Here is a 56916-nt window from a genome sequence, read left to right as displayed (position 1 = left end):
CAGCACTATCGCCTACGAACTGCCGGAAAAAGCCAAGCTGTATTTGGTCCCCAGCCTGAGCGAGGACGGTGACCAGCAGGTCGAGCAGGCCACGCAGTGTCTGAACACATCGCTGAACGCCGAAAGCCGGGCCCGGTTCTTCCCTCGCTACAGCAACCCGGCGACGGGTCGAATGCCGCGTATTGGCGATCACTTCATGTCGCAATACCAACCCTATATCCATAACCAATTACTGGAATCGATTGATGCAGAGCGCGATCCGTTGCTGGAGCGACAGGTCCAACGGCGCAAGTTCGAACAACAGCTAAAGGATTACTACGGGAGCATTCACGAGGACGAACTGGCTCGCAATCGCGTGTTCCTCGACTTACAGCGCCTGGTAGACCAAGCCCTGCATATCACCCAGCAAGTAGCAGGTGGCGCCGAGGCGCTGCAGCGCTTTAACGCCATTGCCGACCCAAAAGCTTATTACGAGAAAACCTATGGTTAAGCCTATTCACACGCGAAAGGACGAAATCCGGTTCCTCCGCCTGCTCACGGTTGTGTGCGCGATGTTTTTCAGTCTCAGTGGATGCCGTCAGGACCACAGCCTGGCCCCGCCTGCTAACAGCGAAAAAATAACCGTCACCGTGAAACTGCCCAAGGAGCTGAAAACCGAAACTATGTGGGTGATGTATCGCTCACCCATTTGTAAGCGTGTCGACTACGGCGCCAGCGGCCAGCGCACTGAACGGGATGGTCATCACTCGGTTTACAAGGAACTGGAGCGCCAGGGGCAGAGTGATCTCTACCAAGTGGAACTACCGAAAGATGGCGGTGGCGCGTGCCGCTGGCATTTGGCGAATGTGACCTTTGGCGTGGTTTATGCCGATCCGACGCGTTTTGGCGAGAATGTGACCTCTGGGGGAGGCGGGGGCGTGGTTGTGATATTTGACTACAACGACTCGCCACGGGGTGGGGCTGATATCAAGGTTGAAGGCGATCTGACGATCAAGAAGGATTACTACCCTTGGGTCGATGAAGAGTTTTTGGGGCCTTACAAAAAAACTGTGGGCTTGGCCGGCGAGGGCAGCATTTACCTCAGTTACCAAGCATTACAGGCGCGGCAGGTATATTTCGAACCAGTCATACATTCCGATTTCATAGTTTATTCGGCGGGGCCAAAGGAAAAAAAGGAGGGAAACCACACCGCTTTCACCTATCCCGATGGTAGTGTCGTGGCAGATGGTCAATCGACGCCAGACTTCTGGAAACTACAAAGCCTGCGCACAGGACGTGCTCGCGAATGTTTATCGGTTTGGCAATACGAAAAATGCCCGGACCGTCGCCCACAACTATTACCTGAGTGGCTGCCTTCACCTGACAAACCTGATTTAGGGCACTACCTCATTGTGGATGAATGGGGTAATGCCCTGCCCGTGTATGACTATCGATTGGTCGGTGCTGACGGGCGGATATTTCTAGAAAAAACGACCAGTGATGGGCTCACGCAACCGCTGCCGATCAGCGCCCACCCCTTGCGCGAAGTCGAGTTCCCTGTGTGGAGGTGGTGATGTCGTCTATGCAGCATTCAGTTGTCGACCCCGTTGATGTCGCCAAGAACATGCGCATGTTCCACCGCATGTCTATGGTTGTGTGCGCGATGTTTTTCAGTCTCAGTGGATGCCGTCAGGACCACAGCCTGGCCCCGCCTGCTAACAGCGAAAAAATAACCGTCACCGTGAAACTGCCCAAGGAGCTGAAAAGCGAAACCATGTGGGTGATGTATCGCTCGCCCATTTGTAAGCGTGTCGACTACGGCGCCAGCGGCCAGCGCACTGAACGGGATGGTCATCACTCGGTTTACAAGGAACTGGAGCGCCAGGGGCAGAGTGATCTCTACCAAGTGGAACTACCGAAAGATGGCGGTGGCGCGTGCCGCTGGCATTTGGCGAATGTGACCTTTGGCGTGGTTTATGCCGATCCGACGCGTTTTGGCGAGAATGTGACCTCTGGGGGAGGCGGGGGCGTGGTTGTGATATTTGACTACAACGACTCGCCACGGGGTGGGGCGGATATCAAAGTTGACGGAGATTTGACGATTAAGAAGGAATATTTCCCTTGGATAAAAGAAGCTTTTTTGGGTGGATATAACAAGCGTATTAGTCTTGTAGGTGAGGGTGATACCTATCTCATGTATCAAGCGCCACAAGCTCGCCGGGTCTATTTCGAACCCATCCTGCATTCGGACTTCGCGGTTTACTCCACGCAACCAAAGGAAAAAAAAGAGGGTAACCACACCAAATTCACCTATCCCGACGGGAGTGTCGTGGCAGAACGTCAATCACAGCCAGACTTCTGGAAACTACAAAGCCTGCGGACAGGACGTGCTCGCGAATGTTTATCGGTTTGGCAATACGAAAAATGCCCGGACCGTCGCCCACAACTATTACCTGAGTGGCTGCCTTCACCTGACAAACCTGATTTCGGTCACTACCTCATTGTGGATGAATGGGGTAATGCCTTGCCGGTGTATGACTATCGATTGGTCGGTGCTGACGGGCGGATATTCCGGGAAAGTACGACCAGTGATGGGCTAACGCAACCCTTGCCGATCAGCGCCCACCCCTTGCGTGAAGTCGAGTTTCCAGTATGGCGATGGTGATCTTGCTCATACAAATTCGGTATCGCAAATTCTGAGTTCAAGTGAGTTTTTGCTCATTTAAACGTAGCGAGCCAATGACTGCTAATTGATTGCGTTATCCGATTTAAGCATTGCAGAAAACTCGAGTGCATGGGGCGCCCGAGTACATGACCCATGGAGCGAGAAGTTTATGTCCCAAGGATTTGTTTTATTGGGTGATAAAACCACCCATGGTGGAGAAGTGATATCGGCCTCATCCACGATGATCGTAAATGGCAAGCGAGTAGCACTGGTCGGAGACGAAGTTAGTTGCCCGCTGCCGGGGCATGGCATCAACAAGATTGTTGATGGCTGTCCGGACTGGTCTGAGGGTGATCGGGCGATGGTGGTCAACGGCTGCCGCTGTGAGTGCGATTGCCAGGTGATTTCCAGCGCTCCTGATTGCGGGGTGGGTTAGTCATGGGCTGGGATCGTCAGGCACCTCATGTGGTGGGCGCTCCAAAACCGCCGGTGCTGGGTCGTTGGCTATTGGCGGCACTCATGGCGGTGCTGGTCTGTGTGCTGCTGTTTTTGCTGCATGCCTCCGAACGGATGCCGTTACTGAGTACGCTCAACATTTGGGCATTGTCCGCTTCGCCATTGGTGGTCTGGATCCTGGCGTTCGCTGCGCGTGCCCATGCCTATGGGACTGCGCTGAGCCATTGCCAGTTTCTGGAGGAGGAGGCGCATAGTTCGCAGCGTTCCTGGCAGGGTTGGGCTCTGCGCCACCTGGCAGTGTCTGCCAGTTGTGTGCTGCTGCCTGATCAGGTGTCTGCGAGCGTATTAACTCAGGGTTCCTTTGATTTGCTTCCCCGCACAGGGCAAGCACGGCGTATTGCGGCTTTGCCTGTAGCGCCGGAACGTGATCAAGCCGGATTGCAGATGTTGATTCAGGCATTGGTGCCGGCACTGCATGCGTTACCGACGGGGCAAGAACTGCACGTCACACTGCTGAGTGATGTTGATCCCAGCGAATATGAAGCCTTGCGCGATGCCTGGCAGCAGACCTGGACCATCACGGTGAGCCGACCGCTACCTGCAACGCTCACCTTGGCTAGCGAATTGTCGTACTGGTGGATCGATGAAACGTTGAAGGCCGCCACCGCAGCCATTGAGTTGATTCTGGTGCTCCAGGTGCACGGTGATGACTCGTACTCCGACGGGCTTGCCGCCTTGCTGCTATGCCCGGACAGCCTGGCAATCGTCTTGGAGCTACCGATCACGGCTGGTTTGTTGCGGCCAATGCCATTGGATATCGACGCGCTGGACAGCGAGTTACCGTTGTTTCTGCAAACCCAAGTGAGCGCTTGCCGAGCAACCGGCATGTTGGTCGACGCCACCGACTGGCAGCCACTGACCGGAAAAATACTTGCCGTAGCAGCCGCCCATGGTGCTTCGCTCAAGGCGGAGCAGCAGTGGATTCAGGAAAGTCTGTGCGGGCTATCGGGCCCGCTCGGTCACTGGCTAGTAACTGCGCTGGGTGTGGAAATATCCCGGCGTCAGCGTGAGCCTTTGTTGGTATTGGCACGAGAAGAATCGCAGCACTGGATGAGCACTATTACCACGGGAGAGTTGGCATGAACGTTTGGAGTAACTCATGGCGCCGCGCGGGGGCAGCAGTGTGGATCATTACGCTGCTAGCCGCGCTGGGCTGGGTGATCTGGCGTTATGGCGATCAGGTCGGGCTAGCTGAGAATCACCACAAGCTGTTGGTTTTTCTGCTGATTATCACCATTGCAATGGTGGGCTTTCTGGCACCTCGGTTGTTAGTGCATCTCAAACGTCAAAACCACCGCGAGCAGGGGCGGGCGGATAAGGTCTATCCCCCGGCAGACTCACAGATGGTTATGCCTCGCCAACCGATTGCTCACCTATCAGAGCTGCGCGAGCACCTACACGACACCTACGGCCTCTTCTGGCGCCGCAAAATTCGCCTGTTTCTCATCATCGGCGAACCCACCGAAATCGAAGCCATCGCCCCAGCCCTGGCCGATCAGCAATGGCTCGAAGGCCAAGGCACGGTCCTGTTGTGGGGTGGCAGTGCCCAGGCCGCGCTGGATCAGTCATTCCCTAAGCACTGGCGTGGGCTGAGCCGCTGGCGTGCGCTGGACGGGGTGGTTTGGGCGCTGAACAAAACCCAGGCCGCCGACGATGCCGCGATGGGTAAAGGTGTACGCCAGGTGCAGCGCCTTGCCCGTGACCTACACTGGCAGTTGCCGTTGTACCTGTGGCAGGTCTGCGACAGTACATGGCCGCAGGACACGCACAAGGCGCAGCCGGTGGGCTGCCGGTTGCCCGAGCGCTTCACGGCGGCGGCAGTGGAAACCGCCCTGACGCGTTTGCTGGAGCCTTTGCGGCGCGAGGGCTTGGCGCAGATGAACGGTGTGATGAAGCATGACTTCCTGCTTCGCCTGTCCCGCGATTTAAAGAGCGAAGGCATCGCCCGCTGGCGTCATACGCTGACGCCCCTAGGCAGCGATTTTGCTCGTGGTGTGCCGTTGCGTGGATTGTGGTTCAGCCTGCCGGTACAGCGCTCGCCGCATGACAAACAACAGGAATGGTCGGTCGCCCCGGTGTGGCACGGCGTACTCGGCGATAACGCCAGTGGCCGCCGGCTGGGCTGGAGCGTGCCGCGCGCTGGCTTTGCGCTGGTGTTGGGTTTGGCGACGTTATGGGGCGCCGGATTGTTGCTGTCGTTTGTCAGCAACCGTGCGCAAATCGCCCAGGTGCAAAGTTCGTTGGCGGCATTGCAGCAGTCGGGCAGTAACGACGAGCAACTCAGCGCACTCAACGATCTGATGCGCGAACTGGCGCGCCTGGATTACCGCGCCGAACACGGCGCTCCGTGGTACCAACGCTTCGGCCTGAATCAAACCCCAGCGCTGCTTGAAACGGTGTGGCCACGCTACGTCGACGCCAACAACCGCCTGATCCGCGACCCGGCCGCCGCCGCTTTACGCCAGCAGCTCACGGCCCTGGTCAAGCTGGCCCCGGACAATCCCGAGCGCGCCGAACGCGCCCGCGGGGCCTACGACCAGCTCAAGGCCTACCTGATGATGGCGCGCCCGCAAAAAGCCGATGCCACGTTCCTGACCAAAGCCCTGGGCAACGCCGAACCGGTGCGCGACGGTGTATCGCCGGGACTTTGGCAAAGCCTGGCGCCTAACCTGTGGCAGTTCTATGGCGAGCACTTGGCGGCGCACCCGGCCTGGGCGATCAACGCTGACCCGAGGCCGGTTGCTCAGGCCCGACAGGTTCTGCTTGGGCTGTTGGGCCAGCGCAATGCCGAAACCAGTCTTTACCAGCAGGTCCTCGACACAGCGGCCAATCAATACCCAGCGCTAAGCGTGCAAAACATGGTGGGTGAAACCGATGTTCTGGCGCTGTTCTACACCGAAGCCAGTGTGCCGGGCGTGTTCACGCGCCAGGCCTGGGAGGGCCAGGTGCGCCAAGCCATCGATGCGATCGCCGACGCGCGTCGCGAAGAAATCGACTGGGTGCTCAGCGATAACCAGAGCGATATTGCCGCCGAGCTGACCCCGGATGAACTCAGAGAGCGGCTTACCGAGCGTTACTTCCAGGATTACGCCAGTGCCTGGCTGGGCTTTCTCAACAGCCTGCGCTGGAACCCCGCCAATACCTTGGCCGATGCGATCGACCAACTCACTCTGATGGCTGATGTGCGCCAATCGCCGCTGATTGCCCTGATGAACACGCTGGCCTATCAAGGGCAGGCCGGCACTCGCAACCAGGCCCTGGCCGACTCGTTGATACAGTCCGCGCAAAAGCTGATCGCCAAGGACAATGGGCCGATGATTGATCAACTGGCACAAACGCCGCGCAGTCCGCTGGAGGCGACTTTCGGGCCGTTATTGAGCCTGCTCGGCAAAGACCCCGAGGCCAGGGCCGACAATGACCGCTTGAGCCTGCAGGCGTTCCTGACCCGCGTCACCAGGCTGCGCCTGAAATTGCAGCAAGTCAGCAATGCGCCTGATCCGCAGGAAATGACCCAAGCCCTGGCGCAAACAGTGTTTCAAGGCAAGAGCGTCGACCTGACAGACACGCAGTCCTACGCCAGCCTGATTGCGGCCAGCCTGGGAGCAGAGTGGAATAGGGTCGGCCATACGCTTTTTGTGCAGCCTTTAGATGAAGCGTGGCAACGGGTGTTGCAACCCTCGGCTGCCGGGCTCAATAGTCAGTGGCAACGCTCAATCGTTGGTGATTGGCAGAGTGCTTTCGCTGGGCGCTACCCCTTTGCGCAAACCGTCAGCGATTCCTCGTTGCCGATGCTGGGGCAGATGATTCGCGCCGACTCCGGGCGTATCGAGCAGTTTTTACGCAGCCAACTGAGCGGTGTGCTGCGCAAGGAAGGCAGCCGCTGGGTCGCCGACCCGCGCCATAGCCAGGGGTTGCGGATTAATCCGCAGTTTCTGGCGGCGATTAACCAACTGAGCCATCTGGCCGACGTGATCTATACCGACGGCGGCATGGGTTTGAGCTTCGAGCTTCAAGGCAAACCGGTGCGAGATGTCGTGCAAACCACCTTCATCCTCAATGGCGAACACCATCAGTATTTCAACCAGAAAGAGCGTTGGCAGCGTTTCAATTGGCCAGGGCGCGGTGACCATCCGGGCGCCAGCCTGAGCTGGACCAGTATCCATACGGGCGAGCGCCTGTTCGGTGATTACCAGGGGACTTGGGGCCTGATCCGCTTGCTGGAAAAAGCTCGAATCACCGCCCTGGACGACGGCGATAGCCGCTACCGCATGGTCCTCAAGGCCCCCGATGGTTTGAACCTGACGTGGAACCTGCGTACCGAACTGGGCGCGGGGCCTTTGGCCTTGCTCAAGCTGCGTCACTTCACGTTGCCACCACAGATCTTCCTCACCCAGGGCACCGCGCAAGTGCCGTATGCGCAGAACGGGGTTTTTGAATGAGCCTGTACACCTTGATCACCCATTGCCTGGGCGAGCGCGACCCCGTAGCTCTGGCCAGAAGCCAAGCCGAGCGCTGGCAGACGTGGCTTCAACCGATCAGCGCAGACTCGCCTGTCGGCGAAGACCCAGGCTATGACGATGACTTCCAGCGCATGCGCGAGGAGGTCAACAAGCTCTCCGGTGCGAATGCCGAACGGGTGGTTCAACTGGCAGAACAGCTGCTGATCCACACCTGCAAAGACCTGCGCGTCGCTACGTATTACCTGTGGGCACGCGTGCAGAAGGACGGCGAGGCCGGGTTGGCGGATGGGCTCGGTTTGCTCGCCGCGCTGGTGGAACGTTTCGCCGCCGATGTGCTGCCGTCGCGGCCCAATAGCCGCAAGATGGCGCTGGAATGGCTGGCCGGCGGCAAGGTGCTGGACAGTTTGTCGCTGTACCCCGAAGTGGTGCGCAGCGAAGCCGAGCGCACGGTGGCGGCGCTGGCCTGGCTGGAGCGTGGGCTTGAGGCTTGGCCGCAGGATCAGCGCCCGGCACTCGGTGCGCTGTACGGCGCGTTGTCCACTCGATTGACGCAGTCCGGAGGGGTTGACGCGCTCGTGCCGCAGCATAGCGCCAGTCACGAATCGACTGTGCAGACGGCGGCGCCGAGCGCCACGGGCATCAAGTCCGGGCGCGACCTGCTGGACAGTGGCAGGGCGTTGGCAGGTTATCTACGCGAGCAGCCCCAGGGCTGGCTGGCGGCGCATCGGCTGATGAAAAGTTTGCGTTGGGACACGGTACACCAGGTGCCGCTGGAGGAAACCAGCGGCAATACGCGGCTGGCGTCTCCCCGGGGTGATTATCGGGCGCAGCTCAAGCGCCTTTACCTGCAACAACGCTGGGCTGAATTACTCGATCAGGTCGAACGAATGTACGCCGAGAGCGTGAACCACTTCTGGCTGGATTTGCAGTGGTACTTGTACCAGGCGCTGAGCAAACAACCCGCACCACATGACGGCTGGGCGGACATCATCAAGCGTGACTTGGGCATGTTCCTCGAACGCTTGCCGGGGCTGGAACTGTTGCACTGGAACGACGGCACGCCCTTCGCCGATGAGACAACCCGCGACTGGATCACCCAGCACGTCAGTGGCAACCGCACGCAGCAATGGCTACCGGCACCGAAGGCGGTGCTGACCACGAGCGATGCCGAGATATTGTCGCTGGAGGACGAGGCGGTGGCCCAGGCCGACAGAGAGGGCGTGGACGTGGCGCTCGGTTGGCTGGTGGCCCGGCCGGGCGTGCAGACCGGGCGCCAACGCTGGCTGCTGCGCCTGCTGATGGCGCGTGTCGCCGAGCAATACGGCAAGGGCGACTTGGCCCTGCACGTATTGGCCGAACTGGACGCTACCGCGCAGCACCACGCGCTGGCGGACTGGGAGCCGGAGCTGAATTTCGAGGTCAAGGCCCGGCTGCTCAAGCTCTTGCGTCTAAAAGCGCAGCGCACCGATGCAGACAAACCCACGCTCGCCCGGCGCACCGAAGCGCTGTTGGCGGCGTTGGTCGCCATCGACCCGGTACGCGCCGCCGTGCTCTGCGGCTAACCCTCATTCATCAGGAATCTATCTGTGAACATGGATAATTTAACCCTGCGCTACTACGACGCCGAAATGCGTTACCTGCGCGAAGCCGGCAAGGAATTCGCCGAAGCGTTCCCGGATCGGGCGGCCCAGCTCAACCTGGACAAACCGGGCGCGCAAGACCCCTATGTGGAGCGCCTGTTCGAAGGCTTTGCGTTCTTGATGGGACGCCTGCGCGAGAAGCTCGACGATGATTTACCGGAGTTGACCGAAGGGCTGGTCAGCCTGTTGTGGCCTCACTATTTGCGCACCATTCCGTCGTTGTCGATTGTCGAGCTTGTCCCTGAGCTCGCGCAGATGAAACGTAGCGAGTTGGTCGGCAAGGGGTTCGAGGTGTTATCCCAACCCATTGGTCCGCTACGCACCCGTTGTCGTTACACCACCACTCAGGACCTGACGTTGCAGCCGCTGGCCCTGGAGTCGGTGCGGCTGGCCTACGAGCCGGACGGTCGCTCGCTGTTGCGCCTGCGCTTTGCCTGCGGCGCGTTGACGGACTGGAGCCAGATCGAACTGAGCCGCCTGCCGCTTTACCTGAGTGCCGATGCACCGCTGGCCAGCGCCTTGCACCATGCGCTGACGCTGAACACCCAGGCGTTGTACGTGCGCCTGCCGGAGCAGCACGAGCGCCAGGCATTGGACGGCCATTTTGCGCCCAGGGGGTTTGCTGACGAGGATCGGCTGTGGCCCAAGGGTGACAGTGCGTTCAGCGGTTATCAGTTGCTGCTGGAGTACTTCACCTTTCGCGAGAAATTCATGTTCGTAACCCTCTGTGGCCTGGAACATTTGAGCATCAGCGCTGATGTGCCTTGGTTCGAACTGGACGTGGTGCTGCGTGAAGCATGGCCAAAGGAATTCAGTGTGAGCAGCGAACATATTCGCCTGCATGCCGTGCCGGTGATCAATCTGTTTGCGCTGGAGGCTGACCCGCTGACGCTGGCGCCGTTACAAAGCGACTACCTGCTACGGCCAATGCGGTTGCAGGACGGTCATACTGAAATTTATTCGGTCGATCAGGTCACCTCGTCAAAAAATGCCGTGCGTCATGACTATGTGCCGTTCAGCAGCTTTCGCCACAAGGGCGGCATGCTGCGCGACGAGGCTCCCGAGCGCTACTTTCATACGCGCCTCAAGCGCGCCGCCAATGGCTTGCATGACACCTGGCTGATCCTGGGCGGTGACGGCTTCGATAAGGACCGCCTGCGCAACAGCGAAAGCCTGTCGTTGCGCTTGACCGGCACCCACGGCCAGTTGCCGCGCAAGGCGCTGCAAAGCACCTTGCTCGATACGCTGGTGCAAACCACCCAGACCGGTTTGCGCGTGCGCAACCTGTGCGCGCCGAGCTTGCCATGCTACCCACCGAACCGTGACCGCTTTCACTGGCGGGTCCTGAGCCACCTGGGCTCGAACTTCCTGCCGATGCTCGACAACGCCGAGGTGTTGCGCGGCACATTGGCCTTGTACGACTGGACGGGCAGCGAGCTCAACCGTCGTCGTCTGGCGGCGATCGTCGAGGTCCGTCATCACGTGGTCCAGCGTTTCGAGAAAGGCTTTTTGCTACGCGGGGTGGATATCGAAATCACCCTCGATGCCAATGGCTTTTCAGGGGAAGGCGACATCAGCCTGTTCGGCGAGATGCTCAATCGCTTCTTCGCCTTGTATGCCGACATTCATTTGTACACCCAGCTCACGCTGATCCTGCAACCTACTGGAAAGTGCCTGCGATGGAACGAGAATCACAGTCAGCGTATTCCCGGCTGAAAACCAGCGGTTTGCTGGACGCCTTGCAAGAGCAGGTGGCCGAGGCCAATCTGCAGCGTTTTTGCCAGTTGCTGGAACAGGCCTTGCCCGGTCACCCACCCCTGGGCAGTACCGCGCACCCGGCGGATGACGCCGTGCGCTTTCGGCCCGATCCGGGCATGGGGTTTCCGGCCGGCGAGTTGAAGTCGATTGAAATCGATGAAGCACACCCGGAGCGTGCGGCGACGGTACGCACTCGCTTGCTCGGGTTGTACGGCGTCGATTCGCCGATGCCGACCGTGTATCTGGACGACATCGCGCAGCGTCGGGAAGGGCATGCGGCGTTGGAAGCCTTCCTGGATATTTTCAATCACCGGATCTTCACCCAGTTCTACCGGATCTGGCGCAAATACTCCTACCCGGCGACGTTCGAAGCGGGCGGCACCGATGCCACCTCGCAGTGCCTGCTGGGCTTGATCGGCCTGGGCATTCCCGGCACCGCGCAACAGGTCGGCACGCCGGTCTCGCGCTTTCTGGCCTTGCTCAGTGTGATGCGCCTGCCCACGCGCAATGCTGAAGGCATCGCCGCATTGGTCACATTGCTCGCCCCCAACACCCAGGTGCAGGTGACCCCGCATTGGCCGCAGACCATTGCGCTGCCGGCGCCGGCCAGCCTTTCCCGGCAACGTCCGGTGAGCTTGTCCCGGGGCACGCCGCTGGGCCGTGTCGGCCACGACGCCAACAGCCAACTCGGCCTGACGCTCTATACCGAGCACGCACAGGAAGCCCGTGGCTGGCTCCCCGACGGCCAGTTACTCCGCGATCTGCGGGTGCTGTTGCGTGTGTACCTGGGGTGGCGTTGCACGGCGAAACTGCGCTTGTCACTGCCGCTGCACAGCCTGCCTGCGCCGGTGTTGGGGCAGGCGGTCATTCGGCTCGGCATGACCGGCGTGCTGGGCTTGGGAGGCGCTGCCTGGCGAGCGACCGAGCACGCCACGCTGACGATCAACCTGGGTCGCTACCAAGGCCTTTCGATTAACCCACGCAACAGGGAGACACAGCATGTCGCGTACCGTTTTTAATCTCATGATGCTAGCGGCATTCACGCTACCGCTGGGCGGTTGTGGGTTGGCCCAGACCGTGGCGGATGGCACGGCATCCACCGCCAAGGCGATCTTCTACAAGCAGGTTAAAACCCTGCACCTGGATTTCAGCGCGCGCACGGCGCTGAACACCGATGCCACGGACATGCGTGCCTTGTCGGTGCCGACCCTGGTGCGGGTTTACCAATTGCGTGACAACAAGGCCATGGCGCTGGCGACCTACGAAGGCTTGCTGGACGATGACGAGCGCTTGCTCGCGAGTGCGTTGTTGGACAAACGCTCGCTGGTGGTGAAACCGGAGGAGGGCGCGCAACTGAATGTGCCGATGCACAAGGACGCGCAATTTGTCACGCTGGTGGCGCTGTTTCGCGACCCCGATACCCGGCAGAACACCTGGCGCCTGACCCTGGCGCGTGACGACCTCGAGCCGGACCGCGCGCGGGTGATCGAACTGGGCGATAACCGCCTGACCCTGCGCCCGCTGGCGAAGGACTGAGCCATGACCGAGTACAGCCCTTCGCTCTACGAACGCCTGCTGCACAATTTCGACGGTGAGTTGGACTTGCAGCGGGTCAGCGAGGCGGATCAGCACACGCTCTCCGTGCTGGACAACCTGCAGCGCATCCTCAACAGCCGAGCGGGCTCGCTCAGCCATCTGCCGGATTATGGGTTGCCGGACATGGGCCTGATCCTGCAAGGGCTGCCTGCCACGGCCCATGACTTGATCGGCACCATGACCGACACGCTGCTCAAGTACGAACCGCGTCTGGCGGCGATCACCGTCGAACTGCTGCCCCAGGCGCTGCCGGGTCATCTGGAGTATGCCTTGGACCTGCAATTGAAGGATGGGCAGCGCGTGAACTTCGGCACCCGCTTGACACCCGAGGGCAAGGTGCTGGTGCGGCACTTGAAGCGACAGCATTACCTGTCGAAGCCTTGAACCGATAACGGAAGGGAAGCCCGATGACGGCGTTGTTTGAGATGCGTATTCAAGTCGGCGGTGATCCGCGTGGTTTCAGTGAGTTCAGCGCTTTGCGCGATGAGTTGGCCAAGCTCAGCCATCCCGCCTGCCCGGATGTGGACTGGGCCAAGGTCGAGCAAGGCTGCCTTGCGCTGTTCCAGCAAAACGGCGCGGAGTTGCACAGCGCGTGCTTTTACGCCTTGGCCCGCGGCCAGCGTCACGGGGTGGAGGGCATCACGCAAGGTGTGGCGTTGATCGAGGCGCTGGGCGGCGAGTGGGCGCGCCTGTGGCCACCGATGGCGTCGGCACGCCTGGACTTGCTGGGATGGTTGTTCGACCAACTGCAATTGCTGCTGCGCAGTGTGGTGATGAACGCCTACAGTGTGGCCGCATTGGTTCAATTGGACATCGAACTGGCGCGTTTGCAGGTGCGTTTGCGTACTCATCTGGACAGCCCTCTGCAATCGCTGCAAGCCCTGCGTTATCAGGTCGGCGGTCTGATCCAGCGCCTGGAACAGAGCCCCGCGTCGGGCGAAACGCAGCTCGCGCCGGTCAGGTTGATGGCGCCGGCGTTGGTGACCCCCGTGGTGATTCTGCCGCCACCCGAAGTGGCGCCGCGCAGGTCACGCATCGGCCTGTGGTGGCTGCTCGGGGCGCTGATCGTCGTTGTGCTCTCGGGATTCGGTTGGCGCATGTGGCTGTCAGGTCCAGGCAGTGAACCCCTTATGCCCGCCCCGGTTCGACTGGACAGCCTGTCGCTGTTCGATGCCGGCAGTGCCACGCTCAAGCCGGGCTCGGCCAAGGTGCTGATCAATGCCCTGGTCGACATCAAAGCCCAGCCCGGCTGGCTGATCGTGATCGCCGGGCATACGGATGCGACCGGTCCCGTCGAACAGAACCTGACACTGTCCCATGCCCGCGCCTCTGCCGTGCGCGACTGGATGCAGCGCATGGGCGACATTGCCGACAGTTGCTTTGCCGTCCAAGGCTTCGCGGCCAGTCAGCCGATTGCCAGCAACGACACCGAAGCCGGACGCGCCGCGAACCGTCGCGTGGATATTCACCTGGTGCCACAAACGGGGGCCTGCGGCGAGGCCACCGTGGCAGTGGATTGAGCGCTATTTCAGCGCATGCTCAACCACCTGCGCCGCACGCGGTGCAGCCCGCGTGCACTTGGCCAACGCCTGCTGCACGTCCGCCAGCAGGTCGGCGATGTCCTCCAACCCGACCGACAAACGTACCAACCCTTCGCTGATCCCGTGCGCTGCCCGCTCCTGCGGGGTGTAGGTGGAGTGGGTCATGCTCGCCGGGTGTTGGGCCAGGGATTCGGCATCGCCCAGGCTGACTGCGCGGCTGAACAGCTTGAGCGCGTTCATGAAGCGCCGGCCGGCCGCGATCCCGCCTTTGAGCTCGAAGGCAATCATCCCACCCGACATGCGCATCTGCCGCGCCGCCAGTTCGTACTGAGGGAATGAGCGCAGCCCGGGGTACGTCACGCGTTCCACCGCCGGGTGCGCCTGCAAGGCTTCGGCCACCGCTTGGGCGTTGCTGCAATGGCGGTCCATGCGCAGCGCCAGGGTCTTGAGGCCGCGCATCAGCAGCGACGCGTCTTGCGGTGACATGACCGCGCCGGTCAGGTCTTTGAGCCCTTGCAGGCGAATGCGCTGCGCCAGCGCCTGGTTGCTCACCGCAATGCCGGCGGTGATGTCGCCATGCCCGCTGAGGTACTTGGTGGCCGAGTGCACGACGACATCGGCGCCCAGGTCCAGGGGCCGTTGCAGGTAGGGCGTGCAGTAGGTGTTGTCGACCACCACGATGACGTTGGGCTGCTGGTGCGCAAGCGCCGCCACGGCGGCGATATCGACCAATTGCAGGTTGGGGTTGGCCGGGGTTTCGCAGTAGATCATGCGCGTGGCCGGGGACAGTGCGGCGTGCAGCGCGTCCAGGTCGGTGAGGTCGACATGGCGCACCTTGATGCCGAATTCAGCGATGCCATGGTGCAGCAGGGCGAAGGTGCAGCCGTAGAGCGTCTGGCTGACGATCACCTCATCGCCGGGGCGCAGCAGGGTCCAGAAGGTGGCAGCAATCGCGCCCATGCCGGAGCTGAAGGCGACGGCGGCCTCGCCGTTTTCCAGGCTGGCCATGCGCGCTTCCAGCAGGGCCAGGGTCGGGTTGGAAATACGCGTGTAGAAGTGCCCGCTTTCTTCACCGGCAAAACACGCGGCGCCGTATTCGGCGGTGGGGAAGGCGAACGTGGCGCTGAGATAGATCGGCGGTACGAGGGCGCCGTGGTGGTCCTTGGGGTCATAGCCGTGGTGGATGGCGCGGGTGGAAAAGCCGAATGTATTGTGTTTATTGTTCATGTCGGACACTCCTTATTTCCTACAATGCTATGCTCATAACCACAGCTGAACTTTGCAATATTTGCTGACAAGTCCCGGGCTACGGGATGAAACCTCCCAAAAAATAATGATTAGAGGCACGTTATGCCCGTCAGCCTGGATCGCACCGACAAGGCCCTTTTAAACGCGCTGCAAGGCAACGCCCGCTTGACCGTGGCCGAACTCGCCGAGCGCGTATCCCTGACCACCTCTCCCTGCTGGCGGCGGGTCAGAAACCTGGAAGAGAGCGGGGTGATCAGCGGTTATCAGGCGATCCTGTCGCCCAAGGCATTGGGGTATGGGGTGACGGCGTTTGTCAGCATCATGATGGAGAGCCACACCCAGGAGGTCGCGCGGGCGTTCGAGCAGCGCTTGTTGGACATTCCGCAAATCGTGGCTTGCCATAACGTCTCGGGGCGTTATGACTTTCTGCTGGAGGTGGTGGCCAAGGACCTGGAGTCGTTTGGCGAATTCGCGCGGGAGGTGTTACAGACGTTGCCGTGCGTCAAAGAGATCTACTCGAGCTTTTCCTACAAGTCGGTGCGGCCGTTGCGCGTGATTCCGTTGCCGGGCTGAGCCCATGCGCACATTGGCTACCTGATCTTTGCCGAAATTGGCTATTTCTCCCAAGTGCTGCGCTGACTAACCTGGCCACCAATTTCCAGTGTTCAGGAGCTCTACCATGCAACCCCGTACTGATTTCTACACCGCTTCCCCAGATGCCATGAAAGCCATGCTCGCCCTGGAAACCGCAGTGGGCAGACTGTCCATCGAATTGCCCCTGCTCGAACTGATACGCCTGCGCGTGTCGCAGATCAACGGCTGCGCCTTCTGCCTCGACATGCACACCGCCGATGCGCGCAAGGGCGGTGAGACCGAGCGCCGCCTGTACACATTGTCGGCCTGGCGTGAAACGCCGTTCTTCACCCCGCGTGAACGCGCCGCGCTGGCCTGGGCCGAAAGCCTGACCCTGGTCAGCCAGACCCGCGCCGCAGACGAAGATTACGACTCGCTCGCCGCCGAGTTCAGCGCCCAGGAACAGGTCGATCTGAGCGTGGCCATCGCCACCATCAACAGCTGGAACCGCCTGGCGGTGGGCTTTCGCAAGATGCCCAAGTAAGCCCGAGGCCGTGCGCGGTCAGAAGTTGACCGAGGCACTCAGGCGCGCCGTCAGCGGCGCGCCCTGGAACAGGTAATCATCGCCCATGTACTCACCTGCGTCGCGCCAGTAGCGCTTGTCGAACAGGTTGTCGACGCTCAGGCGAAACACCGTCTCATAGCCATCGATTTTGGTGGTGTAGCGGCTGCCGACGTTGACCACCGCGTAGTCCCCGACCTCGACGTTGCCGCTGCGGTTGGCGTACTTCTTGGCGCTGTATTGCACGCCACCCAGTACCGCCAGGCCGTTCACCCACGGCAGCGCGTAGTCGGCGTAGACACTGGCGCGCAGCTTGGGCACGTTGATCGCCTGGTGGCCTTCGTAGTCCGGCGTGCCGCTGCCGCTGACCCGCGCACGAATCGCCGCGACGCTGGTGGCGATCTGCAGGCGGTCGGTGGCCCAGCCGTTGGCCGACAGTTCCAGCCCGGTGTTTTTCTGTTCGCCTTGTTGCACGTAGGTGAAGTTTCCAGCGCCATCCGGCTTGGCATACTGGTAGGCCTGGCGCGTCTGGAAGACAGCGGCGGCGAAGCTGATGCGGCGCCAGTCGTATTTCACGCCGGCTTCGAGTTGCCGTGACACGGTCGGGGCCAGGGTCTCGTTCGGGTTGCTCGCGAACCACGGCGCCGTGCCGCCCAGGGACAGGCCCTTGCTGTAACTGGTGTACAGCGAGATGTTTTCAATCGGCTTATAGATCAGCGATGCCTGGGGCAGGAACACGTACTGCTGGGTATGGCGCGCCTGGTCGCCATTGCTGTCAAAGGCTTTTTCATCGAGGCGCACTTCGCGACCGCCGAGGATGGTTTGCCACTGTTCGTTGAAGCGGATGCGGTCAGTGACGAATACGCCGTACTGGCGACTGTCGAGGTTGCGATGACTGTCGTGCAGCGGCACGTTGGTCGGCGCAAACGTCGGTGCGTCGTCGTTGATATTGCCGCTGCCGATGTATTCGTTGACCGCCTCGCGCTTGTCGATCACCCGGCGAAACGCGCTGGTGCCGAAGGTCAGTTCATGGCCCAGGCCGACGGTGTCGAACAGCCCGGTCATGGCCGCCTGCACTTCATCGTCGCGGCGGGTGTCGTCGGGGCTGCGGTAGTCGTAGATGTCGTAGTCACCCTCGGGGCTGAACGTGTTGGCGTTGCACGTGTTCACGTAGAAACAGCCCCAGGCGAACGAACTGTAGTCATCGATCACCACCTTGCTGCGCGCCGCGCTGACACTGCCTTTCCACTGGTCACTGAAGCGGTATTCGAACTTGCCGTTGAGGTTCAGCGAATCAATACCGACCTGCTTGGAACCGCTTTGATGGCCCAGCAGCTTTTTCGGCGATGCATCGTGGGGCACTTCACTGCCGCCCAGCAGTTGGTAGCCCGGCACCGAGCGCTGTTGTTTGTTCTGGTACTCCGCATCCAGTTGCAGCACCGCGTCGGGGCTGATGTTCCAGTCGAACGCCAGTGACAGGAAGTCGCGCTGGCCGTTGGCGTGTTCCACGTAGGAATTGAGGTCTTCATGGGCCACGTTGGCGCGTAGGCCGAACTGCTGCTCGCTGCCGAACCAGCCGCCGACGTCAGTGGCGATATAACCGCTGCCGCGGTCGTCGCTGGACACCGTCACCGAACGCACGTCTTGCGGGCGCTTGGTCACGTAGTTGATCACGCCGCTGGGCTCGGAAATCCCGCTTTGCAGGCCGGCCAGACCCTTGAGCACTTCCACCTGTTGTTTGTTTTCCAGGGCGACGTTCTGCTCGCCGGTGATGGTGCGCCCGTTGATCTTGTAGCTGCTCGCGGCGTTCAGCGAGAAGCCGCGCACCACGAAGTTTTCGTAGTAGCCGATCGGTGCGTAGCTGTCGCCCACCGAGGCGTCGTTGCGCAGCACTTCGCTGAGCAGGCGGGCTTGCTGGTCCTTGATCAGGGCGGCGTTGATCACGCTGATCGAGGCGGGAGTGTCCAGCAACGGCGCTTCATTGAAGCCGCCGACCGAGGCGGTGTCACTGCGATAACCGGACTCATCCTGGCCCAGCACCTGCACCGCCGGCAGTTCAATTTCCGCGGCCAGACTGCTGCCGATGCCACCGCTGAGCAGCAGGCCGAGGGCGAAACGTGAAGTGGCGACGGGGCGGAAACGCAAAACCATGGGGCAAGGCCTTAAAGCGCAGGACGGGGGGCGCATAAGCTAGGCATAAGTGCGTGCATTTACAAGGATTCGCGCATTGAGACATCCCGTCTCAGCGTGTACGCCGATCCACTCGCGTCTCGACAGGCCAGGTAGGCATCTGCGATAGACGAGGCTTCTCTCATCGTTGCAGGAGGTCGTCATGAGTACCGCTGGAAACGTTATCGCTGGAAAAGTAGCGCTGGTGACCGGCGCCGGGCAGGGCATCGGCCGGGCCATCGCCCTGCGCCTGGCACGGGACGGCGCTGATATCGCGCTGGTGGACATCAATGGCGCCAAGCTAGAGGCCGTGGCCGCTGAAATCGTCGCGGCAGGGCGCAAGGCGTCGGTGTTTATCGCCGACGTGTCCAAGCGCGAACAGGTGGTGGCCGCCGTCGAACACGCATACCAGACCCTCGGTGGCTTCGACATCATCGTCAACAACGCTGGGGTGGCGCAGATCGATTCACTGCTGGAGGTGACGCCGGAGCAGGTCGAACGCACCCTCGGCATCAACGTGCAGGGTGTGCTGTGGGGCATCCAGGCCGCCGGCAAGAAGTTCAAGGCGCTCAAGCAGAAGGGCAAGATCATCAACGCCTGCTCGATCGCCGGGCATGAAGGCTTTGCGTTGCTGGGCGTGTACTCGGCGACCAAGTTCGCGGTGCGCGCCCTGACCCAGGCGGCGGCGAAGGAACTGGCGAGCGCCGGGATCACCGTCAATGCCTATTGCCCGGGCGTGGTCGGCACCGATATGTGGGTCGAGATCGATAAGCGCATGGCCGAGATTACCGGCGCCGAAGTCGGCGCGACCTACAAGAAGTACGTGGACGGGATTGCCCTGGGCCGTGCGCAAACGCCGGAGGATGTAGCGGGGCTGGTGTCTTACCTGGCGGGGCCGGATGCGGACTATATGACCGGGCAGTCGCCGTTGATCGATGGTGGGATTGTGTACCGATAGCCCTGAAAACACGCGGTTCAACGGTGGGAGTGGGCTTGCCCGCGATGGCGGCGGTTCAGTCACAGCATCGCCATCGCGGGCAAGCCCGCTCCCACATGTTTGACGGTGCTGTGTCAGATATGTTTGCCCGGCATGTCGATGCCCAACTGGTTGACCCGGCGATACAGCGTCGCCCGCGAAATCCCCAGCGCCTGGGCGGTCGGCGACGGCTTCCAGCGATGCCGGATCAGCGCATCCAGCACCACCTGGCGTTCCGGGCTGACACGCTCTTGCACGTCGGCCTCGATCTGCTCGCCGCGCACCTCCACGGGCAAGTCCGCTAGTTGGATGGTACCGCCGTCGCACACCGCACAGGCATACGCCAGCACATGGCGCAGTTGGCGCACGTTGCCCGGCCAGGCATACCCCAGCAATAGCTCCAGCGCGGCAGGCCCGATACCCACGGCAATCCCGCTGTGGTGCGCCTCCTGTTCCACCAGCCGATTGATCAATGCCAGCTTGTCGCTGCGCTCGCGCAAGGGCGGCAGGCAGAACCGCGCGCAGCCCAGGCGAAAGTACAGGTCCTCGCGAAAACGCCCCTCGCTGACCAGTGCCGCCAGGTCGCGGTGGCTGGCGCAGATCACCTGGATATCCACCGCACGGGTTTTCGCCGCGCCCAGCGGGGCCACTTCACCTTCGGCCAAGACCCGCAGTAACCGCGTCTGCAGGGCCAGCGGCATATCGCCGATTTCATCGAGAAACAGCGTGCCGCCATCGGCCTGCAACAACAGCCCGGTCATGCCCTTGCTCGACGCGCCGGTAAAGGCCCCGGCGACATAGCCGAACAGCTCGCTTTCGATCAGGTTTTCCGGGATCGCCGCGCAGTTCACCGCCACGAACGGCCCGCCGCGACGGGCGCTGCGTTCATGCAGTTGGCGCGCAAACACTTCCTTGCCGGCGCCGGTTTCGCCCTGCACCAGTACCGGCAGGTTGCGGTCCTTGACCCGCACGGCCAGGCGCAGGTGTTCTTCCACCCGTGGGTCGACTTGGTTGTTTGCCGTCTTAACGGGACGCGCCGGTTTGCGCTGCGGCGCGCTGACCCGCACATGCAACGCGCCGGGTTCGCCCAGCCAGTGCAGTTGTTGCGCCGATTGATCGCTCACCGCACGTAACGCATCCAGGTCGAACACCTCGCTGATATGTACCGGCACCTGGCCAAAGCGTCGGCGCAGGGCTTGGCGCGCCTTGCTGTTCAAGGCATGCAGGCGACCGTCCTGGTCCCAGGCCAGCAACAGGTCGGGCTGGCTGTCGACATAGCCGGGCGTGCTGTGGGCCTGGAGCACCCAGTGCTGACGGGCGCTGTGCATGAAGAAGGCATTTTCGATGGCTTGCGCGCTCTGCGCCACCATCTGCCGCACCAGGTGCTGGCTGCGCCGGTCATCCGGGGATTTGAGCGCCGAGGCGTCCATCACCCCGAGCAGGTTGCCTTGGGGGTCGAAGATGGGTGCGGCAGAGCAGGTCAGCCCTATAAACGCCGCGCGAAAGTGATCGCGCTTATGCACCGTCACCGCAGCCTTGCTGGTGAGTACCGTGGCCACGCCGCAGGTGCCTTCTTCGGCTTCCGACCAGCAGGTGCCCAAGTACAGGCCGGCCTTGCGGCAATCGTTGCGAATCGCGGTGTCCACGCGGTGGTCGATGGTCTGGCCCTGGGCGTCGGTGAGCATTACGCAGTAGTCGGCATGGCGCACGCGGTGGTGGAGTTGACCGACTTCTTCGCTGGCGATGCGCATGAACAGATCGGCGCGTTCACGGCATTCCTTGAGCAGTGGCTCACTGAGAATGCGTGGCCCTTGCAGCGAGCCGGGGTCGAGGTGGTGTTGCTCCATGGAGCGTCGCCACGAATCGAAAATCAGCGACGGCACCGGCGCCTGAGGCAGGCGATCGGCATTGCGTACCACACGACTGACGCAGTCGACATGGTCCTTGGAGTTCGCGGCGAGCATAAGGCCTCCGGTTCTCGATCTTTGTTGTTATGCCCGCCATTAAGCGCGCATGCGCACACAGGGACAAGGGCGGCCTGACCAACTGCCCCGCGTGAGACGCAACGTCTCATTCGGCCGCAGACGTTACGGGCAGGTTGCAATGGCGCGTCTCATTCTGCGGTTGGCGGTCGCCGCCGCACAACCGCACGGCACTGCTCTGGATCAAGCCTTTGCCAGGTTTGTCGAGGTGTTGGCACAGGCTGTGCTGATGGCTTTGTAACTGGCCGCAGCCAGTCTTTTGTGTGTCGAGACAACCTGGAGAACAACAAGATGTCCACTCACCTGTCCACTGATCAATTGCTTCATGCCTACACCGTGATGCGCACTATTCGCGATTTCGAAGAGCGCCTGCACGTGGAATTCGCCACCGGCGAGATCCCAGGTTTCGTCCACCTGTATGCCGGCCAGGAAGCCAGCGCCGCCGGAGTCATGGCCCACCTCAACGATGAAGACTGCATCGCCTCCAACCACCGTGGTCACGGCCATTGCATCGCCAAGGGCGTGGACGTGTTCGGCATGATGGCCGAGATCTACGGCAAGAAAACCGGGGTGTGCGGTGGTAAGGGCGGCTCCATGCACATTGCCGACCAGGAGAAAGGCATGCTCGGCGCCAACGGTATCGTCGGTGCCGGCGCGCCCTTGGCGGCCGGGGCGGCGCTGGCGTCCAAGCTCAAGGGCAGCCAGGGCGTGGCCGTGGCGTTTTTCGGCGACGGCGGCTCCAACGAGGGCGCGGTGTTCGAGGCAATGAACCTGGCCGCGATCATGAAACTGCCGTGCCTGTTCGTCGCGGAAAACAACGGCTACGCCGAAGCCACCGGCTCGGGCTGGTCGGTCGCGTGCAAAGACATCGCCGAGCGCGCCGTGGGTTTTGGCATGCCGGGGGTGATCGTCGACGGCAATGACTTCTTCGCCGTACACGCGGCCCTTGGGGTGGCCGTGGAACGTGCGCGCAGCGGCCAGGGGCCGACGCTGGTGGAGGTCAAGTTGAGCCGCTTCTACGGCCACTTCGAAGGCGATGCGCAAACCTATCGCGGCCCCGATGAAGTGAAGAACCTGCGCGAGTCCCACGATTGCCTGGTGCTGTTTCGCCAACGCTGCAACGCCGAAGGCTGGCTCGATGCCGCGCAGTTCGAGCGCGTCGACGCGGAGGTCGCGCAACTGATCGAAGACGCTGTGCGCCTGGCCAAGTCCGATCCCAAGCCCCAGGCCTCCGATCTGCTCAGCGATGTCTATGTTGCTTACCGCTAATCGCCACCCACTACAAAAACAATCCGTGGAGAATTGATCATGGCTCGAAAAATCAGTTATCAGCAGGCAATCAACGAAGCCCTGGCCCAGGAAATGCGCCGGGACCAGAGTGTATTCATCATCGGCCAGGACGTGTCCGGCGGCACCGGCTCCCCGGGTGAACAGGACGCCTGGGGCGGTGTACTGGGCGTGACCAAGGGCCTGTATCCGGAGTTTCCCGACCGCGTCTTGGATGCGCCGTTGTCCGAAGTCGGCTACGTCGGCATGGCGGTCGGCGCGGCCACCCGGGGCATGCGCCCGGTGTGCGAGTTGATGTTCGTCGATTTTATCGGCTGCTGCCTCGACCAGTTGCTCAACCAGGCCGCCAAGTTCCGCTACATGTTCGGCGGCAAGACCACCACGCCGCTGGTGGTGCGCGCCATGTACGGCGCCGGCCTGCGCGCCGCCGCGCAGCACTCGCAGATGCTCACCTCGATGTGGACGCACATCCCCGGCCTCAAGGTGGTGTGCCCGGCCACGCCCTATGACGCCAAGGGCATGCTGATCCAGGCGATCCGCGACAACGACCCGGTGATCTTTCTCGAACACAAAATGCTCTACAGCCTGCAGGGCGAAGTGCCGGAGGAGATGTACACCGTGCCCTTCGGCGAAGCCAACTATGTGCGCGAAGGCAATGACGTGACCCTGGTCACCTACGGGCGCATGGTGCACATCGCCCTGGAAGCCGCCGCCAACCTGGCGCGCCAGGGCATCGACTGCGAAGTGCTGGACCTGCGCACCACCAGCCCCCTGGACGAAGACAGCATCCTCGAAAGCGTGGAGAAAACCGGGCGCCTGGTGGTGATCGACGAGTCCAACCCGCGCTGTTCGATTGCCACCGACATCAGTGCGCTGGTGGCGCAGCGCGGGTTTTCGTTCTTGCGCGCGCCGATCGAAATGGTCACCGCGCCGCACACGCCGGTGCCGTTCTCCGATGCGCTGGAGGATCTGTACATCCCCAACGCCGCGAAGATCGAAGCCGCCGTGCTGAAGATCGCCGACAAGAGGAATGCCGCATGATCCATACCTTGACCATGCCCAAATGGGGCTTGTCGATGACCGAAGGCCGGGTGGATGTCTGGCTCAAGCAGCCGGGCGATCGGGTGGAGAAGGGCGAAGAAGTGCTCGACGTGGAGACCGACAAGATCTCCAGCAGCGTCGAGGCGCCGTTCAGTGGTGTGCTGCGGCGTGTGCTGGCGCTGAGCGACGAGACCTTGCCGGTGGGCGCGCTGCTCGGGATTGTGGTGGAGGGCGAGGCCACGGAAGCCGAGATTGATGCGGTGATCGAGCGTTTCCAGGCCAGCTTCGTGTCGAGTGCGGCCGAGGCGCAAGCGTCCGGGCCCAGCGCGCAGAAAGTCGAGGTGGGCGGGCGGCTGTTGCGCTATCTCGACCTCGGTGAGGGCGGCACGCCGCTGGTGCTGGTCCACGGGTTTGGCGGCGACTTGAATAACTGGCTGTTCAACCACCCGGCCCTGGCGACGGAGCGACGCGTGATTGCATTGGATTTGCCGGGGCATGGCGAGTCGGGCAAGCAGTTGCACAGCGCCGATGCCGAGGAACTGAGCCAGGCGGTGTTGGCGTTGCTCGATCATCTCACGCTCGACCGCGTACACCTGGCCGGGCATTCCATGGGCGGTCTGGTGAGCCTGACAGTGGCGAGCCAGGCACCCGCGCGTGTGGCTTCGCTGACCCTGATCGCCAGCGCCGGCCTGGGGCCTGATATCAACGGCGATTACCTGCAAGGCTTCACCGAGGCCAACAACCGCAACGCGCTCAAGCCGCAACTGGTGCAACTGTTCAGCGACCCGGCGCTGGTCACCCGGCAGATGCTCGAAGACATGCTCAAGTTCAAGCGCCTGGAAGGCGTGGATCAGGCGTTGCGCCAACTCAATGCCCAGCTCTTTGATGGCGGGCGGCAGCAGCTGGATTTGCGCAACGTCGTGGGGCAGCAGCCAAGCCTGGTGATCTGGGGCAGCGATGATGCAATCATCCCGGCCAGGCATGCCGAGGGGCTTGAGGCCCAGGTGGAAATCCTGCCGGGGCAGGGGCATATGGTGCAGTTGGAGGCGGCGGAGCGAGTCAATCAACTGATGGCAACCTTCCTCAACGCCCAGCCTTGATGCAGTCCAATGTGGGAGGGGCGGTGCGACGATTCGACTTGCCCCCGATAGCGGTGGGTCAGCTACAGATAAGCTGGCTGTTCCTCCGCCATCGGGGGCAAGCCCCCTCCCACAAAGTTTTGTGTGTGGCTTAGGCTGGCATGGGCAATACACCAGTGGCCCGGCGTTCTGCCGGGGCACGATGAGGTTCTTCACCGAGCCAACCATGATCGCGTGGTCACTCGCGCCACTGGGACGGGGCTGACACCCCGCAATCAAACTGTGGGAGGGGGCTTGCCCCCGATAGCGGCGGGTCAGCTACAGATAAGCTGGCTGTTCCTCCGCCATCGGGGCAAGCCCCCTCCCACCATTTAGATTGCATTTCAAAGGGAGCGCTTGAGGGTTGCGCTCGGCAGTTCTTTGAACAGTGCCTGGTAGCTATTGGAAAATCGCCCCAAATGCCAGAACGACCAGTTCATCGCCACTTCCGCCACCGTGGCCCCGGTTGAACTCAACAACTCCCGCCTTGCCCCGTTCAAGCGGCGCAAGCGCAACCACTGCGCCGGGCTCATCCCGGTGTAGGTCTTGAAGCCCTGTTGCAACTGGCGCAACGGCACACCGGCGATCTGCGCCAGTTCCAGTAGGTTGACGGCGTCATCCGCTGCATCTACCGCCCATTCGCCAATGCGCGTCATCAGCCGGCGCTCTTCGCTGCGCCGCTGCAATGACTGGCGGTCCAGGCACACGCAGGCGTTGTCGAGAATGAACAGGCAGTCGTCGAGCAACTGCTGGGTGAGGGCATCGCGGCAGATCGGGTCGGTGGTGGCGGATAACCGGGTCAGGGTGCCACTGAGCCAACGGGTGAACAGCGCATTCTGCTGGCCGCTCAGCGGCGCCATGAACAAGCCTTCGAGTTTCGCCACATCCAGCCCATGGCGCTGCACGAACTGCGGCCCGAACACCACCGCGACTTCGCGGTAGTTCTCTGGGGTGATCCAGGTGTTGCGGCTCTCGCCATTGAGCAGGTACAGCGCGTTGTCGCTGCCGTCGAAACAGAACGCCAGCGCCCCCGGCGGCGCGTTGAAATGCTGCTCCACCCGGGTGTTCATGCACTCTTCGTAGACCTCCACACCTTGCAGGTCGAGGTAGCGAATCTGCCCGGCGAAATGCCCGGGGGACATCTGCTGGTAGTGCTGCACCCAGCCGGGTGTCGCACGGCATTGGGCGGCCACATCACCGGTGGTGAAGGCCTGTACGCGCAAAGCGGTAGCCTGTGTCATGGGGAACCTGGTCGCACTCTATTGGTGCGTTGTGTTCGGTGCAAAGTGGATAGATGCCGTGGTGCGGCGCGCCCAAGATAGACCTCAATGCGCCGGGAGTACAAGCCGGCGCAGTCTCTCTCCCCATGACGAGGTCCTTATGAACGCCCCCTTCGATCAGCTGTCCGCCTGGCTGAAAGAACACAAGATTACCGAAGTCGAATGCGTGATCAGTGATTTGACTGGCATCGCACGCGGCAAAATTGCACCCACCAACAAGTTCCTGCATGAGCGAGGCATGCGCCTGCCGGAAAGTGTGTTGCTGCAAACGGTAACCGGGGACTTTGTCGACGACGATGTCTACTACGACCTGCTCGATCCAGCCGACATCGACATGGTCTGCCGCCCGTCACCCAGTGCTACGTATGTGGTGCCGTGGGCCATAGAACCCACCGCCATAGTGATCCACGACACCTTCGACAAGCAGGGCAACCCCATCGAGCTGTCGCCGCGCAACGTGCTGAAAAAGGTGCTGCAGCTCTACACCGAGCAGGGCTGGCAGCCGATTGTCGCGCCGGAAATGGAGTTCTACCTGACTCAGCGCTGTGAAGACCCCGACCTGCCGCTGAAAACCCCGGTGGGCCGCTCCGGCCGCGCCGAGACCGGTCGCCAGTCGTTTTCCATCGACGCCGCCAACGAGTTCGACCCACTGTTCGAAGACGTCTACGACTGGTGCGAACTCCAAGGCCTGGACCTCGATACGCTGATCCACGAAGACGGCCCGGCGCAGATGGAAATCAACTTCCGCCATGGCGACGCCCTCGACCTCGCCGACCAGATCACCGTGTTCAAGCGCACCCTGCGCGAGGCCGCGCTCAAGCACAATGTGGCCGCGACTTTCATGGCCAAGCCGGTGGCCGACGAGCCGGGCAGCGCCATGCATTTGCATCAGAGCGTGGTCGACATCGCTACCGGCAAGCCGGTATTCGTCGATGCCGACGGCAAGATGAGCCAACTGTTCCTGCATCACATCGGCGGCCTGCAGAAGTACATTCCCAAGTTGCTGCCAATGTTCGCGCCCAACGTGAACTCGTTCCGGCGTTTTCTGCCGGACACCTTGGCACCCGTCAACGTCGAGTGGGGCGAAGAAAACCGCACCGTCGGCCTGCGCGTGCCGACCTCCAGCCCCGACGCCATGCGCGTGGAAAACCGCCTGCCCGGTGCCGATGCCAATCCGTACCTGGCCATTGCCGCCAGCCTGTTGTGTGGTTACCTGGGGATGATCGAAAGGATCGAGCCGAGCGCGCCGGTGGAAGGTCGCGCCTACGAGCGCCGCAACCTGCGCCTACCGTTCACCCTCGAAGATGCGCTGGCGCGCATGGAGGATTGCGACACAGTCAAACAGTACCTGGGCGACAAGTTCGTGCGCGGCTACGTCGCGGTCAAACGCGCCGAGCATGAGAATTTCAAGCGGGTGATCAGTTCCTGGGAGCGTGAGTTCCTGCTGTTGAGCGTCTAAACAATCATAAAGGGGTGTCGATATGCGTCTGACGAAAAAACTTCTCCCGCTGGCCCTGGTGGCGGCATTCAGCAGCGCCGCGCAGGCGGAGCCAACGGTCAGTGTCTACAACTGGACCGACTACATCGGCGAAACCACCTTGGCCGACTTCCAGGCCAAGACCGGGATCAAGGTGATCTACGACGTGTTCGACTCCAACGAAACCCTGGAGGGCAAGCTGCTGGCGGGGCGCACCGGGTATGACGTGGTGGTACCGTCCAACCACTTCCTGGCGCGCCAGGTCAAGGCCGGCGCGTTCCTCAAGCTCGACCGTTCGCAACTGCCCAACTTGAAGAACCTCGACCCCAAGTTGCTCGCGCTGCTGGAGAAGAACGACCCGGGTAACGCGCACTCGGTGCCGTACCTGTGGGGCACCAACGGCATCGGCTACAACGTCGACAAGGTCAAGCAGGTGCTCGGCATCGACCATATCGATTCGTGGGCGGTGCTGTTCGAGCCGGAGAACCTCAAGAAGCTCAACCAGTGCGGCGTGGCCTTCCTCGATTCGGCGGATGAACTGTTCCCGGCGATCCTCAACTACATGGGCAAGGACCCGCGCAGCGAGAACCCCGAGGACTACAAACAGGCGCAGGCCAAGCTGTTGAAGTTGCGGCCGTACATCACGTACTTCCATTCCTCCAAGTACATCTCGGACTTGGCCAACGGCGACATCTGCGTGGCCTTCGGCTATTCCGGCGACGTGTTCCAGGCCGCCAACCGCGCCAAGGAAGCCAAGAATGGGGTGAACATTGCGTATTCGATTCCCAAGGAAGGCTCCAACCTGTGGTTTGACCTGTTGGCGATCCCCGCCGATGCGAGCAACCCGAAAGCAGCCCACGCGTTTATCAACTACCTGCTCGACCCTGAAGTCATCGCCAAGGTCAGCGCCTCGGTCGGCTATGCCAACGCCAACCCGGCAGCCAGGGCCTTCATGGACCCGGAACTGGTGAACAACCCGGAGGTGTACCCGTCCCAGGCCGTGCTCGACAAACTCTATATTTCCACCACGCCAACCCCGGCGACCATGCGCCTGATGACCCGCGCCTGGAGCAAAGTGAAGACCGACAAATGATCCAATCGAACGACCACGCCCGGTCCTATTACCGGGCCTCGGCCAATGCCATGCCTGAGCGTCCGGCCTTGGCCGCTGACTTGAGCGCGGATGTGTGTGTGATCGGCGGTGGGTTCACCGGGGTCAATACCGCCATCGAACTGGCCCAGCGCGGGCTGTCGGTGATCCTGCTGGAGGCGCGGCGCATCGGTTGGGGCGCCAGCGGGCGTAACGGCGGGCAATTGATTCGCGGCATCGGCCATGACGTGTCGGGCTTTGCCAAGTATGTGGGCGAGGAGGGTGTGCGTTATCTGGAGCGGGCCGGGATTGATTCGGTCACGTTGGTGGGGGAACGCGTTCGCACGCAGGGTATCGATTGCGACCTGCGCTGGGGCTTTTGCGAACTGGCCAATACCCCGGCGCAGTTCGCTGCGTTCAAGGGCGAGCAGGAGCGCCTGTTGGCGCAGGGCTACAACCATGAGCTGCGTGTGGTGGGGCCGCAGGATATGCACCAGGTCGTCGGCTCGCAGGTCTATGCCGGCGGCCTGGTGGACATGGGGTCCGGGCACCTGCACCCATTGAATCTGGTGTTGGGCGAGGCGCGGGTGGCCGAATCCCTGGGGGTGCGGATTTTCGAGCACACCTCAGCGTTGGAACTGCTCCACGGCGACACCGTGCAGGTGCGCTGCGCCGGCGGTACGGTGCGCGCGGCCAATCTGGTGCTGGCCTGCAACGCGCACCTGGAGGAACTGGAGCCGCGCTTGAGCGGCAAGGTACTGCCCGCCGGCAGCTACATCATCGCCACCGAACCGTTAACGGCGTTGCTGGCCGAGCAATTGATCCCGCAGAACCTGGCGTTGTGCGACCAGAAAGTCGGCTTGGACTACTACCGACTGACCGCCGACCGACGCCTGTTATTCGGCGGCGCCTGCCATTATTCGGGGCGTGATCCGCAGGACATCGCCGCGTATATGCGACCGAAGATGCTCAAGGTATTCCCGCAACTGGCCGACACCGCCATTGAGTTCCAGTGGGGCGGCAAGATCGGCATCACCGCCAATCGCTTCCCCCAGGTCGGGCGGTTGAAGCAGTACCCGAATGTGTTCTACGCCCAGGGTTATTCCGGGCATGGGCTGAATGTGACCCATTGGTGTGCGCGGCTGCTGGCTGAAGCCATTCATGCCGGGCACAGTCAGGGCTTGGAGGTGTTCAGCCAGGTCCCGCACATGACCTTTCCGGGCGGCAAGGTCTTGCGCTCGCCGTTGTTGGCGTTGGGGATGCTGTGGTTCAAGTTGCGCGAGCAACTTGCCTGGTAGCTGGGGGCGCGTTGTGAAAGGGCCTTGCCAGCTTTTATCGAATCATTGACAGGCAGGGCAAAACGGAAGAGCGCAATTGCTCCTTTTCGTACTGCTTGAGGCTAGCCCCTTTCCGCAATAGGTCCGGGGCGGCGTGTTTCGCTATGCAGCTCAGGTACGCCTGTTTTTTTCCATCGGCTAACGGAATGGCCATCGCATCCGCAGCCAACGTGCTAGCTATTGCAAATAACATTGCGACCGGGAATTTTGCCGGTAGTCTGTGAGACATCACGCACCTCCAACTTAACAGTCTGTGCCAGGCCACGCCGCAAAACGGGCTCCTTGTTCAGGGCAACGTAGCTCCCACCGCATTGAAATCGTTGGAGGTATCCGTCGCCGTACCAAAAATAAATACGCCGCTAGGCGAAATGCCGCTCGACTCGCTGGACGTTCCGCCAAGACCCACCACGGATACGGTGCCTCCCGAGGGCGTCCAACTGCAGGCAGTGGGGTATTGGTTACTGTTCAGGCAAGTCATGGCGACGCTGTCGTTATCCCCAAAACCTGCAAAGTTGGTCTGATTACTGCCCGGCAATGGCTGGATGGGCGCTACGGTGAAAGAGTTGGTGGGGTCTGGCCAGAAGAGAAGTGTCAGGAGGCCCAATGGGTTCCTGCCATAGGCCACCACATGCCCACGGGCATTGATTGCCATTGCCACGTTCTGTGCATTCAACGGCATTGTCAGCAGCAACGGTGTGCTAGTTGCAGAGGCCCAATAGGCGGTCTGGAGCGTATCGGGGGACGAACCGGGGAACGTGCAGGTGCCGACGAACTGACCCGCATCGTTCATGTCCACGGCCTCACAGTAGCTGGCGCCTGCCGGAAGCGGCGGCGTCACGAGGGAAAATCCACTCCCGCTCCAACTGGCCGAGGTGATCTCAGGCGTACCGTTCGCTCCTGGGCAATTCATGAGGATGCGTGGCCAGCCATTCGTCAAGGTTTCAGTCAGGTCGACACCGGAGCAGTTGTTACCCCAGCCCGATACACGCTGTGGCGTCGCGCTACCCGCAGCATAGACCACCACCGTTGCCTGTTCGTTTGCACTCAGGCTCTGTGCGAGCACCATACCGTTCTGATTTTGCGCAGTAGGGACTGTCTGCTTGTCGGCGGGGCGTAGCGGCGGCAACAGCAATGAAAAAGGCAGCGGAGCCATGGCGGTCGGCGGGTTGCCGGGCGTCGCCGCGTTCCAATACACGCCCAAAGCGACATTGCCGACATTGGCGCACAGCCCCACCATCCAGCCATTGTTGGCAATTGCGCTGACGCTGCACGGTTGTCCCGTGACCAATGGCAACAGCACTTGTTGGGGACCTGCCAGTGTCGATGAGAACCACGGGTTGGGGTTGGTACTCGGCGTCGCCGAGTTGCAGTTACCGACCGCCTGACCATTGTCGTTGATCCCGGAGGTCGCGCATTGCGGTCCGGCCGCGTGACCTGAACTGACGAATGTGGCTGCGTTGGCGCTTGCGCTATGTCCGCAAAACGATACGCCAACACTTAACAGCACTGGAACCATTAGCTTCTTGAATGTGCGCTGCATGGGTTGTCCTTCCCTGGTGGGTGAAACCATCTGCGGGGGACAAGGACGCCCCGCAGGCCTTGCGTAACAGTGAAGGCCGCCGTCAGCAGGCCTACAACTGTCATTTTTAACAGGTACAGAACGAGTTGCTGCACCGCGCATGGGCAGCTGTTTGGGCTGTTTGGCGGCTCTGGCGTGCGGGTTTCAGAACGAGGCTACGCAGAGTGTCTGCGCCGGGCCTGAAAACAAGGCGACGAATGGTCAGGAGCGCAGGGGCTTATCGAGCCTCCGTCGCACCACGAATCTGGGTGAAGTGACGAATCGGCTGGCGTACAGTGTTTAACCCTGATCGCCAGCGACTGTCGGTGCGATGGATCTGGCGATCTGAATTTTTATTGTCTGGAGTATTGATTGTGCCTACAGCTTCTTCTGTCATTGAAGTCCCGGTTTCGGCCGATCAGGTGTGGCAATTGGTCGGCGGTTTTAACGCCTTGCCGGACTGGCTGCCGCTGATCGTCAAGAGCGAACCGAGCGAAGGTGGGCGCGTGCGTCACCTGCAAACCGCCGATGGTGGTGTGGTGGTGGAGCGTTTGCAGACCTTTGATAACGTGGCCCGCACTTACAGCTACACCATCGTGGAGTCACCGTTTCCGGTGAGTGCCTACTTGGCGACGTTGCAGGTGGAAGCCCTGACGGAATCCTCGGCGAAGGTGACGTGGTCGGGCGTGTTCACCCCGGCGCCGGGCACCACCGACGAGGCGGTGAAGGCTTTGTTTGCAGGCGTATACAGCGGTGGGCTTGAGGCGCTGCGCGCCAACTTCCCGGCTTGACCTGATCGATCGGGCAACGGAAATCCAATGTGGGAGGGAGCAAGCCCCCTCTCACATTTTTGAACGGTGTCGTGCCGGGTTTATTCGGGGATCAGTTGCTGGCGACACTCCAGCACCAACCGCGCACCGCCGCGCTGGCTGGTGCCGACGTCCAGCTTGAAACCATGCAGATTGATGATCGCCGCGACAATCGACAAGCCCAACCCAAACCCGCCTTGCTGGTCGCTTTCATCCACGCGATAGAACCGCTGGAACACCGCCTTGCGTTCTGCTACGGGAATGCCAGGGCCGGAGTCGTGGACTTCGATACGCGTGCTGCCCGCATCGTTGACCCCGCGCAAAATCACTTCGCCGCCCGGTGGGCTGAACTTGATCGAGTTGCTCAGCAGGTTGGCCAGGGCCTCGAACAGCAAGGCCCGGTCGCCGGTGATCCAGGGCAGGGATGGCGGGGTGTCGAGCACTAGTCGCAGTTCGCCTTCCTCGGCCAGGGGCAGATAAAAGTCGTGCAGTTCGCGCAGCAGCGGTAGCGGGTCCAGCACCAGGAAACCCGAGCGGCGCTGGTGGTCTTCCAGTTCCGAGATGCGCAACAGCCCGCGAAAGCGCGCCATCAGGGTGTCGGTTTCCGCGATGGCGTCGTCCAGTTGCACCGCGTGGGCCGAGTCTTGTTCGGCCTGTTGCTTGATGCGGTACAACTGCGCGCGCAGGCGGGTGAGCGGGGTACGCAGGTCGTGGGCGATGTTGTCGCACACGCCTTTGACCTCGTTCATCAGCTTCTCGATGCGGTCGAGCATGGCGTTGACGATGGCGGCGAGCATGTCCAGTTCGTCACGCCGGTTCGACAGCGGCAGGCGATGGGTGAGGTCGCCGGCGACGATGGCCTCGGCACTGGCCTGGATGCCGCGAATCCTTCGCAACGGGCGGCGGCGCAGTAAATGCCAGCCGGCGGCGCCGGGGATGATGGTCAGGGACACCGCCCACAGCAGCGCGTGCCAGATGATCCGAGTCACCCCGAACAGCGAGCCGTTGGCGCGCACCAGCACCAGCCAGCGGCCGTCCGCGGTGTGGGTGGCGACGGCGTCGCAGCTGTCTTTGGGCAGTTTCGGGTCGTCGGATTCGACGCAATTGGCCAGGGCATGGATCTTGCCGTCCAGGGGTAAGTCGGACGGGATCGCATGGATCGGCCCGCTCAATGGGCGAAATTGCTCATCGAACAGGCCATAGGCGTCTACACCCTTCATGTCGAAGGTCATGCTGGTGGTCAGCGCTTCCACCAGTTCGTCGCCGTCGAAGCGCTGGAACAGGTGCTGACGCTGCATCAGCGAATGGCGCGACAGGTCGCTTAGATAACCCGACACCTCGTAATACAGCACCCCCATGAGGATGCAGCTCCAGGCCACGAACAGCGAACTGTACAGCGCCAGCAAGCGGCTGCTGGAGGAGCGCCAGCCCTTAGAGGGGTTCAGCAATGACATAACCGGAACCTCGTACCGTGCGGATCAGCGGCGTGAGGCCCGGTGGATCGATCTTCTTGCGCAGGCGCCCGATGTGGACATCGATCAGGTTGGTGCCGGGGTCGAAGTGATAACCCCAGACTTCCTCGAAGATCATCATCCGCGACAGAATCTGCCCGGTGTTGCGCATCAGGAATTCCAGCAGTTTGTATTCGGTGGGCAGCAGGCTCAGCGGCTGCTCGGCGCGGCTGGCTTCACGGCTGATCAGGTTCAGCTCAAGGTCGGCCACGCGCAGGGCGGTTTCGAATTCCTTGACCGTGCTTTTACGGCGCAGCAGCACTTCGACGCGGGCGGCCATTTCATCGGAGGCGAACGGCTTGGTCAGGTAGTCGTCCCCACCGGCGCGCAGGCCGCGTACCCGCTCGTCGACATCGGAGAGCGCGCTGATCATCAGGATCGGCGTCGACACGCCGATGGTGCGCAGGGTGGTGACGATGGCCAGGCCATCGAGTTCCGGCAGCATACGGTCAAGGGTGATCAGGTCGTAATCACCACTCACGGCGCGGACCAGGCCTTCGCGACCGTTGTCCACCCAATCTACATCCAGTCCATGGCTACTCAGCTCGGCGACGATCTCGCGGGCCGTTACGGCGTCATCCTCGATGGTCAAAATACGGGTCATAGGATTACCTGGTGAGCGATTCACACTAGAAGTGTGGGCATTTTGCCAAGAAATGGCTGAACGCTTCCTAAATAAAACTTCATGTTGGCAAAACTGACACAGTCTTCATAAACACCGCCTACCCTTATGTGCGGGCTTGCCTGCGATGAAGGCGTGTCAATCGGCTGCTCCGGTGATAGATCCTCCGTCAATCATCGAAGCCCACCTGCTCATGAATCTCATCCACCTTCAACTCCAACCGATACGCCACTGCAATGAACAACGCCTGGCACAGGCACAACGTGGCGCTCAGGGAGCGGAAGGCAAACGATGAGCCTTCATTCACCAGCAACACTGCGTTCGCGCGCTTGGCCAGGGGCGACAGGTTGCTGTCGGTAATGATCAGGGTCTTGGCCTGGTGGTGCTGGGCGATACGCAGGCAGTGCTGGGTCTCTTTGCCGTAGGGCGTGAAGCTGATGGCGATCACCAGGTCATTGGCGCGCACGCTGCGCATCTGCTCGCGGTAGCTGCCGCCCAGGCCCGAGATCAGGTGGATGCGCTTGTTGGTGTGCTGCAGGTTGTAGACCAGGTAGTCGGCCACCGCAAACGAACGGCGCACGCCGACCACGTAGATGTTGTCGGCGTTGACCACCAGGTCGACGGCTTTTTCGAACGCCGTGTCATCCAGTTCCAGGCCCAGGCGCTCAATGCCCGAGAGGGTGGCGTTGACGCACTCGCGCGCCAGGTCGCCGCCACTGGCCTTCTGCGACTTGTTGGCGATCATGCTGCGGATGCGCTGCTGATAGTTCTGCACCGGCGTGGTCTTGTGGGTGTACGCCTCGCGAAACAGCGCCTGCATCTCACTGAACCCGCTGAACCCGAAACGCTGGGAAAACCGCACGATGGCCGACGGATGCACTTCGCATTCGCGGGCGATGTCGCTGATACGGTCGACCATGATCCGGTCGCTCTGCTGGCTCATGTAGCTGGCGATGCGCTTGAGCTGGCGTGGCAGGCTTTCGTATTCGTCGGTGATCAGCTGCAGCAGGCGTTCGGCATTGATCGGGGGGCTGGCGAGAGTGTCTTGGGAAGCGGTCTCGGGCGTGGCCGGCTGATCGGTGCGGGACATGGGCAATCCTTTTGGCGGGTTCATCTGGTGCGCTGATGGTGGGCGCAAGTCTACAGGGTAGGCGCAAAAAAATACCCCGGCATGCGCCAGCGAGTGGGCGGCTGAAACGATGCAGTGTCGCTGGCGTGCCTCTATGCTGACGTATTGGAATAAAAATTCCACTAAAAATAATTATGGAATAAATATTGATTGAGTTCGCTGAACGTTCTAGTCTGCTCCACCAAGAGCGTTTGCCGTCGCCACGGTGGCACAACGCAGGCTGATAAAAATAACAGGAGCCAGCATGGGCCAGACTCGTTTTGCCAGTGGGCGTCAATTGGATCTGATTTGCCTCGGGCGCCTGGGCGTCGACCTCTATGCACAGCAAGTCGGTGCGCGGCTTGAGGACGTTTCCAGCTTTGCCAAGTACCTCGGCGGTTCTTCCGCCAACATCGCCTTCGGCACCGCACGCCTGGGCCTCAAGTCGGCGATGTTGAGCCGGGTCGGGGACGACCATATGGGCCGCTTCCTGACGGAATCCCTGGCCCGTGAAGGCTGCGATGTCAGCGGCATCAAGGTCGACCCGGAACGCCTCACCGCCCTGGTGTTGCTCGGCCTCAAAGACCGCGAAACCTTCCCGCTGGTGTTCTACCGCGAAAACTGCGCCGACATGGCCCTGCGCGCCGAAGACATCAGCGAAGCTTTTATCGCCTCCAGCAAGGCCCTGTTGATTACCGGCACGCATTTCTCCACCGACGGCGTGTACAAGGCCAGCCTCCAGGCCCTGGATTACGCGGCCAAACACAACGTCCGGCGCGTGCTGGACATCGACTACCGCCCGGTGTTGTGGGGCCTGGCAGGCAAGGCCGATGGGGAAACCCGGTTTGTCGCCGACCGCAGTGTCAGCCAGCACGTGCAGAACATCCTGCCGCGCTTTGATCTGATCGTCGGTACTGAAGAGGAGTTCTTGATCGCCGGCGGCAGTGAGGATTTGCTCAGCGCCCTGCGCACGGTGCGCGAGCTGACCCCGGCGACCCTGGTGGTCAAGCTCGGCCCGCAGGGTTGCACGGTGATCCACGGCGCGATCCCGGCACGCTTGGAAGACGGCGCGATCTACCCCGGCGTGCGCGTCGAAGTGCTAAACGTGCTGGGCGCCGGCGATGCGTTCATGGCAGGTTTTCTCAGCGGCTGGCTGAACGATGCCAACGACGCGCGATGCAGCCAGTTGGCCAATGCCTGCGGTGGTTTGGTGGTGTCACGTCACGCCTGCGCACCGGCCATGCCGACGCCCGCCGAGCTGGATTACCTGTTCAACAGCCCGGTGCCGATCACCCGTCCCGATCAAGACGCGACTCTGCAACGCCTGCACCGCGTCACGGTGCCGCGCAAGGCCTGGAAGCAGCTGTTCGTATTTGCCTTCGACCACCGTTGGCAACTGGTCGACCTGGCCCAACGCGGTGGCCAGGACGCGAGCCGCATCAGCGCGATCAAGCAACTGTTTATCCAGGCCGTCGAGCGCGTGGAGAAGAAGCTGCGCGAGCAGGGCGTCGAGGCCGATGTGGGCTTGCTCGCCGACCAGCGCTTCGGCCAGGACGCGCTCAACGCCGCCAGCGGTCGCGGCTGGTGGATCGCACGCCCGGTGGAGGTGCAGAACTCGCGGCCCCTGGCGTTCGAACACGGCCGCTCGATCGGCAGCAACCTGATCGCCTGGCCCCAGGAGCAAATCATCAAATGCCTGGTGCAATACCACCCCGATGACGAACCGCTGCTGCGCCTGGAGCAGGAAGCGCAACTCAAGGCGGTGTACGAGGCTTCGCTGGTCAGCGGGCATGAACTGTTGCTGGAAGTCATCCCGCCCAAGGATCACCCATCCACCTACCCCGATGTGCTCTACCGCAGCCTCAAGCGCCTGTACAACCTGGGGATCTACCCGGCGTGGTGGAAGATCGAGGCGCAGTCGGCCGAGGACTGGAAAAAACTCGACGACCTGATCGAGGAACGCGACCCGTACTGCCGTGGCGTGGTGTTGCTGGGCCTGAATGCGTCGGCCGAACGCCTGGCCGAGGGCTTCCGCCAGGCCAGCCAGAGCCGCACCTGCCGTGGTTTTGCGGTGGGGCGCACGATCTTCCAGGCACCGAGCCGCGCGTGGATGGCGGGGGAGATTGATGACGAGACCCTGATCCGGCAAGTCCAGGCCACTTTCGAGCAATTGATCAGTGCCTGGTGCAGTGCCAGAAGCTGAGCGCAGTGCTTAATTTGAAATGTAATCCAATGTGGGAGGGAGCTTGCTCCCGAAGGCAGTGTGTCAGGCAACACTTCTGTAACTGCACCACCGCCATCGGGAGCAAGCTCCCTCCCACAGAATGCAGATCTCAGTGATACCTGAAAATAATAAAGGTGCAGCCATGCCCGCAATCCGAATTGGCATCAACCCGATCTCCTGGAGCAACGACGACCTGCCGGCCCTGGGCGGCGAAACGCCGCTGAGCACCGCCCTGAGCGAAGGCAAGCAGATTGGCTACGAAGGTTTTGAACTCAACGGCAAATTCCCCAAGGACGCCAAGGGCGTCGCCGATGTGTTGCGACCCTTTGATCTGGCGCTGGTCTCCGGTTGGTATTCGAGCCGCCTGGCCCAGCGTTCGGTGGCGCAGGAAATCGAAGCCATCGCCGCTCACGTCGAGTTGCTCAGACACAACGGCGCTACGGTGCTGGTGTACGGCGAAGTTGCCGATTCGATCCAGGGCTCCCGCATCCGCCTGATCGAACGCCCGCGTTTCCACAGCGAACAGGCCTGGCAGGACTACGCCGATAAACTCACCGAACTGGCGCGCTTTACCCTGTCCCAGGGCGTGCGCCTGGCCTACCACCACCATATGGGCGCCTATGTCGAATCGCCGGAGGACATCGATCAACTGATGCGCCGCACCGGCCCCGAAGTCGGCCTGCTGTTCGATTCGGGCCATTGCTACATGGGCGGCGGCGAACCCCTCGACGTACTGCGCAAGCATATCGACCGGGTGTGCCACGTGCATTTCAAGGACGTGCGCAAAGCGGTGGTGCAACTGGCGCGCAACCAGATGTGGAGCTTCCCCGACTGCATCGTCAACGGCACCTTCACCGTGCCGGGCGACGGCGATATCGACTTTGCCGCGTTGCTCGACGTGCTGCTGGCTGCGGATTACCAAGGCTGGCTGGTGGTCGAAGCCGAGCAGGACCCAGCCGTTGCGCCCAGCTATATCTATGCGAAAAAAGGCTATGACACCCTGCGTGCGCTGCTCAACGAGAGGACGGGCCAATGAGCTTGCTGGTCAAGAGCCATAAGCGCGGGCAAACCATGGTCGCCCTCGAAGAAGGTCGCCTGGACTACGTCGGCTTCGCCGCCTACCGCCTGAGCCTGGGCGAAACCCTGCCGGTCACGGCCGGTGACCAGGAGCTGTGCCTGGTGCTGCTCAGCGGTCGGGTGACGATCGAAGGCGACGGTTTTAGCTGGCAGAACCTCGGCGATCGTCAGTCGGTATTTGAAGACAAATCGCCCTTTGCCGCTTACCTGCCGCCGGGCACCGACGCCCAGGTGACGGCATTGAGCGACGTACAGCTCGCGGTCTGCGCCGCGCCTGGCGCGACGGGTTTCGCGCCACGCTTGATCCGCCCCGAACAGTGCAAACGCAGCGTGCGCGGCAAAGGTGCCAACACCCGTTACGTGTGCGACATCCTGCCCGACAGCGAGCCCGCCCATTCGCTGCTGGTGGTGGAAGTCCGCACGCCGTCCGGGCACTCGTCGAGCTACCCGCCGCACAAGCACGACACCGACGACCTGCCGCACCAGAGCTTTCTCGAAGAAATCTATTACCACCAGATCAACCCGCCCCAGGGCTTCGTGTTCCAGCGGGTGTACACCGACGACCGCAGCATCGATGAGGCCATGGCCGTGGAAAACAGCGACCTGGTGGTGGTGCCCAAGGGTTATCACCCGGTGAGCGTGCCGTATGGCTACGAGTCCTATTACCTCAACGTGATGGCCGGCCCCAAGCGCGCCTGGCATTTTCATAACGACCCGCAGCACAGCTGGCTGCTCGACCTTTAAGGGGCGCGACATGACCACCACCCGATTGACCATGGCCCAGGCCCTGGTGAAGTTTCTGGATAACCAATACATCGAAGTCGATGGCGTGCAGAGCAAGTTTGTCGCCGGGGTGTTCACGATTTTTGGGCATGGCAACGTGCTTGGCCTGGGCCAGGCGCTGGCGCAGGACAGCGGCGACCTGGTGGTCCACCAGGGCCGCAACGAGCAAGGCATGGCCCACGCTGCCATCGGTTTTGCCAAGCAGCACCTGCGGCGCAAGATCTACGCGTGTACCGCGTCGGTCGGCCCAGGGGCGGCGAATATGCTGACTGCTGCCGCGACCGCCACGGCCAACCGTATCCCGTTGCTGTTGTTGCCCGGCGATGTCTACGCCAGCCGCCAGCCCGACCCGGTGCTGCAACAGATCGAGCAGTTCCATGACCTGAGCATCAGCACCAACGACGCCTTCCGTTCGGTGAGCAAATACTGGGACCGCATCAACCGCCCCGAGCAATTGATGAGCGCGGCGATCCACGCCATGCGCGTGCTCACCGATCCGGCCGAAACCGGCGCCGTCACCCTGGCGCTGCCGCAGGATGTGCAAGCCGAGGCCTGGGATTACCCGGATTATTTCTTGCAAAAACGCGTCCACCGCCTCGACCGTCGCCCGGCTACCGAGGCGATGATTGGCGACGCCGTGGCGGCCTTCAAGGGCAAGCGCAAGCCGTTGATCATCTGCGGCGGCGGGGTCAAGTACTCCGGCGCGAATGCCGCCTTGCAGGCGTTTGCCGAACGCTTCGAGATTCCCTTCGCCGAAACCCAGGCGGGCAAGAGCGCGGTGGTGTCCAGCCATCCGCTGAACGTCGGCGGGATCGGCGAGACCGGCTGCCTGGCCGCGAACCTGTTGGCCCCTGAGGCCGACCTGATCATCGGGATCGGTACGCGTTACACCGATTTCACCACGTCGTCGAAGTCGCTGTTCAAGCACGCTGACGTGCAGTTCCTCAATCTCAATATCAGCCCCTGCGACGCGTTGAAGCTCGATGGCGTGCAAGTGCTGGCGGATGCGCAAGTCGCCCTTGAGGCATTGGCCGCAGCACTCGGGGATTATCGCTCCGGGTGGGGCGAGCAGGTACGCGACGCCAGGGCGCAACTGGACGCGGAAGTCGACCGGGTGCATCAGGTGGAATACGCGGGCGACGATTTCGTGCCGGAGGTCAACGACCACCTGGACCGCGCTGTGCTGCGCGAATTCATCGAGCTGACCGGCTCGTGCCTGACCCAAAGTCGCGTCCTTGGCGTGCTCAACCAGACCCTGGCCGACGACGCGATCATCGTCGCCGCCGCCGGCAGCCTGCCCGGTGACTTGCAGCGCAGTTGGCGCAGCAAGGGCGTCAACACTTACCACGTCGAGTACGGTTATTCGTGCATGGGCTACGAGATCAACGCTGCGCTCGGCGTGAAGCTGGCCGAGCCGACGCGCGAGGTGTATGCGCTGGTCGGCGATGGCTCCTACATGATGCTGCATTCGGAGCTGGCCACCTCGATCCAGGAGCGACGCAAGATCAACGTGGTGCTGCTGGACAACATGGCCTTCGGTTGCATCAACAACCTGCAGATCGGCAACGGCATGGACAGCTTCGGCACCGAGTTCCGCTACCGCAACCCCGAGAGCGGCAAGCTCGACGGCGGCCTGGTGCCGGTGGACTTCGCCATGAGCGCGGCGGCCTATGGCTGCAAAACCTACAAGGTCAGCAGCGTGGCGCAGCTCGAAGCGGCGCTGGCCGATGCGCGCACGCAAACGGTGTCGACGCTGATCGATATCAAGGTGTTGCCCAAGACCATGATCCACGGCTACCTGTCGTGGTGGCGGGTGGGCGTGGCGCAGGTCTCCACCAGCGAACGCACCCGTGCTGCGGCGAAAAAACTCAATGAACAGCTGGCCAAGGCCCGGCAGTACTAATAACAAGAGGAGTGAATGTATGTCGTTGAAGCTGGGTGTTATCGGTACGGGCGCTATCGGCCGGGACCATATTCGTCGTTGCAGCCAGACCTTGCTCAACAGCCAGGTGGTGGCGGTGACCGACATCGACCTTGCGCAGGCCGCCAAGGTGGTGGCGGATCTGAAACTGGACGCGGAGGTGTATGCGGACGGCCATGCGCTGATCGATTCGCCTCAGGTTGAGGCCATTCTCGTCACCTCCTGGGGTCCAAGCCATGAGGAGTTCGTGCTCGCCGCCATCGCCGCTGGCAAACCGGTGTTCTGCGAAAAACCGCTGGCGGTCACCGCCGACGGCTGCCGCAGGATCGTCGAAGCTGAAGTGGCGCACGGCAAGCGCCTGGTGCAAGTGGGCTTCATGCGCCCTTATGACGAAGGTTATCGCGCCCTCAAAGCGGTGATCGACAGCGGCCAGATCGGCGAGCCGCTGATGCTGCACTGCGCGCACCGCAACCCGCGGGTGGGCGAGAACTACAAGACCGACATGGCGATCACCGACACCTTGATCCACGAGCTGGATGTGTTGCGTTGGCTGCTCGATGACGACTACGTCTCCGTGCAAGTGGTGTTCCCGCGCAAGACCAGCAAAGCGTTGGCGCATCTGCGCGACCCACAGATCGTGCTGCTGGAAACCGCCAAGGGCACGCGCATCGATGTGGAAGTGTTTGTGAACTGCCAGTACGGCTATGACATTCAGTGCGAAGTGGTGGGGGAGACCGGTATCGCCAAGCTGCCGGAGCCGTCGCAGGTGCAATTGCGCAGCGAGGCCAAGCTGTCCAATGCGATTCTGATGGACTGGAAAGACCGCTTTATCGGCGCCTATGACGTCGAGTTGCAGGCGTTCATCGACAGCGTGCGCGCCGGGCAAGTGGGCGGGCCGTCGGCGTGGGACGGGTTTGCGGCGGCGGTCGCGGCGGATGCGTGTATCGAAGCGCAAGGCAGTGGGCAAATTGTCCAAGTCAGCCTGCCTGAGCGTCCGCGCTTCTACGGCTAACACCCGGTCAATGTGGGAGGGGGCTTGCTCCCGATAGCAGTGGGTCAGCCAATAAATTTGTATCTGCTCCACCACCATCGGGGGCAAGCCCCCTCCCACAGTTGGATTGGGTGTGCACTTCAATGAAGGAGTGAATGTATGCGAATTGGACTGGTCGGCTATGGCGATGGAGGCAACCCTGCCTTCTACGGCTAACACCCGGTCAATGTGGGAGGGGGCTTGCCCCCGATAGCAGTGGGTCAGCCAATAAATTTTTATCTGCTCCACCGCCATCGGGGGCAAGCCCCCTCCCACAGTTGGATTGGTGTGCACTTCAATGAAGGAGTGAATGTATGCGAATTGGATTGGTCGGCTATGGCCATGGAGGGCGCTTTTTTCATGCGCCGCTGATTGCAACCCTGCCAGGCGCTACTTTTGTTGGTGTGGTGACTCGCTCACCCGAGCGCCGCGAGCAATTGAGCACTGATTTTCCAGGGGTTAAAGCCTTTGACAGTATCGGCCAGATTGTCGAGGCCGGTGTCGACGCCCTGGTGATTTCCACCACGCTTAAAGGGCGCCCGGCACTGGTACTCGAAGCCATCGAGCACGGCGTCGCCGTCGTCAGCGATAAGCCCTTTGCCGCCAACGCCGAACAGGCCCAGGCGCTGATCATTGCGGCCGAACGCCACGGCGTGTTGCTCAGCGTCTACCAGAACCGGCGCTGGGATTCGGATTTCCTGACCTTGCGCAAACTGATCGACGCCGGCGCCCTCGGTGCTGTCACCCGGTTTGAATCCCGCGTCGAGCGTTTCAGCCCGCAATCGGTGGGCAATGCCAGCGGCGGCGGCTGGCTGCGCGACCTGGGCAGCCATCTGGTGGATCAGGCGCTGCAACTGTTCGGCCCGGTGGATCGGGTTTTCGCGCAACTGCACTACAGCGCCGAACACCCCAGCATCGACCACGGCTTCTTTGTCTCCCTGACCCACGCCAACGGGGTGATTTCCCACCTGTGGGGCAACGCCTTGCAGAACAGCCCGGCACCGCGCTTGCGGGTCAGCGGCACCCTGGGTTGCTACACCGTCGACGGGTTGGACGGCCAGGAAGACGCACTGATGGCCGGCAAGTCGCCCAAAACCGAGGGCGAGCACTGGGGGGCCGAGGAGCACCGCCGCTGGGGCTGGTTCGAACAAGGCCCCGAGCGCGAGCGCGTGCCGTCGGAAAAAGGCTGCTGGACCCAGTTTTATCGCCAGTGGCAGGCCGCCGTGCAAGGGCAGGGGCCGCTGCCGGTGGACGCCTACGAGGCGCTGGAAACCACAAGGATATTGGACGCCGCACGCCTGAGCGCCGAGCGCCAGCAGGTGGTTTCGACAAAAATAGAATAAAATTCTAAAACAGGTTGATATAGAAATTATTTTCCAATAAAGTCTTTTCCAGGTTGCATAAAGTACGCCCGGATTCGATCCCGGCGACTCAACAAAAACAAGATCAAAAACAACCAGGTACCGTCAGATGAAAATCTTCAACGCTGTACTGCGAGTTTTACGCCCTGCCCACACGCCACGCGGTCTGCCCCGCGCCCGGCCGTTTTACTTTTCCTTCCTTAATGTGCTGTGCGTCGAAAACCAAGGCGCCCTGGTGTGCTGCATTCCGGGGGCACCGGTCGTCCGCCTGCCGTCATCCTCGCTCTGATAAACGCTACGTCCAGAAAACCAACAAGAAAGTGGAGACAGACCGTTCATGAAGACCCCGATCCGTTTTACCGCGCTGGCGTTGTCCCTGCTGCTGGCCAGCGGTTTTGCGACAGCTGCCGATCTGAAGATCGGCGTGAGCATGTCGCAGTTCGATGACACCTACCTGACCAACGTGCGTGAGTACATGGACAAGCAAGCCAAGTCCTATCCCAAGGGCGATGGTGTGCAGTTGCAGTTCGAAGACGCGCGCGCCGACGTGGTCAAGCAACTGAGCCAGGTCGAGAACTTTATCAGCCAGAAAGTCGATGCGATCATCGTCAACCCGGTGGACACGGCGTCCACGGCGCGAATCAGCAAGTCAGCGCTCGAGGCGGGTATTCCACTGGTCTACGTCAACCGCCGACCGGACCAGAAAGATCTGCCCAAAGGCGTGGCCGCCGTGACCTCCAATGATGAAGAGGCCGGCCGCATGCAAATGCAATACATCGCCGAAAAACTCGGCGGCAAGGGCAAGGTCGTGATCCTGCTCGGTGACTTGGCGAACAACTCCACCACCAACCGGACCAAGGGCATCAAAGAAGTCCTGGCCAAGTACCCGCAGATCAAGATCGAGCAGGAACAGACCGGTATCTGGCTGCGTGACCGCGGGATGACCCTGGTTAACGACTGGTTGACCCAGGGCCGCGAATTTAATGCCGTGCTGGCTAATAACGATGAAATGGCCATTGGCGCCGCCATGGCGTTGAAGTCGGCCGGCACCAAGCCCGGCAGCGTCTTGATTGCGGGGGTCGACGGCACGCCGGACGGCTTGAATGCGATCACCAAGGGCGAAATGACCGTGTCGGTGTTCCAGGACGCCAACGGTCAGGCAGTCGGCTCGGTGGAGGCGGCGCGCAAGATGGCGAAGAAGGAGACGATCGAGCAGAACATTGTCATCCCGTTCAAGCTGATCACCCCGGACAACGTCAAAGACTTCAAGTAGCCCCACCATCACAACAATAAGCCGGCAGGGCGGTCGTGCCCGCCCTGCCGATGGAGTACCGTCCTATGCTTGCTCAAGCCACTGTCTCGCAGCCTCCCGGTATCCAGCCGTCACTGCTGGAAGAACCCTACCTGCTGGAAATCCTCAACATCAGCAAAGGTTTTCCCGGTGTGGTGGCCCTGGCCGATGTGCAACTGCGCGTGCGCCCAGGCTCGGTGCTGGCGCTGATGGGTGAGAACGGCGCGGGGAAGTCGACGCTGATGAAAATCATCGCCGGCATCTACCAGCCCGACGCCGGCGAAATCCGCCTGCGTGGCAAGCCGATTGTGTTTGAGACGCCGCTGGCCGCGCAAAAGGCCGGGATCGCGATGATCCACCAGGAACTCAACCTGATGCCGCACATGAGCATCGCCGAGAACATCTGGATCGGCCGCGAGCAGCTCAACAGCCTGCGCATGGTCAACCACCGCGAAATGCACCGCTGCACCGCCCAATTGCTCGCCCGCCTGCGCATCAACCTCGACCCCGAGGAGCAGGTGGGCAACCTGAGTATCGCCGAACGGCAGATGGTCGAGATTGCCAAGGCGGTGTCCTACGATTCCGACATCCTGATCATGGATGAGCCGACGTCCGCCATCACCGAGAAGGAAGTCGCCCACCTGTTTTCGATCATTGCCGACCTCAAGGCCCAGGGCAAAGGCATCGTCTACATCACGCACAAAATGAATGAAGTGTTCGCCATCGCCGATGAAGTGGCGGTGTTTCGTGACGGTCAGTACATCGGCCTGCAGCGCGCCGACAGCATGAACGGCGACAGCCTGATCTCGATGATGGTCGGTCGTGAACTGAGCCAGTTGTTTCCGGTACGCGAAACGCCCATCGGCGAGTTGCTGTTGTCGGTGCGCGACCTGGGCCTGGACGGCGTGTTCAACAACGTCTCGTTCGACCTGCATGCCGGCGAGATCCTCGGCATCGCCGGGTTGATGGGCTCGGGCCGCACCAACGTGGCGGAAACCATTTTCGGCATCACCCCAAGCACCCGCGGGCAGATAACCCTCGATGGCAAGGCGCTGCGTATTACCGACCCGCACATGGCCATCGACAAAGGCTTTGCGCTGTTGACCGAGGATCGCAAGCTCAGCGGGCTGTTCCCGTGCCTGTCGGTCCTGGAGAACATGGAAATGGCGGTGCTGCCGCATTATTCGGGCAATGGGTTTATTCAGCAGAAAGCCCTGCGTGCGCTGTGTGAAGACATGTGCAAGAAGCTGCGGGTGAAGACCCCGTCGCTGGAGCAATGCATCGACACGTTGTCCGGCGGCAACCAGCAAAAAGCCCTGCTGGCGCGCTGGCTGATGACCAAGCCGCGCCTGCTGATTCTCGATGAGCCGACCCGTGGCATCGACGTCGGCGCCAAGGCCGAGATCTACCGTCTGATTTCTTTCCTCGCCAGCGAGGGCATGGCAGTGATCATGATTTCCTCGGAGCTGCCTGAAGTGCTGGGCATGAGCGACCGGGTGATGGTGATGCATGAAGGCGAACTGATGGGCACCCTGGACCGTTTAGAGGCGACCCAGGAAAAAGTCATGCAGTTGGCCTCCGGTATGACCGCAGTCCACTGACGAACAGCCGCGCGGGCCTGCGGTTGGCCCGCGCCATAGAATAAAAAGGTGATTGGCTATGAATGCAATAACAGACAACAAGCCTGCCACGGCAACGGTCAAGCGCCGTCGACGCTTGCCGACGGAGCTGAGCATCTTGCTGGTGCTGATCGGCATCGGCCTGGTGTTTGAAGTGTTCGGCTGGATTGTGCGTGACCAGAGCTTCCTGATGAACTCCCAGCGCCTGGTGCTGATGATCCTGCAAGTGTCGATCATCGGCCTGTTGGCCATTGGTGTGACCCAGGTGATCATCACCACGGGCATCGACCTGTCTTCCGGGTCTGTCCTTGCGTTATCGGCGATGATCGCTGCCAGTCTTGCGCAAACATCCGATTTTTCCCGTGCGGTGTTTCCGTCGCTGACTGACCTGCCGGTGTGGATTCCGGTCGCGGTTGGCCTCGGTGTGGGGCTGCTGGCGGGGGCGATCAACGGCAGCATTATCGCGGTGACCGGTATCCCGCCGTTCATCGCAACGCTGGGGATGATGGTGTCGGCCCGTGGCCTGGCGCGTTATTACACCGAGGGCCAGCCGGTGAGCATGCTCTCGGATTCCTACACGGCCATCGGGCATGGCGCGATGCCGGTGATCATCTTTCTGGTGGTGGCGGTGATCTTTCATATCGCCTTGCGTTACACCAAGTACGGTAAGTACACCTACGCCATCGGCGGCAATATGCAGGCGGCGCGAACCTCGGGGATCAACGTCAAGCGCCACCTGATCATCGTCTACAGCATCGCCGGGCTCCTGGCGGGCCTGGCCGGTGTGGTGGCCTCGGCGCGTGCCGCCACCGGCCAGGCCGGCATGGGCATGTCCTACGAACTGGATGCGATTGCCGCCGCCGTGATCGGCGGCACCAGCCTGGCGGGTGGGGTAGGGCGCATCACCGGCACGGTGATTGGCGCGCTGATCCTTGGGGTGATGGCCAGCGGGTTTACCTTTGTCGGGGTCGACGCGTATATCCAGGACATCATCAAGGGCCTGATTATCGTGGTGGCGGTGGTGATCGACCAATATCGCAACAAGCGCAAGCTCAAACGCTGACGCAGTGCAATATGTGGGAGGGGGCTTGCCCCCGATGACGGTGTATCAGTCAAGTAGGTGTCGACTGACACTCCACCATCGGAGGCAAGTTCCCTCCCACATTCAGACCTGCGCTCATCAGATCTAACCGTTTGTCTTCTATCTAGCTCCACAACACTGAATTTCTTGCTATAAACGCACTCCGATGACCATTCGCCAAGCCCGTCCTGGTGTCTTTGGCGGTTATCTTGGAAAAAATGCCTGTCTTTTCAGTTGCTGCGCCCTCAAGTCGGCCTTAGACTGCCGCCCCTCGTAAATTGAGTGCCGGGTGGCGCTTGGAATGGATGGCGCCTTTCCGAGACCTGCAGAGGTCGACCGGAACGCTCCCTTATTCGCCTTAATGCACGTATTTTTTATAGAGAAATCAATGACAAAGGAAAAGTTGCTGGCCATGCCGGCGGATGACTACATGAATGCCGAACAGCACGCTTTTTTTGAGCAGTTGCTGCAAGACATGAAAGTGGAACACCACGAGCGCATCGAACAGAACCGCATCGCCATTGAAAGCCTGGACACCCCGGCCGACCCGGCGGATGCCGCTTCCGTGGAAGAGGAGCGCACCTGGTTGGTGAATGCCATTGATCGCGACCAGCGCATGCTGCCGCAGCTTGAGCGCGCCCTGGAGCGCATCAAGGAAGACTCCTTTGGCTGGTGCGATGACAGCGGCGAGGCTATCGGCCTCAAGCGCCTGCTGATCAGCCCGACCACCAAGTACTGCATCGAAGCGCAAGAGCGCCACGAGCAGATCGACAAGCACCAGCGCCAAGCCTGATGCGCTGAAGCCGGGGGGGCGAGTACTGCGCTCCCCAGGGAAAATACCCGTTACGCCCGGTCTATTGATCTGCTGCAAGCTCCCCCACTAAAGGCCCATAGATAATGGCCGGATAGTGGCGTTTAATGCAGAGACAATAATGACAAGCAGTGGGGTGACGAAGATGGCTGGGGACGGACCTCTGGTGGGCGCAGCAGTGCCACCGCAAGCGATGGTGAGCGGGTTGCGCGGCTGGCTGACGCCGCTCTTGCAGAGCACCGCCCTGGTGCTGGTGCTGCTGGGCCTTGCGTTTGCCAGCCTGCCGATTTATCTCTGCCTGACACTGGCCTTGCTGGTGATCTGGCTGCCCCGCCTGAAAAAAAGCACGCCTAGCGCGGCGCCGTCTGAAGCGGCCGATGCCATTGGCGACCTGACCCGCGACCTGTCCCATACCACCAGCCACAACGCATTGTCGGCGGCCGGCGTGGCCTATTCGGTCAAGCAACTGGCTGCTCGCTTGCAGTCGCAGTTGAGCGCCGCCCAACAGATCGTCAGCAGCGCCGAAGTGATGATCAGCACCGAACAAGTCACCTCCCAACTCAGCCGCCAGGCACTGGGTGCCGCCAGCCAGGCGCATCAGCGCAGCACCGAGGGCCGCGAAGTGCTGGCCCAGTCGATCACCCGCATGCACCAGCTCAGCCAACGTGCGAATGACAGCCGCGAGATGATTGAAGCCCTGAGCCAGCGCAGCGAGGAAATCCAGCGGGTGACCCTGGTGATCCAATCCATCGCCAGCCAGACCAACTTGCTGGCCTTGAACGCCGCCATCGAAGCCGCCCGTGCCGGCGAGCATGGGCGCGGGTTTGCCGTGGTGGCCGATGAAGTCCGCGGGCTGGCCGGCCGTACTGCAACTGCCACCGAGGAAGTTGGGGTCATGGTGGCCGATATCCAGCAACGCACGGGCCAGGTGGTGGAACAGATTCGCCAACTGTCGACAGACCTGCAAACCGGTGTGGAGCAGGTGGAGCACGCGGGTGAGCAGTTGCAGAACATCGCCAGCCTGGCGGCGGATGTCGAAGGGCAGGTCAACGAAATCGCCCAGGGCACCGATACCAACCGGGCCCAACTCGACAGCTTGTTCCATGCCGTGGAGCAAATGCGCAGCGACCTGACGGTGAGCGACGAGCAAACCCGTCAATTGGCCGATGCCGCCGTGCAAATGGAAGGGCAGGCCGAAACCATCAGCGAACGCCTGGCCGAAGTCGGGCTGGATGACTATCACCAACGCATCTACGACCTCGCCCGTGAAGGCGCGAGCCGCATTGCTGAACAGTTCGAAGCGGATGTACTGCAAAACCGTATCAGCCTGGAGGATCTGTTTGACCGCAGCTACACGTCGATCCCCAACACCCGCCCCAGCAAGTTCCACACGCGCTTTGACGGCTACACCGATCAGGTATTGCCAGCGATTCAAGAGACGCTGCTGCCGCGCCATGAGGGCCTGGTATTTGCCATCGCCTGTACGCAGCAGGGGTATGTGCCGACACACAACAAGGCGTTTTCCCAGCCGTTGACTGGCGACGCACAGGTGGACGCTGTACAGAATCGCACCAAACGCAAGTTCGACGACCGTACCGGGATTCGCTGTGGCAGCCATCAGCAAGCGGTGCTGCTGCAGACCTACACCCGCGATACAGGCGAGCTGATGCACGACTTGTCGGTGCCGATCATGGTCAAGGGCCGGCATTGGGGTGGGTTACGCCTGGGCTATAAACCCGAAAGCACGAAGGCCAAGCGCTGAGTATTGTTGCGGTTTATGCAATGGAACTATTCAGGGGATAGCTTTTTCTGACCGGAGGAAAAACGTAGCATGGCCGACGTTGTTAGTCAGCTAACGATTGCTGCGGAGAAGCTCCATGCAAAACAAAGTCGATGTCGCTGTGATGATTGGCAGTGGCGTACCCGAAACCCTGCGTGCGCGGGGTCAAAAGGCTTGTTGGGTCGTGCTGCTCAACGGTGAACAGCGTGGCACGGCCTTCGCCAGTCGTGATGAAGCCGAGGAGTGCAGGGCCGCCTGGCAAGCGCTGTTGCGCATGGAACAGTCAGACAGCCTGCATTGAGGGGCGTTATTGCGTTTGGTGCAGACGCTGGTTCAGTTCATCCACGGCCATTGCCCATTCGGCGTCTTCACGGAGCTCTTCCTTGAGCAACTGAGCTTGTTGGGGCGCCCAGAAGGGCGCGTCGATCAGCTTCACGTCGTCGGCCAAAGGATGCGCGGCGATAAACGCATCGATGGCCTTCGGGGTGGAATCCAGGCCCAGTTGATCAAACAGGGTTTCAAGGGTCGGTACTGGCGCGTCCATATCGTTCTCCGTGCGGTTTTGGGGGGGATATGCATCGGAGGTTTTTCGCGCAGTAGAGTTCGATCGGATTCTTAGGTGGTCAGTGCCCCTGAGTCCACCGCAGTCTTGAGTGCCTTGGCGGCTTCTTTTGCCGCGATGTCGGCGGTGTCTGCGGTCTTGAACCAACGATCTTTTTCCACTTGGTGCATTGTGATCGTGGTCAAGGGGGGCTTGGCACGCATTACGATAACTGCTTGGAATTCACCGTCTACTTCTCTGGCTTCGCCATGGATAAAAAATTCGCCAATATCAAATTCCGTCACGTATAACCTTCCCTTCAAGGTAACTGCACTGATGAAACCTGACCCGAGGGGGCAAACTTCAATCGACGGGCCAGTATGGCAGTTGTTGAGGGGCGGCGGCGCGGTAAAGTCATCCAGGTGACGAAACGATCCCTCCATGAGGGGCGTGCAGTGCGGCTTCGAGGGTTTTTGCCAGTTCGCAGGCACGGATATGGTTGCTGCGAAAGCCTTTGATCCTGCCGCTGGTTACTTCCAGAATATGAAAGAAGTTCCGGCCGGCGGGTACAACTTGATAAAGCACGGAGTTCGAGTACCCATTATGGCTTTGCAAGCAGTAGTATTGGCGCTCGTCTTGATAGGATGAATGAGTGCCGGAAGACGTAGCGTCGTGTTGACGTCGTTGCATGGTCAGCTCCTGTCGATCGATCTGGTTGGCCCGCCAGCAGCGGAACGGGTGGTTTTGACCCGTGTTGCTGTTTTAGTATTGTCGTCAGCGGTCGGCACTCGGTTCCATACCCAGGTATTTTGTTTTGTGCAGATTGTCGGAAACTGCGTTTTTTAATTGGGTTATTCTCTGAAGCTGCTCGACCCGTCTTCTCGGGCCGTTAAACCTGTGATTTGCTGTGAAGATCGATGGCTTGCATAAGGCCTATCGTGTATGCCTGTATTGGTCTTACGGCAGCGCAAGGGGCGTTTTTTCAGGCTTTTTAATAAATGTGTTGTGTGAGCGTGCCGTTAAGGCCGTTTTTTTGTGCTGCCCGTTCCGGCGGACAGTGCTTTTTTTGATGTGGGGGCGTTTCCTTGGCAGTCAGTAATCTGGATATGCACGCGTTATTCGTGCTGGGTGATTTGCGCGCAAAGTTGGTCAAACAGTTTCAATCCCGTTTTGTTTACATCACTGAACAAACACCGGAAGGCATCTACATCGCCGAGATCGATACCGAATCGGCGTTGGTCGTGGATGATAAACAGCGCCTTGAACTCAAGGTAGGCGATCATTTTCGCGCAGCGGTATTGCCCAGTCGCGAAGGTGGCAAGTTTGAATTGAAGTTCCGCGATATCAAGTTGACGGTGTATGGCTTGGGCGACTATGCCTTTGTTTCCTCGGCCGAAGGCCAGGGCATTGTGTTCAAGGAAGGTCACAGCGTGATGCTGGTGTTTGCCGCCAACGAACAATTGCAGGAAGGCTTGACCAAAACCCTCAAGGCCGTGACCGGCAAGGCCGCCAAGTGGCGCAAGGGTGAACTGGTGACCTTCAAGGCCAGCGAATAACCCGGCCGTACAGCGAACAGCCTTTATCTCCCGGAACCTCTACTACAGTTGAGTTGACTTAACTATTCAGAGGCTTCGCGCATTGGCGGCAAAGCCGTCCGTTTTTGCTGCGAACACGTGAGGTGCAAAGGCATGAAAGGATTGAGAACCCTGTTGGCGGCGTCCCTGGCGACTTTGAGTCTGTCGGTGGCTTCGTTGCCCGTTTCGGCTGCGCAGGCGCCTGTGCATTTCGCTGATTTGAACTGGGAAAGCGGCAGTCTGATCACCGAAGTGCTGCGGTATATCGTCGAGAAGGGCTATGACCTGCCTACCGACACCTTGCCCGGCACCACCATCACCCTGGAAACCGCCCTGGCGAAGAATGATATCCAGGTGATCGGCGAAGAATGGGCGGGTCGTAGTCCGGTATGGGTCAAGGCCGAGGCCGAAGGCAAAGTCGCCGGGTTGGGCGATACGGTCAAGGGCGCCACCGAAGGCTGGTGGGTACCGGAGTACGTGGTCAAGGGCGACCCTGCCAAAGGCCTCAAACCGCTGGCGCCAGACCTGAAAAGCGTCGCGGACCTGGCGCGTTACAAGGACGTGTTCAAGGACCCCGAATCCCCCGGCAAAGGGCGCTTTCTCAACAGCCCCATTGGCTGGACCTCGGAAGTGGTCAACAAGCAGAAACTCAAGGCCTACGGCCTGGATGACAGCTATGTGAACTTCCGCAGTGGCTCGGGGGCGGCATTGGATGCCGAAATTGCCTCCTCGATTCGTCGTGGCAAGCCGGTGCTGTTCTACTACTGGTCACCGACGCCCTTGATGGGGCGCTACAAGTTGATCCAACTGGAAGAGCCGCCGTTTGATGCACAGGCGTGGAAGACGCTGACGGATGCGGACAATCCCGATCCGAAGCCGACGCGGTCTCTGGCGTCCAAGTTGAGTATTGGGGTGTCTACGCCGTTCCAGAAAGAACATCCGCAGATTGCCGGGTTCTTCGAGAAGGTCGAATTTCCGATTGAGCCGCTGAACAAAGCCTTGGCGACCATGAGCGAGAATCACACGGCGCCACGGGACGTCGCGCTGGCGTTCCTCAAGGCGCATCCCGAAGTGTGGAAGGCATGGTTGACAGAGGATGTGGCGCAGAAGGTTGAAGCCAGCCTGAAATAGCGGCCCATCCCGCTGCAGAACGCAGATCAAGCATGTGGAAGCGGGCGTGCCACAGTACGCCCGCTCTCACATTGGTTTGTATTGCAGGGTCAGAAGCGGGTTTGCACCGCCACTTCAAACGTCCGTGGCGCCCCCAGGTAATACGCCGGGGACACATGGGCGAACTCGGCATACACCTCGTTGGTCAGGTTGCGCACGCGGCCGGTCACCGAGGTGTGGGCGTCCACCCGGTAGCGCAGGAATGTTCCGAACAAGGTGTAGGCCGGCACTGTCTGGGTGTTGGCGTTATCCGCATACACCTGGGCGACATATCGCGCGTCCACACCGCCTTGCCAATCCTCGGAAAAATCATAGGTCAGCCACAGGTTGCCGACACGCTTGGGCACGTTGGTCGGCGTATTGCCCTTGCGCGAAACCACCGCGCCGCTGGCGATTTTCTCGTTGAACTGGTCGTACTCGGCATCCACCCAGGCGAAGTTGCCTTCGGCGAGTAGTCGCGGCGTGATGCGCAACGAACTGGCCAACTCAATGCCTTTGGACGACTGCGCGCCTACCGGGATGCTGTTGATGGGGTCCAACGGGTCGGTGACGGCAAAGTCCTTGCGCTCGATTTTGTAAGCGGCGACGGTGGCCGAACCGCGACCGTCCAGGTAGTCGAATTTACTCCCCACTTCCCATTGCTTGCCGGTCGACACGTCGAATACCTGGGTGGTGGTGCTCGGCTGTTCCGCGGCCGTGCTGTATTGCACGTACACATTGGCCGTCGGGATGAACTGGTAGGTCAGGCCTGCGCGCCCGGTCACCGGCTCCCAACTGCGCGTGAAGTGCCGTGGGCTGCTGGCGGTTATCGCGCCGTGGTTGGTGACATCCAGGTCGATGGCGTCGTAGCGCAGGCCCGTCAGCAGTGTCAGCTTATCGGTCAGGCCCAGGCGATTTTCCACAAACAGCGCTTTGGTGGTGACCTCGTTGGTCTTGTCCCTGATAAAGCCCGGTCGGGTGCCAGGGATATCGTAAAAGTGCCCAGGGTCGTAGTGGTCAGGATCGACCGTGCTGTTGCCTGCGGCTCTCAGCGGGCTGTTGGTTGTGCTGTTGACCTTGTATTCGAAGCCCCCGGACCAGGTGGTGGAGAGGCCGAACACGCTGTCGTCGTGACGCAGTTCGAACTGGTTGCCATTCTGCTCGCCCTGATGACGCACCTGATACGCGGTCGAGCGGTTCACCGCGCTGTTATCGGCGTTGTACTGGTAGGTCTCCAGGTTGCGGTAATCACGCTGGCTGTCCAGGTGGTACAGGGTATTTTTCAGCGTGGTGCTGTCGTTGACCCGGTAGTCGATGATCGAGCGCGCCCAAAGCGTGCGCTGTTCGTAACGGCCGTCGGCGACGTTGTAATTGTTGAAGCGGTTGTGTTTATCGATCTTCAGTTCGCCGGCCTTCGGGTTCAGCACCGGCGTGCCCCAGTACGGACTGTCTTCATGCTCGTCCTGGTATTCCAGGGCCAGGGTATGGGACAGGTTGGGGGTGAGGTCACTGAGCAGGGAAAACGCTACGCTCCAGGCGTCGCGCTGGTCGCGGTCGATGTAGCTGTGGTTGGTGTTGCGGCTGACGTCCAGGCGTGCGTAATGCTGCACGTCGGCGCTGGGGTCGGTCAGCGCGTGGTTCAGGCCGAACGCCATGCCGGCGGTGTCGTAGCTGCCATAGGTCAATTGGCCTTCGGCGGCCTGTTCTTCGCGGGTCGCCAGCTTGGTCACGTAGTTCAGCGAACCGCCCACGGAGCCCGCGCCGTTGATCAAGGACGAGGGGCCGCCGACCAGTTCCACCCGATCATAGATCCATGCATCCACCGGCCGTGCCAGACCCGTGGCGACGTTGATGCCGTTGAACATCTGGGTGATCTGGCTGCTGGTAAACCCGCGATACGAGACAAAGCCCCCAAACCCCGGCGGCGCGCTGGCGTTGACGCCGGGCAAGGTATTGGCCGCATCCCGGAAAGTCTTGGCGCCATGGCGCTCGATGTCATTGCGGTTGGCGATAGCCACCGAGGCAGGCGTTTCGCGCACGCTCAGCCCCAGCCGCGAAGCGACGCCACTGGACTGGTCCAGGGCCAGGCCGGGTTCGCGGGTGGGGTCGCCATCGATGGTAGTCGGGGCGAGTTCGAGCGCCCAGGCACAGACAGGCAGGCAGCCGAACAGGCCCGCCAACAGAGGTAGATGTTTCATGCTTGAATCCTGAAAACCTGCTTGAAAACAACGCACAGTCGCCCGTACTTCCTTGCGGAAACGGCGTCAGTGCAGATCAGAAAGCGTGAGGATCAGGCGAGGGCGGGCGGTGCCCGTGGGTGGGCCGTGGGCCAGGTGAAGCGGGCAGGGATGTCAGCGGCCAGTACGATAGCCGGCGGCGGTGCATGGGGTTGCGGCAACACCGCGACGTTGAGGCTGGAGCTCAGCGCCGGGCCCATGCCGCCGGTGGAACACAGCGGGCAACCAAACGCCTTGGACAGCGTCGGCAGGCTTTCATCGGTGGAGTTGGACGGTTTGGGCGCCTGGGTACGTGGGTCGACGGTACAGAACTGCCCGCCGATGCCATTGAGCTGCATGCCCACCATCTGCCCATGACCGATGCTGCACGCGAACACATTGAACAGGACGCAGCAGTAGAGCATCCAGGCAATGAGCGAACGGTCGGCACGGGCGATATTCATGGGGCGGCACTTTACCATCAGCCGCCGACGAAATGCCTGCAAAAAAACTCAGGGGGACTATCCTAGATCGCACAAATTCTGGGAGAGGCCG

At 61.3% G+C, this 56916-nt stretch carries 50 protein-coding genes and 1 pseudogene (1 of these 51 cut by a window edge); 37 read left to right on the top strand and 14 right to left on the bottom strand.

Features of this window, described 5'->3' with window-relative positions:
- The 12 genes from U5A08_RS16720 to U5A08_RS16665 all read left to right on the top strand — a co-directional run.
- Positions 1-490, top strand: partial view of a lipase family protein gene (locus tag U5A08_RS16720; protein WP_321847521.1) — the end only. Its footprint begins 1547 nt before the window's first position; 490 of the gene's 2037 nt are visible here — the last part of the coding sequence; its start codon lies off the left edge, out of view; its stop codon occupies positions 488-490.
- Complete coding sequence (locus U5A08_RS16715) at positions 483-1553, top strand: hypothetical protein (protein WP_321847520.1); 1071 nt, start codon at positions 483-485, stop codon at positions 1551-1553. The genes U5A08_RS16720 and U5A08_RS16715 overlap by 8 nt, the downstream gene beginning before the upstream one ends.
- Positions 1553-2644, top strand: coding sequence for a hypothetical protein (locus U5A08_RS16710; protein WP_321847519.1), 1092 nt, complete (start codon positions 1553-1555; stop codon positions 2642-2644). The genes U5A08_RS16715 and U5A08_RS16710 overlap by 1 nt, the downstream gene beginning before the upstream one ends.
- A gap of 169 nt (positions 2645-2813) precedes the next feature.
- Complete coding sequence (locus U5A08_RS16705; protein WP_253396497.1) at positions 2814-3080, top strand: PAAR domain-containing protein; 267 nt, start codon at positions 2814-2816, stop codon at positions 3078-3080.
- A 2-nt stretch (positions 3081-3082) separates the two neighbouring features.
- On the top strand, positions 3083-4243 hold the full coding sequence (locus tag U5A08_RS16700) for a KPHS_23130 family T6SS system protein (RefSeq protein ID WP_321847518.1): 1161 nt from the start codon (positions 3083-3085) through the stop codon (positions 4241-4243).
- 260 nt (positions 4244-4503) lie between these two features.
- Entirely contained in the window at positions 4504-7599 is a 3096-nt protein-coding gene (locus U5A08_RS16695; RefSeq protein ID WP_425262806.1) for an ImcF-related family protein, read from the top strand.
- On the top strand, positions 7596-9182 hold the full coding sequence (gene tssA / locus U5A08_RS16690; RefSeq protein WP_321847516.1) for a type VI secretion system protein TssA: 1587 nt from the start codon (positions 7596-7598) through the stop codon (positions 9180-9182). Before U5A08_RS16695 ends, tssA begins: the two co-directional genes overlap by 4 nt.
- Before the next feature lie 24 nt (positions 9183-9206).
- Entirely contained in the window at positions 9207-10976 is a 1770-nt protein-coding gene (gene tssF / locus U5A08_RS16685) for a type VI secretion system baseplate subunit TssF (RefSeq protein WP_321847515.1), read from the top strand.
- The gene (gene tssG, locus U5A08_RS16680) at positions 10940-12037 is read left to right on the top strand and encodes a type VI secretion system baseplate subunit TssG (protein WP_321847514.1); all 1098 of its coding nucleotides are present in this window, start codon (positions 10940-10942) and stop codon (positions 12035-12037) included. Before tssF ends, tssG begins: the two co-directional genes overlap by 37 nt.
- Complete coding sequence (gene tssJ, locus U5A08_RS16675) at positions 12018-12554, top strand: type VI secretion system lipoprotein TssJ (RefSeq protein WP_321847512.1); 537 nt, start codon at positions 12018-12020, stop codon at positions 12552-12554. Before tssG ends, tssJ begins: the two co-directional genes overlap by 20 nt.
- Positions 12555-12557: 3 nt before the next feature.
- Complete coding sequence (gene tssE, locus U5A08_RS16670; protein WP_253396488.1) at positions 12558-12998, top strand: type VI secretion system baseplate subunit TssE; 441 nt, start codon at positions 12558-12560, stop codon at positions 12996-12998.
- A 23-nt stretch (positions 12999-13021) separates the two neighbouring features.
- A complete protein-coding gene (locus tag U5A08_RS16665) occupies positions 13022-14134 on the top strand; it encodes an OmpA family protein (RefSeq protein ID WP_321847509.1) in 1113 nt (370 codons plus the stop codon).
- 3 nt (positions 14135-14137) lie between these two features.
- Here U5A08_RS16665 and U5A08_RS16660 read toward each other — a convergent pair whose 3' ends face one another.
- Positions 14138-15382: a methionine gamma-lyase gene (locus U5A08_RS16660; protein ID WP_321847506.1), complete on the bottom strand. Its 1245-nt coding sequence runs from the start codon at positions 15380-15382 to the stop codon at positions 14138-14140.
- A gap of 123 nt (positions 15383-15505) precedes the next feature.
- On the opposite strand from U5A08_RS16660, the gene U5A08_RS16655 reads away from it, so the two are divergent.
- Both U5A08_RS16655 and U5A08_RS16650 read left to right on the top strand, forming a co-directional pair.
- Positions 15506-15976, top strand: a complete 471-nt coding sequence (locus U5A08_RS16655; RefSeq protein ID WP_247403316.1) for an Lrp/AsnC family transcriptional regulator — start codon at positions 15506-15508, stop codon at positions 15974-15976.
- Positions 15977-16082: 106 nt separating this feature from the next.
- The gene (locus U5A08_RS16650) at positions 16083-16520 is read left to right on the top strand and encodes a carboxymuconolactone decarboxylase family protein (protein ID WP_253396482.1); all 438 of its coding nucleotides are present in this window, start codon (positions 16083-16085) and stop codon (positions 16518-16520) included.
- 18 nt (positions 16521-16538) lie between these two features.
- Here U5A08_RS16650 and U5A08_RS16645 read toward each other — a convergent pair whose 3' ends face one another.
- Positions 16539-18689 (bottom strand): TonB-dependent siderophore receptor, encoded by a 2151-nt coding sequence (locus U5A08_RS16645; RefSeq protein ID WP_321847501.1) that lies wholly within the window; start codon positions 18687-18689, stop codon positions 16539-16541.
- Between the two features lie 181 nt (positions 18690-18870).
- Between U5A08_RS16645 and U5A08_RS16640 the strand changes: the two genes are divergently transcribed.
- On the top strand, positions 18871-19665 hold the full coding sequence (locus tag U5A08_RS16640) for an acetoin reductase (protein ID WP_253396478.1): 795 nt from the start codon (positions 18871-18873) through the stop codon (positions 19663-19665).
- A 113-nt stretch (positions 19666-19778) separates the two neighbouring features.
- Here the strand turns inward: U5A08_RS16640 and U5A08_RS16635 are convergent, their stop codons facing one another.
- On the bottom strand, positions 19779-21647 hold the full coding sequence (locus tag U5A08_RS16635) for a sigma-54-dependent Fis family transcriptional regulator (protein ID WP_253396477.1): 1869 nt from the start codon (positions 21645-21647) through the stop codon (positions 19779-19781).
- Positions 21648-21956: 309 nt separating this feature from the next.
- Here U5A08_RS16635 and U5A08_RS16630 point away from each other — a divergent pair, with 309 nt between their 5' ends.
- From U5A08_RS16630 to U5A08_RS16620, 3 genes are read left to right on the top strand one after another with little or no spacing between them, the layout of a single operon-like run.
- A complete protein-coding gene (locus U5A08_RS16630; RefSeq protein WP_321847497.1) occupies positions 21957-22934 on the top strand; it encodes a thiamine pyrophosphate-dependent dehydrogenase E1 component subunit alpha in 978 nt (325 codons plus the stop codon).
- A gap of 39 nt (positions 22935-22973) precedes the next feature.
- A complete protein-coding gene (locus U5A08_RS16625) occupies positions 22974-23993 on the top strand; it encodes an alpha-ketoacid dehydrogenase subunit beta (protein ID WP_253396475.1) in 1020 nt (339 codons plus the stop codon).
- The gene (locus U5A08_RS16620; RefSeq protein WP_253396474.1) at positions 23990-25093 is read left to right on the top strand and encodes an acetoin dehydrogenase dihydrolipoyllysine-residue acetyltransferase subunit; all 1104 of its coding nucleotides are present in this window, start codon (positions 23990-23992) and stop codon (positions 25091-25093) included. Before U5A08_RS16625 ends, U5A08_RS16620 begins: the two co-directional genes overlap by 4 nt.
- 144 nt (positions 25094-25237) lie before the next feature.
- Here the strand turns inward: U5A08_RS16620 and U5A08_RS16615 are convergent.
- Positions 25238-25312, bottom strand: a pseudogene (locus tag U5A08_RS16615) (flavin reductase family protein); the annotation flags it as partial.
- Between the two features lie 143 nt (positions 25313-25455).
- Positions 25456-26352 carry a helix-turn-helix domain-containing protein gene (locus U5A08_RS16610; RefSeq protein ID WP_253396473.1) on the bottom strand — a complete coding sequence of 299 codons (897 nt, stop codon included), beginning with the start codon at positions 26350-26352 and terminating at the stop codon, positions 25456-25458.
- Positions 26353-26491: 139 nt separating this feature from the next.
- On the opposite strand from U5A08_RS16610, the gene U5A08_RS16605 reads away from it, so the two are divergent.
- The 3 genes from U5A08_RS16605 to U5A08_RS16595 are packed head-to-tail and all read left to right on the top strand — an operon-like array spanning position 26492 to position 30256.
- Positions 26492-27850 carry a glutamine synthetase family protein gene (locus U5A08_RS16605; RefSeq protein ID WP_321847494.1) on the top strand — a complete coding sequence of 453 codons (1359 nt, stop codon included), beginning with the start codon at positions 26492-26494 and terminating at the stop codon, positions 27848-27850.
- Between the two features lie 22 nt (positions 27851-27872).
- A complete protein-coding gene (locus U5A08_RS16600) occupies positions 27873-28961 on the top strand; it encodes a polyamine ABC transporter substrate-binding protein (protein WP_253396470.1) in 1089 nt (362 codons plus the stop codon).
- A complete protein-coding gene (locus U5A08_RS16595; RefSeq protein WP_253396468.1) occupies positions 28958-30256 on the top strand; it encodes an NAD(P)/FAD-dependent oxidoreductase in 1299 nt (432 codons plus the stop codon). Before U5A08_RS16600 ends, U5A08_RS16595 begins: the two co-directional genes overlap by 4 nt.
- A gap of 325 nt (positions 30257-30581) precedes the next feature.
- On the opposite strand, the gene U5A08_RS16590 is transcribed toward U5A08_RS16595, so the two are convergent.
- Positions 30582-31835, bottom strand: coding sequence for a hypothetical protein (locus tag U5A08_RS16590; protein WP_079444056.1), 1254 nt, complete (start codon positions 31833-31835; stop codon positions 30582-30584).
- A gap of 392 nt (positions 31836-32227) precedes the next feature.
- On the opposite strand from U5A08_RS16590, the gene U5A08_RS16585 reads away from it, so the two are divergent.
- The gene (locus U5A08_RS16585) at positions 32228-32644 is read left to right on the top strand and encodes an SRPBCC family protein (RefSeq protein ID WP_321847491.1); all 417 of its coding nucleotides are present in this window, start codon (positions 32228-32230) and stop codon (positions 32642-32644) included.
- A gap of 80 nt (positions 32645-32724) precedes the next feature.
- Here U5A08_RS16585 and U5A08_RS16580 read toward each other — a convergent pair whose 3' ends face one another.
- The 3 genes from U5A08_RS16580 to U5A08_RS16570 all read right to left on the bottom strand — a co-directional run bounded on the left by U5A08_RS16580 (position 32725) and on the right by U5A08_RS16570 (position 35885).
- Entirely contained in the window at positions 32725-34116 is a 1392-nt protein-coding gene (locus tag U5A08_RS16580) for a sensor histidine kinase (protein ID WP_321847489.1), read from the bottom strand.
- Positions 34094-34777 carry a response regulator transcription factor gene (locus tag U5A08_RS16575; protein WP_003219726.1) on the bottom strand — a complete coding sequence of 228 codons (684 nt, stop codon included), beginning with the start codon at positions 34775-34777 and terminating at the stop codon, positions 34094-34096. Before U5A08_RS16575 ends, U5A08_RS16580 begins: the two co-directional genes overlap by 23 nt.
- 187 nt (positions 34778-34964) lie before the next feature.
- A complete protein-coding gene (locus U5A08_RS16570) occupies positions 34965-35885 on the bottom strand; it encodes a MurR/RpiR family transcriptional regulator (RefSeq protein ID WP_321847488.1) in 921 nt (306 codons plus the stop codon).
- Between the two features lie 283 nt (positions 35886-36168).
- Between U5A08_RS16570 and U5A08_RS16565 the strand changes: the two genes are divergently transcribed.
- The 13 genes from U5A08_RS16565 to U5A08_RS16505 all read left to right on the top strand — a co-directional run bounded on the left by U5A08_RS16565 (position 36169) and on the right by U5A08_RS16505 (position 51182).
- A complete protein-coding gene (locus U5A08_RS16565; RefSeq protein ID WP_321847485.1) occupies positions 36169-38106 on the top strand; it encodes a bifunctional 5-dehydro-2-deoxygluconokinase/5-dehydro-2-deoxyphosphogluconate aldolase in 1938 nt (645 codons plus the stop codon).
- Between the two features lie 163 nt (positions 38107-38269).
- The gene (gene iolE, locus U5A08_RS16560; RefSeq protein ID WP_321847483.1) at positions 38270-39163 is read left to right on the top strand and encodes a myo-inosose-2 dehydratase; all 894 of its coding nucleotides are present in this window, start codon (positions 38270-38272) and stop codon (positions 39161-39163) included.
- Positions 39160-39948, top strand: coding sequence for a 5-deoxy-glucuronate isomerase (iolB, locus tag U5A08_RS16555; RefSeq protein ID WP_321847481.1), 789 nt, complete (start codon positions 39160-39162; stop codon positions 39946-39948). Before iolE ends, iolB begins: the two co-directional genes overlap by 4 nt.
- Before the next feature lie 10 nt (positions 39949-39958).
- Positions 39959-41890: a 3D-(3,5/4)-trihydroxycyclohexane-1,2-dione acylhydrolase (decyclizing) gene (iolD, locus tag U5A08_RS16550; RefSeq protein ID WP_321847479.1), complete on the top strand. Its 1932-nt coding sequence runs from the start codon at positions 39959-39961 to the stop codon at positions 41888-41890.
- A 19-nt stretch (positions 41891-41909) separates the two neighbouring features.
- Positions 41910-42920, top strand: a complete 1011-nt coding sequence (gene iolG / locus U5A08_RS16545) for a bifunctional inositol 2-dehydrogenase/D-chiro-inositol 1-dehydrogenase (protein WP_321847478.1) — start codon at positions 41910-41912, stop codon at positions 42918-42920.
- A gap of 332 nt (positions 42921-43252) precedes the next feature.
- Positions 43253-44281 (top strand): Gfo/Idh/MocA family protein, encoded by a 1029-nt coding sequence (locus U5A08_RS16540; RefSeq protein WP_321847477.1) that lies wholly within the window; start codon positions 43253-43255, stop codon positions 44279-44281.
- A 127-nt stretch (positions 44282-44408) separates the two neighbouring features.
- Positions 44409-44588 carry a hypothetical protein gene (locus U5A08_RS16535; RefSeq protein WP_076952495.1) on the top strand — a complete coding sequence of 60 codons (180 nt, stop codon included), beginning with the start codon at positions 44409-44411 and terminating at the stop codon, positions 44586-44588.
- Positions 44589-44636: 48 nt separating this feature from the next.
- Positions 44637-45572 (top strand): sugar ABC transporter substrate-binding protein, encoded by a 936-nt coding sequence (locus U5A08_RS16530; protein WP_253396448.1) that lies wholly within the window; start codon positions 44637-44639, stop codon positions 45570-45572.
- Positions 45573-45637: 65 nt separating this feature from the next.
- Positions 45638-47191: a sugar ABC transporter ATP-binding protein gene (locus U5A08_RS16525; RefSeq protein ID WP_321847474.1), complete on the top strand. Its 1554-nt coding sequence runs from the start codon at positions 45638-45640 to the stop codon at positions 47189-47191.
- A 58-nt stretch (positions 47192-47249) separates the two neighbouring features.
- Positions 47250-48272, top strand: coding sequence for an ABC transporter permease (locus tag U5A08_RS16520; RefSeq protein WP_247402430.1), 1023 nt, complete (start codon positions 47250-47252; stop codon positions 48270-48272).
- 406 nt (positions 48273-48678) lie between these two features.
- Complete coding sequence (locus tag U5A08_RS16515) at positions 48679-49083, top strand: TraR/DksA family transcriptional regulator (RefSeq protein WP_078742055.1); 405 nt, start codon at positions 48679-48681, stop codon at positions 49081-49083.
- Positions 49084-49222: 139 nt separating this feature from the next.
- Entirely contained in the window at positions 49223-50863 is a 1641-nt protein-coding gene (locus tag U5A08_RS16510) for a methyl-accepting chemotaxis protein (protein ID WP_425262633.1), read from the top strand.
- A 115-nt stretch (positions 50864-50978) separates the two neighbouring features.
- Positions 50979-51182 carry a hypothetical protein gene (locus U5A08_RS16505; RefSeq protein ID WP_247402428.1) on the top strand — a complete coding sequence of 68 codons (204 nt, stop codon included), beginning with the start codon at positions 50979-50981 and terminating at the stop codon, positions 51180-51182.
- A 6-nt stretch (positions 51183-51188) separates the two neighbouring features.
- Here the strand turns inward: U5A08_RS16505 and U5A08_RS16500 are convergent, their stop codons facing one another.
- The 3 genes from U5A08_RS16500 to U5A08_RS16490 form a co-directional block, all read right to left on the bottom strand.
- A complete protein-coding gene (locus U5A08_RS16500) occupies positions 51189-51425 on the bottom strand; it encodes a DUF2789 domain-containing protein (protein ID WP_253396444.1) in 237 nt (78 codons plus the stop codon).
- Between the two features lie 71 nt (positions 51426-51496).
- Entirely contained in the window at positions 51497-51727 is a 231-nt protein-coding gene (locus U5A08_RS16495; RefSeq protein ID WP_247402423.1) for a hypothetical protein, read from the bottom strand.
- Positions 51728-51836: 109 nt separating this feature from the next.
- Positions 51837-52112, bottom strand: a complete 276-nt coding sequence (locus tag U5A08_RS16490) for a hypothetical protein (protein ID WP_247402420.1) — start codon at positions 52110-52112, stop codon at positions 51837-51839.
- Between the two features lie 416 nt (positions 52113-52528).
- Between U5A08_RS16490 and U5A08_RS16485 the strand changes: the two genes are divergently transcribed.
- Positions 52529-52978, top strand: a complete 450-nt coding sequence (locus tag U5A08_RS16485; protein WP_017846547.1) for a hypothetical protein — start codon at positions 52529-52531, stop codon at positions 52976-52978.
- A 132-nt stretch (positions 52979-53110) separates the two neighbouring features.
- Entirely contained in the window at positions 53111-54127 is a 1017-nt protein-coding gene (locus U5A08_RS16480) for an ABC transporter substrate-binding protein (protein ID WP_321847469.1), read from the top strand.
- 89 nt (positions 54128-54216) lie between these two features.
- Here the strand turns inward: U5A08_RS16480 and U5A08_RS16475 are convergent, their stop codons facing one another.
- Both U5A08_RS16475 and U5A08_RS16470 read right to left on the bottom strand, forming a co-directional pair.
- Positions 54217-56343, bottom strand: a complete 2127-nt coding sequence (locus U5A08_RS16475; protein WP_321847468.1) for a TonB-dependent receptor — start codon at positions 56341-56343, stop codon at positions 54217-54219.
- 92 nt (positions 56344-56435) lie between these two features.
- Positions 56436-56825 carry a DUF2946 domain-containing protein gene (locus U5A08_RS16470; protein WP_321847466.1) on the bottom strand — a complete coding sequence of 130 codons (390 nt, stop codon included), beginning with the start codon at positions 56823-56825 and terminating at the stop codon, positions 56436-56438.
- Positions 56826-56916: the final 91 nt, after the last annotated feature.

It is taken from the genome of Pseudomonas paraveronii, assembly GCF_963681955.1.
Lineage (GTDB): Bacteria > Pseudomonadota > Gammaproteobacteria > Pseudomonadales > Pseudomonadaceae > Aquipseudomonas > Aquipseudomonas paraveronii.
The sequence above is the reverse complement of the archived record's forward strand: the minus strand, read 5'-3'. Positions and strand labels throughout refer to the sequence as shown.

Bases quoted from the DNA above. Each gene is read 5' to 3' on its own strand.
- U5A08_RS16535 (WP_076952495.1), top strand. From the start codon at position 44,409: ATGAAAATCTTCAACGCTGTACTGCGAGTTTTACGCCCTGCCCACACG.
- U5A08_RS16695 (WP_425262806.1), top strand. From the start codon at position 4,504: ATGGTTATGCCTCGCCAACCGATTGCTCACCTATCAGAGCTGCGCGAG.
- U5A08_RS16700 (WP_321847518.1), top strand. From the start codon at position 3,083: ATGGGCTGGGATCGTCAGGCACCTCATGTGGTGGGCGCTCCAAAACCG.
- U5A08_RS16715 (WP_321847520.1), top strand. From the start codon at position 483: ATGGTTAAGCCTATTCACACGCGAAAGGACGAAATCCGGTTCCTCCGC.
- U5A08_RS16705 (WP_253396497.1), top strand. From the start codon at position 2,814: ATGTCCCAAGGATTTGTTTTATTGGGTGATAAAACCACCCATGGTGGA.
- U5A08_RS16520 (WP_247402430.1), top strand. From the start codon at position 47,250: ATGAATGCAATAACAGACAACAAGCCTGCCACGGCAACGGTCAAGCGC.
- U5A08_RS16490 (WP_247402420.1), bottom strand. From the start codon at position 52,112: ATGCAACGACGTCAACACGACGCTACGTCTTCCGGCACTCATTCATCC.
- U5A08_RS16645 (WP_321847501.1), bottom strand. From the start codon at position 18,689: ATGGTTTTGCGTTTCCGCCCCGTCGCCACTTCACGTTTCGCCCTCGGC.
- U5A08_RS16470 (WP_321847466.1), bottom strand. From the start codon at position 56,825: ATGAATATCGCCCGTGCCGACCGTTCGCTCATTGCCTGGATGCTCTAC.
- U5A08_RS16600 (WP_253396470.1), top strand. From the start codon at position 27,873: ATGCGTCTGACGAAAAAACTTCTCCCGCTGGCCCTGGTGGCGGCATTC.
- U5A08_RS16710 (WP_321847519.1), top strand. From the start codon at position 1,553: ATGTCGTCTATGCAGCATTCAGTTGTCGACCCCGTTGATGTCGCCAAG.
- U5A08_RS16650 (WP_253396482.1), top strand. From the start codon at position 16,083: ATGCAACCCCGTACTGATTTCTACACCGCTTCCCCAGATGCCATGAAA.
- U5A08_RS16510 (WP_425262633.1), top strand. From the start codon at position 49,223: ATGACAAGCAGTGGGGTGACGAAGATGGCTGGGGACGGACCTCTGGTG.
- U5A08_RS16515 (WP_078742055.1), top strand. From the start codon at position 48,679: ATGACAAAGGAAAAGTTGCTGGCCATGCCGGCGGATGACTACATGAAT.
- iolB (WP_321847481.1), top strand. From the start codon at position 39,160: ATGAGCTTGCTGGTCAAGAGCCATAAGCGCGGGCAAACCATGGTCGCC.
- U5A08_RS16505 (WP_247402428.1), top strand. From the start codon at position 50,979: ATGCAAAACAAAGTCGATGTCGCTGTGATGATTGGCAGTGGCGTACCC.
- U5A08_RS16640 (WP_253396478.1), top strand. From the start codon at position 18,871: ATGAGTACCGCTGGAAACGTTATCGCTGGAAAAGTAGCGCTGGTGACC.
- iolE (WP_321847483.1), top strand. From the start codon at position 38,270: ATGCCCGCAATCCGAATTGGCATCAACCCGATCTCCTGGAGCAACGAC.
- U5A08_RS16540 (WP_321847477.1), top strand. From the start codon at position 43,253: ATGCGAATTGGATTGGTCGGCTATGGCCATGGAGGGCGCTTTTTTCAT.
- U5A08_RS16480 (WP_321847469.1), top strand. From the start codon at position 53,111: ATGAAAGGATTGAGAACCCTGTTGGCGGCGTCCCTGGCGACTTTGAGT.
- tssJ (WP_321847512.1), top strand. From the start codon at position 12,018: ATGTCGCGTACCGTTTTTAATCTCATGATGCTAGCGGCATTCACGCTA.
- U5A08_RS16590 (WP_079444056.1), bottom strand. From the start codon at position 31,835: ATGCAGCGCACATTCAAGAAGCTAATGGTTCCAGTGCTGTTAAGTGTT.
- U5A08_RS16530 (WP_253396448.1), top strand. From the start codon at position 44,637: ATGAAGACCCCGATCCGTTTTACCGCGCTGGCGTTGTCCCTGCTGCTG.
- U5A08_RS16525 (WP_321847474.1), top strand. From the start codon at position 45,638: ATGCTTGCTCAAGCCACTGTCTCGCAGCCTCCCGGTATCCAGCCGTCA.
- U5A08_RS16610 (WP_253396473.1), bottom strand. From the start codon at position 26,352: ATGACACAGGCTACCGCTTTGCGCGTACAGGCCTTCACCACCGGTGAT.
- U5A08_RS16595 (WP_253396468.1), top strand. From the start codon at position 28,958: ATGATCCAATCGAACGACCACGCCCGGTCCTATTACCGGGCCTCGGCC.
- iolG (WP_321847478.1), top strand. From the start codon at position 41,910: ATGTCGTTGAAGCTGGGTGTTATCGGTACGGGCGCTATCGGCCGGGAC.
- tssG (WP_321847514.1), top strand. From the start codon at position 10,940: ATGGAACGAGAATCACAGTCAGCGTATTCCCGGCTGAAAACCAGCGGT.
- U5A08_RS16625 (WP_253396475.1), top strand. From the start codon at position 22,974: ATGGCTCGAAAAATCAGTTATCAGCAGGCAATCAACGAAGCCCTGGCC.
- U5A08_RS16575 (WP_003219726.1), bottom strand. From the start codon at position 34,777: ATGACCCGTATTTTGACCATCGAGGATGACGCCGTAACGGCCCGCGAG.
- U5A08_RS16605 (WP_321847494.1), top strand. From the start codon at position 26,492: ATGAACGCCCCCTTCGATCAGCTGTCCGCCTGGCTGAAAGAACACAAG.
- U5A08_RS16665 (WP_321847509.1), top strand. From the start codon at position 13,022: ATGACGGCGTTGTTTGAGATGCGTATTCAAGTCGGCGGTGATCCGCGT.
- U5A08_RS16660 (WP_321847506.1), bottom strand. From the start codon at position 15,382: ATGAACAATAAACACAATACATTCGGCTTTTCCACCCGCGCCATCCAC.
- U5A08_RS16570 (WP_321847488.1), bottom strand. From the start codon at position 35,885: ATGTCCCGCACCGATCAGCCGGCCACGCCCGAGACCGCTTCCCAAGAC.
- U5A08_RS16475 (WP_321847468.1), bottom strand. From the start codon at position 56,343: ATGAAACATCTACCTCTGTTGGCGGGCCTGTTCGGCTGCCTGCCTGTC.
- U5A08_RS16580 (WP_321847489.1), bottom strand. From the start codon at position 34,116: ATGTCATTGCTGAACCCCTCTAAGGGCTGGCGCTCCTCCAGCAGCCGC.
- U5A08_RS16655 (WP_247403316.1), top strand. From the start codon at position 15,506: ATGCCCGTCAGCCTGGATCGCACCGACAAGGCCCTTTTAAACGCGCTG.
- U5A08_RS16635 (WP_253396477.1), bottom strand. From the start codon at position 21,647: ATGCTCGCCGCGAACTCCAAGGACCATGTCGACTGCGTCAGTCGTGTG.
- U5A08_RS16630 (WP_321847497.1), top strand. From the start codon at position 21,957: ATGTCCACTCACCTGTCCACTGATCAATTGCTTCATGCCTACACCGTG.
- iolD (WP_321847479.1), top strand. From the start codon at position 39,959: ATGACCACCACCCGATTGACCATGGCCCAGGCCCTGGTGAAGTTTCTG.
- tssE (WP_253396488.1), top strand. From the start codon at position 12,558: ATGACCGAGTACAGCCCTTCGCTCTACGAACGCCTGCTGCACAATTTC.
- U5A08_RS16485 (WP_017846547.1), top strand. From the start codon at position 52,529: ATGCACGCGTTATTCGTGCTGGGTGATTTGCGCGCAAAGTTGGTCAAA.
- U5A08_RS16565 (WP_321847485.1), top strand. From the start codon at position 36,169: ATGGGCCAGACTCGTTTTGCCAGTGGGCGTCAATTGGATCTGATTTGC.
- U5A08_RS16500 (WP_253396444.1), bottom strand. From the start codon at position 51,425: ATGGACGCGCCAGTACCGACCCTTGAAACCCTGTTTGATCAACTGGGC.
- U5A08_RS16620 (WP_253396474.1), top strand. From the start codon at position 23,990: ATGATCCATACCTTGACCATGCCCAAATGGGGCTTGTCGATGACCGAA.
- tssA (WP_321847516.1), top strand. From the start codon at position 7,596: ATGAGCCTGTACACCTTGATCACCCATTGCCTGGGCGAGCGCGACCCC.